This window comes from Microbacterium sp. CH-015 (assembly GCF_049707015.1).
Lineage (GTDB): Bacteria > Actinomycetota > Actinomycetes > Actinomycetales > Microbacteriaceae > Microbacterium > Microbacterium aurum.
The window spans coordinates 54,974-109,702 of record NZ_JBNAFJ010000004.1; the positions used below are offsets into that span (position 1 = coordinate 54,974).

Here is a 54,729-nt window from a genome sequence, read left to right on the forward strand (position 1 = left end):
GCGATGATGCGCTCGGTGTCGGGGCTCACCGGGAACATCTCGCCGGTGAAACGGTGCGCGACCCCGTCGGGTCCGACGTACACGCTGTCGCCGTCGCGGTAGCGGTCGAAGGTCTCGAGTCCGAGCTCGGCGATCGTCTCCTTCAGCGCGTCCTGGTCGGGCGAGACCCACTGCCCGCCGATCTCGAGCATCGCCCCCTCGATCGTGTCGGTCCACAGCCGGCCGCCGACGCGATCGCGCGCCTCGAGCACGGCCACCGACAGGCCGGCCTTCTTGAGCTGGTTCGCCGCGGTGAGGCCGGCGGCTCCCGCCCCGACGATGACGACGTCTCTGGTGATCTCGGTCATGTCACTCCTTCGTGGTGCCGATGTCGGCGGGTCAGTGGGCGGCGAGGGCGGCGGCGACGACGTCGAGTCCCTCGTGCAGGAGCTCGGCGCCGATCGTCAGCGGCGGCAGGAAGCGGATGACGTTGCCGTACGTGCCGCAGGTCAGCACGATGACGCCGTCGGCGATCGCCGCCTTGGCGACGGCGGCCGTGAGGGCCGCGTCGGGGGCCTTCGTGGCGGGGTCGACGAACTCGACCGCGATCATCGCGCCGCGCCCCCGGACCTCGCCGATGCGGGGATCGGCGGCCTGCAGCGACTCGAGCCGGGCGCGGAGGATCCCCCCGATCTCCCGCGCCCGGTCGATGAGGCCGTCGTTCTCGAAGGCGTCGATCGCCGCGATCGCCGCCGCGCACGCCACGGGATTGCCCCCGTACGTGCCGCCGAGCCCGCCGCCGTGGGTCGCGTCCATGATCTCGGCGCGACCGGTGACCGCCGCCAAGGGCATCCCCCCCGCGATGCCCTTGGCGGTGGTGATCAGGTCCGGCACGATGCCGAACAGCTCGCTCGCGAACATCGCGCCGGTCCGGGCGAAACCGGTCTGCACCTCGTCGGCGATGAAGACGACGCCGTTCGCGCGGCACCAGTCGACGATCGCGGGGAGGAACCCGTCGGCGGGGACGATGAAGCCGCCCTCGCCCTGGATCGGCTCGATGATGACGGCGGCGAGATTGTCGGCCCCGATCTGCTTCTCGATGAGCGAGATCGCCTGAGCCGCGGCATCCGCCCCGCTCCGGCCGTCGCGGAACGGGTACGACGCCGGTGCGCGGTACACCTCGGAGGCGAAGGGGCCGAAGCCGCTCTTGTACGGCATCGACTTGGCCGTGAGGGCCATCGTGAGGTTCGTGCGGCCGTGGTAGGCGTGATCGAACGCGACGACGGCCTGACGCCCGGTGTACTTGCGCGCGATCTTGACGGCGTTCTCGACGGCCTCGGCTCCGGAGTTGAACAGCGCCGACTTCTTGGCGTGGTCGCCCGGCGTCAGGCGGTTGAGCCTCTCGGCGACGGCGACATATGACGCGTACGGCGAGATCATGAAACAGGTGTGGGTCATCTGCGCGACGGCCGCCTGCACGGCCGCGACGACGGCCGGGTGGGCGTTGCCGACGCTCGTGACGGCGATGCCGCTGCCGAGGTCGATGAGGGAGTTGCCGTCGGCATCCACGACGACGCCACCGCCAGCGGCCACGGCCTCGATCGGCACGGTGTGCGCGACGCCCGACGCCACGGCGGCCGACTTGCGGTCGAGCAGTTCCTGCGAGCGCGGGCCCGGGATGGTCGTGACGATGCGGCGCTCCTGCACCAGGGTCGGGCCGCCCAGAACGGTGCTGTCAGTCATGCTCATGGCGCGAGCGTATGTCGGCGGATGCCGGGCGAGCACCCGCCGCGGTGTACATTCTCAGCACGGCGGCATACGCCGTGTACAGCCGGACCGAGAGGGTGCGATGACGGATCCCCAGCCCACGCTCCGCGCCCTGCTCGCGCGCCGCGACCTCGATCTGCGCCTGGCGTCCGACGAGGCGGCGCTGCCGGCCGACGCGCTCGACGAACCGCTGCGCTGGGTGCACTCCTCGGACCTCATCGATCCGACGCCGTTCCTCGCCGACGACCTGCTGCTCCTGACGACCGGCACGCAGTTCGCGTCGCTGAGCGGCATCGACGGCGATTCCGTGGAGTACAGCGCCTACGTCGCCCGGCTGCGTACCCGCGGCGTCCGCGGCCTGGGTTTCGGCACCGAGGTGGTGCGCGACGGCATCCCGCCCGCCCTCGCGGAGGCATGCCGCGACCAGGGGATGCCGTTGTTCGAGGTCCCGTACCGCACGCCGTTCATCGCCCTCGCCCGCGCGAACGCCGAGGCGATCGCCGCGCAGGCGTACGCGCGGCGGACGTGGGCGCTGTCGGCGCAGCGCGCGATCTCGCTCGCCGCGCTCCGCCCCGACGGGCTCGCCGCGACGGTCGCCGAGCTCGCCCGGCAGCTGGACGCCTGGGTGGGACTGTACGACGCGACCGGCCGCCCGACACACGCAGCGCCCGACCCCGCCCCCGACGGCGCCATCGCCGACGCCCTCGCGGCGGAGGCCGGCGCCGTGCTGCGCCGCGGCGCGCGGGCGGCGTCGACCCTGGAGATCGCTGGGCACCGGGTGACGCTGCAGACCCTCGGCCGCGGCGGCCACCTGCGGGGGCTCCTCGCGATCGTCGGCGCCGAACTCGACCTCGAGGGACGCAGCGTCGTCACCTCCGTCATCGCGATGGCGGGTCTCGCTCTGGAGCAGAACGTGGGACTCGGCCGCGCGCGCACGGCGCTGCGCGCCGGGCTGCTGCACGCCCTGCTGAGCGACGACCCGACTCTGGCGCGGCGCGTGTCACGCGAGCTGTGGGGACCGCTGCCGGCGGCGCCGGTGACCGTCGCGGTCGCGACGGTGCCGAGCACCCGGTCGGCGGCGGCGGTCGACTGGCTGGAGCTACGCGCCGGCGAGCGGCGCGGCGGGCTGTTCTTCGGCCGCGGCGGCGACGGCCTCGTCGTGGTGGTCCCCGCCTCCGACGCCGAGACGCTCCCGACGTTTGCGGACCTCTTCGACGCGACCGTCGGCGCCGCCGACCCGGCGGATTACGCCGTGTTCTCGCGCGCGCACGAGCAGGCGCTGACGGCGCTGCGGCGCGCGACGCCGGGCACCGTCGCGCGGTTCGCGGATGCCGCGGCGGGCGGCGTGCTCGCCGGCCTCGACTCCCCCACCGGGCGCGCCCTCGCCGACGCGCGCCTGCGGCCGCTGCGCGACCACGACGCCGCGCACGGCACGGCGCTCGTCGAGACCGTGCGGACGTGGTTGAGCCACGACGCCCGCATCGACGAGGCCGCGCAGGCCCTCGGCGTGCACCGCCACACCGTCCGCGCGCGGATCGCGCAGGCACAGCAGCTTCTGGCCGTCGACCTGACGTCGTTCCCGGCGCGAGCGGAGTTGTGGGCCGCACTCGTCGCGGCCGCGTGAGCGGCCCGGGTGAACTCTTGGCGCCGTCTTGGCGCGCGCATGGGTGGATAGTGGCTTGAGCGACGCGCACGCGTCGAGAAGAGGAGTGGATGTGGCTGTGCAGGCTCTGCCGCGGGCGCGGGTCCTCTACGTCGAGGACGACGCCGAGATCGCGGTGATGACCTCCGACGTCCTCGACGAGGTCTACGACGTCGTGCACGTCGTCGGCGGGCGCGATGCGCTCGCGCGTGCCCTGGCCGAGCGATTCGACGTGATGGTCATCGACCGTCGCCTGCCGGACTTGGACGGCATCGCGCTCGTCGAGGCCGTGCGCACCGCGCACATCACGACACCGATCCTGCTGCTCACGGCTCTCGGCGCCGTCGCGGACCGCGTCGAGGGTCTGGATGCCGGAGCGAACGACTACCTCGTCAAGCCGTTCGACTTCGACGAACTGCTCGCGCGGCTGCGCGCCCTTGTCCGGGGGCACCGTCTGGACGGGCGACGTCGCTCGCTCGGCGAGTGGGTCTTCCTGCCGGATGCCTCGGCTGCCTACGGCCCCGGGGGCGAGCGGGTCGCGCTGACGCCGACGGAGACGCGCCTGCTGGCGCTGCTGTCGGAGAGTCCCGACCACGTCTTCAGCCGCGAAGAGATCCTGCGTGCCGTGTTCGACTCGGACGACGCCCTCAGCTCCGTCGACACCTATGTCCATTACGTGCGACGCAAGACCTCGCCCGACACGATCGAGACCGTTCGCGGGGTCGGCTATCGTGCGGCGGCGGCCCGATGAGCACGGCGCCGGACGAGGCTCGGATCCGCACTGCGGCACGGCGAGTGGGCGTCTTCGTCGCCATCGGCGCCGCCGTCGTGATCACCGCAGGCGTCGGCATCCTCGTCGCGGTGCTGCTGCTCACGGCCCGCCCGGACGATCACCACGGCGGCACGAGGCATCCGGGCCTCGACGGCGACCGCATCGTTGTCGACCTCGACGGGATCCTGCCCTGGGTGATCGCCCTCGGCGCGATCGGGGTCGTGCTCCTGGCCGCCATCGCCTGGCTCGCCGCGCGTCGCTCCGTGCGCCCGCTGGCCGATGCGCTCGGCCTGCAGCGCGCGTTCGTCGCCGACGCGAGTCACGAGATGCGCACACCGCTGACGGCACTCTCGGCGCGGGTGCAGACGCTGCAGCGACGCTACGAGCGCGGCGATCCGGTCGAGCCCACGATCTCGGCGCTGCGCACCGACGTGGATGTCCTCGACGACGTCCTCACCGACATGCTCCTCGCCGCGGAAGGGGCAGCCAGGGGTGACGTGGGCGAGGTCGTCGCGGCGTTCGACGCCGCGGTGCGCACGGTGACGCCGCTCGCGGAGGCGGCCGACGTGCAGCTCGTGGTGGAGGCGGGCGGCACGATGGCGGTGCCGATGGCACCGACGACGCTCACGCGGGTCTGCGTCGCCCTCCTCGACAACGCCATCCAGCATGCGCCGGCTGGATCGACCGTGACCCTCGGTTCGGAGACCGACACGCGGGACGTGCTGATCCGGGTCTCCGACGCGGGCACCGGCGTGAGCGACGCCGACCGGGAGCGCATCTTCGACCGCTTCGCGAGGGGGCCCGAAGCGGGCCGCCGCCGCGGCTTCGGTCTGGGGCTTGCCCTGGTCCGGGAGGCCGCCGTCGCAGCCGGCGGGTCGGTCACCATCGAGCACTCCTCCCCCGCGGGGTCGACCTTCCTCCTGACGCTTCCGAGGGCGTGACGGCACTCGAGGTCACGCGGCGATCATCGATACCTCGACGCCGTGCGTCCAGCGCCGCACCGTGGCGTCTTCGGCGACGAGCATTCCGGCAGTGATGCCCGGTGCGCCGATCCAGGACACATCCGCCATTCCGGCGACGACGCCCGCCGTCGCCCAGACATCCGCGGTGGCGAGGTCGGCGGCGACGACCGTGGCACTGCGGACGCCGACGGCGGGCAGGCCTGTCCGTGCGTCGACGATGTGCGCGCCGCGCTCGGCTGAGCCCGACGTCGCGACCGCGCCGTCTCTGACCTCCATCGTGGCCAGCACCGCCCCCGGGTGGTGCGGGTCGGCGATGCCGATGCGCCACGACCAGGTCGACTCGGGCGCCGTCCACACCCGGACGTCGCCCCCCGCCCCCACACCGACCGCCGCGGCACCCGCATCCTGCAGCAGCGGCTCGAGGTGGCGGGCGCCCGCGCGGTCCACGGCCCATCCCTTCACGTACCCCGTCGGATCGAAGCCGCCGCGCCACGCTCCGCTGAACCGCCCCTCCGTCACCTCGCGGGCCACCTCGCACGCGGCCGCGACCTCGCGCACGCGCGGGTCCGCCCGCTCGAGGCTGAGGGCACCGCGACGGATGCGGGAGACATCGGAGTCATCCTGGAACGGCGAGAACACGCGCTCGATGTCGGCGATCTCGGCGGCGAAACCCGCGACCGCGGCATCCGCCGTCACGGCGTCGACACGACCGGTCAGGTGGACGCTGAACACCGTCCCCATGCAGGGCACGGTCCAGACGCGGCGCCCGGTCATGCCGCGGCCTCGTCGAGTGCGGACTGCAGCGACTGCTGATAGCCGTCGCTCGTGTACGTCGCCCCCGACACGAAGTCGATCTCGGCGGACTGCGCGTCGAGGGTCTCGGACACGAGGATGGGGATCGCCCGCGCGTTGATCTGTCGGTCGCGCCCGTTGCCGTCGGGGTAGTCCACGGCCTGCACATCGGTGATGAGGCCGCCGCTCACGGTGATCTGCACCTGCACCGGACCGTAGCGGGTGTTCACGGCCGATCCCGTGTACGTGCCATCGGCGAGCGCCGAGGTGGACGCCGACGTGCTCGACTCGGTCGGCGTGCTCGTGGCGCTCGGCGTGCTCGTGGCGCTCGGCGTGCTCGACTCGCTCGGTGTGCTCGTGGCGGACGACGCGCCCGACGTCGTGGCGGCGGCCGAGTCGACGACCGTCGAGGCGCCGTCCGACGCCGGCGACGCCACGACGGCTTCACCGAGCGAGGTGCGGTAGCTGAACAGCAGGACGAGCCCGCTGAGGGTCGCAAGGATGCCGTAGGCGATCTTCTTCATGGTCTTCTCCTGTCGGCGTCAGATGGTGAAGGCTTCGGTGTGCACGCGATCCGCTCGGATGCCTGCGGCGTCGAGGTCGGCGCGCACCGCGGACATCCAGGGCAGCGGACCGCACACGAACACGTCGTAGTCCTCGAGGTCCGGCGCGAGGTGGCGGATGAGGTCCGCGCCGCGCCAGTCGGCGTGCGCGGCGGGGAGCCAGGTCGACCCTTCCGGGAGGCGTGGGCCGATGAGCCGGAAGTGCCGCAGGCCGCGACGTCGCACGAGGTCGGCGACGGCATCCGTGCGGAGCGCATCCTCGTCGGTGTGGTCGCGCGTCACGAGGATCGCTTCGCCGGGGGCGTAGGGCTCGGACTCGAGGATCGACAGCAGCGGGGAGACGCCGGCTCCGGCCCCGAGCATCAGCAGCTTGCGCCCTTTGCGCACGTCTCCCGTCAGGTGGCCGAACGGGCCCTCGACGAGCACTCGCGTGCCGGGCCGCAGCGAGGCCAGCCGCTGGGTGCCGTCGCCGACCATCTTGGCCGCGACGACCAGTTCACCGCGCGACGGGTCGGTCGCGAGCGACAGCGGATGTCCGCGCGTCCACCCCGCACCGTCCAGGAAGCGCCAGACGAAGAACTGTCCGCCGCGCGCACCGAGCCGCTCCAGGCGCCGCCCCCGCATCCGCACGACGACGCCCGAGGTGCCGTCGCGGACCACCTGGTGCACCCGGATGTCGTGACGCCACGAGCGCCAGAGCGGCGCGGCCACGCGGAAGACGATGACGGATGCCGCGACGAGCGCCCACAGCGTCCACCAGTAGACGGTCGCGAGCGGGTACGTCAGGAAGTCCGCACCCGTCCACAGCATGTGCGGGATCGCGAGCCCGACCCCGAGGTAGCCGTAGAGGTGCAGCAGATGCCAGGACTCGTAGCGCAGGCGGCGACGGGCGCGACGGATGCTCGTCGCGACGATCATCCCAAGAAGTGCCGTGCCCGCTGTGGCGAGGAGCATCCCGGGGTAGTTCCACACGAAGTCCCATGCCTGCGCGAGCGGGTTCACGCCCGCCGTGACGGCGTAGCCGAGGACGAGCAACACGATGTGCGCGAGGAGCAGCCAGAACGACCAGAAGCCGACCCAGCGATGCATGCGCGTGATGGCATCACGGCCGAAGCCGCGCTCGAACAGCGGCACGCGCGCCATCAGGAGCACCTGGTACAGGAGCAGATTGGCCGAGACGAGTCCCGTGATGCGGCCGAGCGTCGTGAGCGTCTCCCCTCCCCCGGCGAGCAGGCTCTGCACGCCGCCGCCGGCGACCCACAGCGCCGCGACGAACAGACTCGTCGCCCAGATGACGGCTGTCGCCGCGATGTTCCACTGCGCGCGGTGCGTGCCACGAGCCCGCGGGATGAGGGGCCGCGAGATGGTCCGGTCAGCGGCTCCGGCGGAGACGAACGGCGCGGCGGGCGCGTGTGAGGTCATCCCCCGAGCGTCGTAAGCACTCTCCCAGACGAGACCAAGAAAACGCGCCTCTCATCGTTCGCATAGGAGATGCATGCGAGACGGCTTGATCAGCCGGCGGCCGTCCCGAAGATCGAGCCCACGAGGAACGTCGCCGCGAGCGCGATCGCGCCGCCGATCACCGTGCGGATGACCGCGCGGCCGCGCGGCGATCCGCCGATCCACGCCGCGAGGTAGCCGGTGACGGCGAGCGCCAGCAGCACCGCCACGAACGTGGCCACGATCCGGGCCGGATGCGGCAGCAGAAGGATCGTCGCCATCGGCAGCAGCGCGCCGATGAAGAAGGCGACGGCGGATGCCAGTGCCGCGTGCCACGGGCTCACGACGTCGTCCTGGTCGATCCCCAACTCGATCGCGAGGTGCGCCTTCAGCGCGTCCCTCCCCGTCAGCTCGGTGGCGACGGCCGTGGCGGTCGCGTGCGACAGGCCCTGCTGCTCATACAGGCCGACGAGCTCGGCGAGCTCGGCCTCGGGTTCCTCGGCGAGCTCGCGCCGTTCCTTCTCGATCAAGGTGCGCTCGCTGTCGCGCTGGCTCGACACCGACACGTACTCGCCGAGCGCCATCGAGATCGCGCCGCCGACGAGCGCGGCCGACCCCGCCAGCAGCACGGGCAGCACGTCCGACGTCGCGCTCGCGACGCCGACGACCACGGCGGCGGTCGAGACGATGCCGTCGTTGGCGCCGAGTACGCCCGCACGGAGCCAGTTCAGACGCTGGGCCAGACCCTGCCGATGGGGTTCTCCTGCGTGTCCGCCGGGGGCGGTCTGGGTGGTCATGGTCCCACGCTAGGCAGGCTGCTCCCGCGGCGCTAGCAAGGAGAGGCATCCCTCCGCGCCGTCACGCCCGCGGAGCGTGCGCCTCGAGGAACTCGTACAGATCGGTCGTGTCCACGCCCGGGAACGACCCCGACGGCAGCGTCGCGAGCAGCGTGCGGGGCGTCCGCACATTCGGCCACGCCTGGTCGCGCCACTGGGTCTCGAGTTCGGCGGGCGCGCGGCGGCAGCAGACTTCGACGGAGTGCCGCGAGACGCCGCGGTTGGTCGTCTCCCGCCCGAGGAACCACTTCGTGTCGTCGAAGCGCACCCCTACCGACACCGAGTGCGCGCCCTCGCTCGACCCCTCGACCCGGGCGGTGCACCAGTAGGTCCCGTTCCCCGTGTCGGTGTACTGGTAGTACGGGTTGAACTTGTCGGGGATGTCGAACACGACGCGGCTGGTCCAGCGCCTGCAGCACAGCTGCCCCTCGATCGATCCGAGACGGTCGGAGGGGAAGTTCACGTCGTCGTTCTCGTACGCCTTCGTGATGGTGCCCGACTCGTGCACCTTCAGGAAGTGCACGCGGATGCCGAGGTGCTGCGTCGCGAGATTGGTGAAGCGGTGGGCGGCGGTCTCGTACGAGACCGAGTACGCGTCGCGGAGATCCTCGATCGACAGGGCGCGTCGCGCTTTGGCGTCCTGCAGCACGGGAACGGCATGCTCCTCGGGGATGAGCAGCGCCCCGGTGAGGTAGTTCGTCTCCACCCGCTGGCGGAGGAACTCGGCGTAGGAGCGCGGCTCGCTGTGCCCGAGGATGCGGCTCGCGAGCGCCTGCAGCACCGCCGTGCGCGAGTCGCCCTTCGCGGGAACCGTGCTGGAGAGGTAGAGCCGGCCGTGCTTGATGTCCGCGACCGAGCGGGTCGAGGCCGGCAGGTCCGCGACATAGTGCAGCGAGAAGCCCAGGTGGGCGGCGATATCCGACGCCGTCCGCTGCGTCAGCGGCCCGCCGGGGTGATCAACGGCCGCGAGGATGGCCCGCGCGTGCTCCTCGAGCTCGGGGAAGTAGTTGTCCTGTCGCCGCATCAGGTGGCGGAGCTCCACGTTGGCGCGGCGCGCCTCCTCTGGGGTCGCCGAGCGCTCGTCGCCCAGCCGCTCGATCTCGCCCTGCAGCGCGAGCATCGCGCGCAGCGCGTCGTCGGGGATCGCCTTGCCGATGCGGAACGGCTCGATGCCGAGCGCCCGGAAAGTCTGCCCCTTCATCGCCCGCTCGAGGGCGATCTCCAGCGTCGCCCGCTCGTCGAGGGTCTCCGCCTCCAGCAGCTGGTCGACGGTCGCGCCGAGCGCCTTCGCGATCGCACGCAGGAGGGTGAGCTTCGGCTCGCGTTTGCCCGTCTCGATCATGGACAGCTGGCTGGGCGCGCGCTCGACCGCCGCCGCGAGCTCGTCGAGGGTCATCCCGCGCGCCGTGCGCAGCTGGCGGATGCGCCGCCCGATCGTCAGTGCGTCGGCATCCGGCTCAGCGGTCTCGGAATCTGCCCTGGAGAGAACATCGACGTTCGTCATGTCCCGAAGTGTGTCACAGAAGAAGAAGATCGGCAAAACTTCACACCGGATTCTGTCGGGGCGATACCGAATCTTCACCCAGAGTGGATGCCACGACGCTCCGACAGGCTCAGCAACCGAGCCGGGGAGCACTGACCAGGAAGGAAGGCAAGGCCATGACTCCGACCGCGACGGGCATCGCCCCCGACGAGACCACCCGCCCCACGACGGGGCCGATCCCGACGAGCGCGATCGTCGTCACCGGCCCTCTCCGTGACCGCTACGACGAGATCCTCACGCCCGACGCGCTCGCGTTCCTGTCCGAGCTGCACGCGCGCTTCGCCGGCCGCCGCCACGACCGCCTCGCCGACCGCATGCGCCGCCGGTTCGAGATCGGCAACGGGCACGACCCGCAGTTCCGCGCCGACACCGCCCACATCCGCGAGGACGCGGACTGGCAGGTCGCGGGAGCCGGCCCGGGCCTCGAGGATCGCCGCGTCGAGATCACGGGTCCGACCGACCCGAAGATGACGATCAACGCCCTGAACTCGGGGGCGAAGGTGTGGCTCGCCGACCAGGAGGACGCGACGAGCCCGACGTGGAAGAACGTCATCGAGGGCCAGCTGTCGCTGCGCGACGCGATCCGCGGCGAGCTGCGCTACACCTCCCCCGAGGGCAAGGTGTACGAGGTCACCGCCGAGCGCACACCGACGATCGTGATGCGTCCGCGCGGCTGGCACCTGACCGAGAAGCACATCGAGTTCACCGACCGCACCGGGCGCACGCTCGCGGCATCCGGCTCGCTCGTGGACTACGGCCTGTACTTCTTCCACAACGCGCAGCGGCTGATCGAGAACGGCGTCGGCCCGTACTTCTACCTGCCGAAGATCGAATCGGCCGAAGAGGCGCGGCTGTGGGACGACGTGTTCAGCTTCAGCGAGGAGTACCTCGGCATCGCGCACGGCACGATCCGCGCGACCGTGCTGATCGAGACGCTGCCGGCCGCCTTCGAGATGGAGGAGATCCTCTTCGAGCTGCGCGATCACATGGCGGGCCTGAACGCGGGCCGGTGGGACTACATCTTCTCGATGATCAAGAACTACCGCGGCCGCGGCGCCCGGTTCGTCCTGCCCGACCGCAGCCAGGTGACGATGACGGTGCCGTTCATGCGGGCCTACACCGAGCTGCTCGTGAAGACCTGCCACAAGCGCGGCGCCTTCGCGATCGGCGGCATGAGCGCCTTCATCCCGAACCGACGCGACCCCGAGCTCACGGCACTGGCGTTCGAGAAGGTGTCGGCCGACAAGAAGCGCGAGGCGGGCGACGGCTTCGACGGCACGTGGGTGGCCCACCCCGACCTCATCCCCGTCGCGCAGGCGGAGTTCGACGCGGTGCTCGGCGACAAGCCGAACCAGATCGACCGCCAGCGCCCCGAGGTGGAGGTGACGGCATCGCAGCTCATCGACGTGCACATCGGCCTGCCGATCTCGGCCGGCGGCGTCTACGCGAACGTGTCGGTGGCGATCCGCTACATCGAGGCCTGGCTGCGGGGCCTCGGCGCCGTCGCGATCGACGGCCTGATGGAGGATGCCGCGACCGCCGAGATCTCCCGCTCACAGGTGTGGCAGTGGATCCACCAGGACCGCTCCACCGAGGACGGCACGAAGATCACCCGGGAGTATATCGAGGAGCTCATCGCCCGCGTGCTCGGCGAAGTGGAGCGTCGGGACGGCGACCGGTTCGACGACGCCGCCGAGATCTTCCGCACCGTGGCCCTGGGCGACGACTTCCCGACGTTCCTGACGCTGGGGGCGTACGCCGACTACCTGACCGACGAAGACTGACACCACCGGGACTCACCGAGGAGATACGGACATGACCACCTACGAAGACGACATCCGCGCCATCGAGGCGCTCAAGGCCGCGAATGGGCCCGCGTGGGACGCCATCGATCCCGAGTCCGTCGCCCGGATGCGGGCGCAGAACCGGTTCCGCACCGGGCTCGAGATCGCGCAGTACACCGCCGACATCATGCGCCGCGACATGGCCGAGTACGACGCCGACGCGTCGGCCTACACGCAGTCGCTGGGCGTCTGGCACGGCTTCATCGGGCAGCAGAAGCTCATCTCGATCAAGAAGCATCTCAAGTCCACGAACAAGCGCTACCTCTACCTGTCGGGGTGGATGGTCGCCGCACTGCGGTCCGAGTTCGGCCCCCTGCCCGACCAGTCGATGCACGAGAAGACGGCGGTGCCGGCGCTGATCGAGGAGCTCTACACGTTCCTGCGTCAGGCCGATGCCCGTGAGCTGGACCTGCTGTTCACGAAGCTGGATGCCGCGCGCCTGGCCGGCGACGAGACGGCGGTCGAGTTCATCCAGTCGCAGATCGACAACTACGAGACGCATGTCGTGCCGATCATCGCCGACATCGACGCCGGCTTCGGAAACCCCGAGGCGACGTACCTGCTCGCGAAGAAGATGATCGAGGCGGGCGCCTGCGCGATCCAGATCGAGAACCAGGTGTCGGACGAGAAGCAGTGCGGGCACCAGGACGGCAAGGTCACGGTGCCGCACGAGGACTTCCTCGCGAAGATCAACGCCGTCCGCTACGCGTTCCTCGAGCTCGGCATCGACAACGGCATCATCGTCGCCCGCACCGACTCGCTCGGCGCCGGCCTCACGCAGAAGATCGCCGTCTCGCATGAGCCCGGCGACCTGGGCGACCAGTACAACGCGTTCCTCGATGTCGAGGAGATCGGCGAGGGCGACCTGAGTGACGGCGACGTCGTCATTCGCCGCGAGGGGCGGCTGCTGCGGCCCAAGCGCCTGGCGTCGAACCTCTACCAGTTCCGACGCGGCACCGGCGAGGCGCGATGCGTGCTGGACTGCATCACGTCGCTGCAGCACGGCGCCGACCTGCTGTGGATCGAGACCGAGAAACCGCACATCGCGCAGATCGCCGGCATGGTCGACGAGATCCGCAAGGAGATCCCCAACGCGAAGCTCGTCTACAACAACAGCCCGTCGTTCAACTGGACGCTGAACTTCCGCCAGCAGGCCTACGACGCCCTCGTCGAGGAGGGCGCGGACGTCTCCGCCTACGACCGCGCCGACCTCATGAACGTCGCCTATGACGACACCGAGCTCGCGCGCCTGGCCGACGAGAAGATCCGCTCGTTCCAGAAGGACGGCTCGGCGCGTGCCGGCATCTTCCACCACCTCATCACGCTGCCGACGTACCACACGGCCGCGCTGTCGACGGATGATCTCGCGAAGGGCTACTTCGGCGACGAGGGCATGCTCGCCTACGTGAAGGGCGTGCAGCGTCGCGAGATCCGCGAGGGCATCGCGACGGTCAAGCACCAGAACATGGCGGGCAGCGACATCGGCGACAACCACAAGGAGTACTTCGCCGGCGACGCCGCCCTCAAGGCCGGCGGCAAGGACAACACGATGAACCAGTTCGGCTGATCACAGTCCGAGCCGGTCGCCGAACCCTCGTCTCCGACCCGAACCCTCACGCTCAGGCGCGCCTGGCCGTGAGGGTTCGGCTTGGAGGTGAGGGTTCGGCGGGGCGGGGCGGCGAGGGTTCGGCCGCGGAGCGGCGAGGGTTCGGCGGGGCGGGGCGGCGGAGCCACGCGCTCGGCCGTCGTGCGCCGAGCGCGTCAGGGCAGCAGGCCGAGCTCCATCGCCCGCGTGACGGCGCGGGTGCGGTCGGGGGCGTCGAGCTTGTCGAACGCCTTCTGCAGGTGGGTCTTCACGGTCGCCTCGCCGATGCCCAGGTCGACCCCGATCTGCCGGTTGCTGCGGCCCTGCGCGACCCGGCGCAGCACGTCGAGCTCGCGCGGCGTCAGCACGGGTTCGGCGGCCGGCCGGCGCATCCGCTCCACGAGGCGCACGGCGACCTGCGGCGACAGCGCGCTCTGCCCGGCGGCCACCGAGCGGATCGCGGCGACGATCTCGGCGCGCGGCGCCGCCTTCAGCAGGTAGCCGCCGGCGCCCGCCTCGACCGCGGCGAGGATCTGCTCGTCGGTCTCGTAGGTAGTGAGGATGAGCACCCGCGGCGCGGGGGTTCCGGCTTCGCCCGCGGCGAGCCGGGCAGTCGCCGCGACGCCGTCGACGCCCGGCATCCGCAGGTCCATCAGAACGACGTCCGGATGGGTCTCGGCAGCGATCCGCACCGCCTCGTCGCCATCGGCGGCCTCACCGACGATCTCGAGGCCGGGTTCCTCGGCGAGCACGGCGACGAGTCCGGCGCGCACGATGGGGTGGTCGTCGACGACCAGCAGCCGGATCACGCGTCCACCTCCGCAGCACGCTCACGCAGCGGCAGCCGGACGGTCAGGCGCGTGCCCTCCCCCGGCGCCGCGACGACCTCGAACGTCCCACCCGACAGCGCGACGCGCTCGCGCATGCCGTCCAGTCCGAATCCATGGCGGGATGCCGCGGGGTCGAACCCCTGGCCGTCGTCGGCGACGGTGAGGACGATCTGCGCGGCATCGGACGACAGCTCCAGCCGCGCGCGGCGCGCCGCGGCGTGCTTGCGGACGTTCGCGAGCGCCTCCTGCGCGCATCGCAGCAGCACGACCTGCGTCTCGGGGTCGAGGGTCGGCAGCGCCTCGGTGCCGTCGATGTGCACCACGAGGCTCGTCTCGACGCGGAACCGCTCGGCGAGCCGCTGCAGCGCCTGACCGAGCGTGGCATCGGCCGGGACGGCGGCCGTCCGTGCGACGATCTCGCGCGCCTCGGCGAGCGCCTCGCGGGCAGTGCGCTCGACGGTGTCCATCGTGGCCGCGGCGTCAGCCGGTTCGCCGCGGCGCGCCTGCGCGGCGGCCCGTTCGCTCAGCAGGACGAGTCCGGCGAGGGTCTGCGCCAGGGTGTCGTGGATGTCGCGGGCCAGCCGCTCCCGCTCGGCCGACGCGCCCTGCGCCGCGCTCAGCGCGCGCACCGTCTCCTGCGCCGCGACGAGCTCGTCGACGAGCGCCGCGCGCTCGTTGCCGTACTCCGCGATCCGGCTGATCCACAGGCCCATCGCGATCGCGAACCCGAGCGAGACGAGCCCAGAGGCGGAGGCCGCCACGAGCGAGCCGGTGGAGATCAGCATCCCGACGCACACGGCGAGGCCGATGACGACGCACCCCATCACGGCGTCGCGCACCCGCACCGCAAGGGTCCACAGCACCGGATAGGCGAGCGCCTGCAGGAAGGCGCCGTTGGGGCTCGCCGCACACGCGAGCGTGAGGGCGACCGCGGCCGCCGCCACGAACCCCCACATCCGCGGTGCCGATTCCGGGTGCGCCCCCGCCGTCCCGCCAGCCTCGGCCCGTGCCGCCGGGACGGGCCGCCACAGCCGGAAGAACCCGAGGTACGCGCCGACGAGCAGCCCGATCCCGGCCAGCAGCAGAAGTCCGCCGGCAGGCTGCGGCGGGTCGGCGAGCCACGCGAGGGCGAGGGTCAGTCCGACGACGGCGATGACCGCGGCATCCCACCCCAGACGCGTCGGCACGAGGGCGCGCGAGGAAGGGCCGGGGGCGGGCGGAACGGTCATCACCGGCTCACGTTACGCGTCGCGGCGGTTCCAGCGGAACGTCAGCCGGCTGACGATCACGCCGATCACGAGCCACCCGGCCAGCACGAGCGCGACCCAGCCGAGGTTCCACTCGCCGCCGGGTTCGAGCGTCGCGTACTCCGCGGGCAGGAACACCGCGCGCAGCCCGCGCGCCATCCACACCAGCGGGAAGACGCTCGCGAGGTTCTGCAGCCAGTCCGGCAGCAGCCAGAAGAAGAGGTACACGCCCGACACGAACTGCAGCACGAGGCCGATGGGAACGACGACCGCACTCGCGCTGCGGGCACTGCGGGGCAGGGCCGATACGGCGATCCCGAGAAGTGCCGACGCAGTGAGTCCCAGGAGGAACACCCACGCGAACGTCCCCCACGCCTCGACGGTGCTCGGCAGCGGGACGTGGAAGATGAACGCGGCCGCGGCCAGCAGCAGCGCCGCCTGCAGCAGCCCCGTCACGAGCACCTCGCCGAGCTTGCCGGCGAAGTACGACACCGGCGACAGCGGCGTGCCACCGAGCCGTTTGAGCGTGCCGTCGGAGCGCTCGGTCGCGATGTCGATCGCGAGGTTCTGGAACCCCGAGAGCAGCAGGCCGGCCGCCATCATCCCCGGCAGGTACAGCTGCGCGGCGGAGATCGCGGGCACGCCCGGGCCGCCCGTGATGTCGCCCGAGCCGCCGAACACCGTACTGAACAGCCCGAGCATGAGCACCGGGAACAGGAAGGTGAAGAAGAGTGTGTCGGAGGAGCGGAAGTAGCCGCGCAGTTCGTAGCCGGCGCGGTGCGCGCCGAGCGCCAGGGTGGTGCCGAGGGTGGCGGTGGTGCCCGGGGTGGCGGTGCTCATGAATGGCTGCTTTCGTCGAGACCGGCGGGCGTGGCGACGCCGGCGAGGTCGGATGCCGCGGATGCGGCGACGAGGCCGAGGTAGATCTCCTCGAGGGTGGGGCGGCGGATCTGCAGGTCCTTCGGCTCGCCGCCGAGGCGCGCGGCGAGCGCGGAGGCGAAGGTGAGCGGCTCGGTGGTGCGCTGCTCTCGACGGGCGCCGGCTTCCGTCCAGGTCACGAGCGGAATGCGGGCGTCGTCGCCGCCGATGCGATCGACGGGCCCGATCGCGCACAGTGTGCCGTGGGTGACGACGGCGACGCGGCCGGCGAGTTGCGCGGCTTCGTCGAGGTCGTGCGTCGTGAGCAGGATCGTCGTGCCGTCCCTCTGCAGCGAGCGGATGAGTTCCCAGAACACCCGCCGGGCCTGCGGGTCGAAGCCCGTCGTGGGTTCGTCGAGGAACAGCAGCTCGGGGCGCCCGATGATGCCGAGCGCGACGTCGACGCGACGCTGCTGGCCGCCGGAGAGCTTCGCGATGCGGGTGCCGGCCTGCGCCGTCAGGCCGACGGCGGCGATGACCTCGTCGACGTCGCGGGGGCGCGGGTAGTAGCCGGCGAACTGCCGCAGCTGCTCGCGCACCGTGAACACCCCCGCCTGTCCCGCCGTCTGCAGCACGATGCCGATGCGCTCCCGCCAGCGGCGGTCGGCGCTCCCCGGATCGGCGCCGAGGACGCTCACGTCTCCCGCCGTGCGGTGCCGGTACCCCTCGAGGATCTCGATCGTCGTGGACTTACCGGCCCCGTTGGGCCCGAGGAGCGCGAAGGTCTCGCCGCGCTCGATGTCGAAGGTGAGCCCGGCCACGGCCATGCGATCGCCGTAGGACTTGCGCAGGTCGCGGACCCGCACCGCTGGTTCTGTCATGGTTCCAGTGTTCGCCCCGCACGCCCCGGCCGACAGCCCTCATCCGGCGGAGCGCCCATCCCCCGATCGGGGGAGGGACGCCGTTCGGCCAGCACGACGTCGCCGACTGTTTAGGCTGAGGGAGACGACGTGGGGGTGCGGAATGGAGTCGACGGCCCGAGAAGACGGCAGAACGAGCCGTCGCGATTTCCTGCGCCGGACGGGCATCGGCGCGGCCTCTCTCGCCGTCGCGGGCGGGGCCGGATTCGGCATCGGGGCCGTGACGTCCGGCAGCGCCCGTCCCGAGGCCCCCGCGGAGTTCACCCCGCTGCCCGAGCGCGCCGAACCCGGGTTCGACCACGTCGTCGTGCTCATGTTCGAGAACCGCAGCTTCGACAACGTGCTGGGGCGGGTGTACTCCCCCGCCGAGAAGACGCAGGCCGAGTTCGACGGCGTCGCCCAGGGCGACTATGCCAACGCCGCGCCGGACGGCACCCGCATCCCCGCGCACGTGTACTCCGGCACGACCGACCACATCATGCAGCAGCCGCAGCCCGACCCCGGCGAGACCTACCCGCACGTCAACACGCAGCTCTACGACGTCGTCGACCCCGCGACCAATGATGACCTTCGCGCGCACGGCCTGCGCGCGCCCTACAACGCTCCGCCGGCGGGCGCGACCGCCACGAACGAGGGGTTCGTGCGGGACTACATCATCAACTTCCGTGCGTCGATGCGCCGCGAGCCGACGCCGGCGGAGTACCGGGTGGCGATGGGCGGCTTCTCCCCCGACATGCTGCCGGTGTTCTCCGCGCTCGCCCGCCAGTTCGCCGTCTACGATCGGTGGTTCGCCGCGGTGCCGTCGCAGACCTACTGCAACCGGTCGTTCTTCCACGCCTCCACCTCGCACGGGTTCGTCGTCAACCACACCGACGGCTCGTACGCGAAGTGGCTCAACGCCCCGGCATCCGCCACGATCTTCAACCGACTCGAAGACGCGGGCATCTCCTGGCGCGTGTACTACGACCCGACGCAGCTGGTGTCTCTGACGGGCCTCATCCACGCGCCGGTGCTGGAGAAGTACTGGAAGACGAACTTCCGCGACATGACGCAGTTCTACGCGGATGCCGCGGCCGGCGACCTGCCCGCTTATGCGTTCATCGAGCCGCGCATGATCTTCAATCACAACGACATGCATCCGCCGTGGGGCGAGCTGCGGGACGGCACGCTGACCCTCGACGACGGGACGACGGTTCAGATCGACAACAGCGCGTACTCCGACGTGCGCGCCGGCGACAAGCTGCTGCAGGACGTCTACGACGCGATCCGCACGAGCGCCTCGACGACGGGCTCCAACGCGGTCAACACGGCGCTGGTGGTGACCTTCGACGAGCACGGCGGCATCTACGACCACGTCGCCCCGCCGAAGGCGACGCCGCCGGATGACAGCGGTGCGGGCGAGATGGGCTTCACGTTCGATCGGCTGGGTCTGCGGGCGCCGTCGATCGTCGTCAGCGCATACACCGCGGCGGGCGCGGTCATCCACGACGAGATGCACCACGGCTCGGTCATCGCGACCCTTTGCCGGCAACACGGGCTCAAGCCGCTGACCGCCCGGGACGACGGCGCGCGCACCATCGACAACGCGGTGGGCCTCGCGCATCCGCGGCAGCCGTACACGTGGCCGCAGCCGGTCGCGCTGTGGCAGCCGCCGAACCCCGAGGCGGTCGCGGAGGACACCACCGACGCCCATCGCGCGCGCCCCCTCACCTCCCCCGCCCGAGGGCTGCTGGGACTGCTGATGGCGAAGTACGCGCCTGGCGAGCCGGTGCCGACCACCTACGGCGAGGCCTACGACGCCCTGCAGCAGCACGGCCGGGGGCTGTTCGGCACGACGGACGAGAAGCCGGCCACCGGCGGCTGACCTCCCCGACTACGCTGGGCGTGTGATCCATCGCGCCCCGCTCTCCCGCAAGCTGTCCGCCATCGCCGAGTCGGCGACCCTCAAGGTCGACGCGAAGGCCAAGGCGCTCATGGCCGAGGGCAAGCCCGTCATCTCGTATGCGGCCGGCGAGCCGGACTTCGCGACGCCGCAGTTCATCGTGGATGCCGCCGCTGAAGCGCTGCACGACCGCGCGAACTACCGGTACACGCCCGCCGCGGGCCTGCCCGTGCTGCGCGAGGCGATCGCCGCGAAGACGCTCCGCGACTCGGGCCTGGAGGTCTCGCCCGCGCAGGTCATCGTGACCAACGGCGGCAAGCAGGCGGTGTACCAGGCGTTCCAGGCGGTGGTGAACCCGGGCGACGAGGTGCTGCTGCCGGCGCCGTACTGGACGACCTATCCCGAGGCGATCGCGCTGGCCGACGGCATCCCGGTGGAGGTCTTCGCGGGGGCCGACCAGGACTACAAGGTCACCGTCGAGCAGCTCGAGGCCGCCCGCACCGACAAGACGACGGTGCTCGTGTTCGTCTCCCCCTCGAACCCGACCGGCTCGGTGTACACGCCCGAGGAGACGAAGGCGATCGGGCAGTGGGCGCTCGAGCACGGGATCTGGGTGATCAGCGACGAGATCTACCAGAACCTCGTCTACGAGGGCGCGCGCGCCGTCTCGATCGTCGAGGCCGTTCCGGAACTCGCCGGCCAGACGATCCTCGTCAACGGCGTCGCGAAGACGTACGCCATGACCGGCTGGCGCGTGGGCTGGATGGTCGGCCCCGCCGACGCCATCAAGGTCGCGGGCAACCTGCAGTCGCACCTGAGCTCGAACGTCAATAACATCGCGCAGCGCGCGGCGCTGGCCGCGCTCACCGGTCCGCAGACCGAGGCCGAGCAGATGCGCCTGGCCTTCGACCGCCGTCGCAAGCTCATCGTCGCCGAGCTGGCGAAGATCCCGGGCGTCGCGGTGCCGAACCCGCTGGGTGCGTTCTACGTCTACCCCGACGTGCGGGGACTGCTCGGGCGCTCGTGGCGCGGGACGCAGGTCAACACCACGCTCGAACTCGCCGACCTCATCCTCGACGAAGCCCAGGTCGCCGTCGTTCCCGGTGAGGCGTTCGGTCCTTCCGGATACCTGCGGCTGTCGTACGCCCTGGGCGACGACCAGCTCCTCGAGGGCGTCCAGCGGCTGCAGCAGCTGTTCGGCTGACCCGCCCCCTCGGCCTACAGCTCGACGCCGACGAGCACCGGTTCGGGCTGCAGGAGCAGACCGAACTCGCTCTGCACCCGCTGCTGGATGTAGCGGGCGAGCTCGGCGAGCTCTCCCGCCGTCGCGCCCCCGCGGTTGGTGAGCGCGAGGGCGTGCTTGGTCGACAGCGCCGCGCGCGAGCGCGGCAGCCGGAAGCCCTTGCCGACGCCGGCGTGTTCGATCAGCCACGCCGCGCTGACCTTGACGTCCGGCTGCGACGACACCGGCGGCGGCACGATGCCGTCGAAAACGGCCAGCGGGATGACCGTGACGGGGTCGACGCTCGGCGCCAGTGGCCAGCGCGGGCACTCCGGCGGGAGCGTCCGGGCGAAGGATGCCGAGACGATCGCGTTCTGGAAGAACGAGCCGGCGCTGTGCGTGTCGGGATCGGCATCGTCGAGCACCATGCCCTTGGCGGCGCGCGTGGCGAGGACCGTGTCGCGGATCCCGCGCAGCGAGACCACGGCATCCGGTTCGAGGCGCAGCGCCTGCCGCAGCTGCATGCCGCCGACCGGGACCTCGCCGTGACCCACCTCGCGCAGCTCGAGCGTGATCGACACGATCACTCCGCTGCGCCGCGGGACCTCGCCGTAGTGATGCTTGAGCACGGAAGTGCGGAAGCCGAGTCCGAGATCGGATGCCGGCACCACCTCCACCTCGCCGGTGGCCTCGTCGAGCAGTTCGACCTCCACCAGCGTCTCGACGATCTCCTGGCCGTACGCTCCGACGTTCTGGATGGGAGCCGCACCGGCGCTGCCGGGAATGCCGCTCATCGCCTCGATGCCGGCGAGGCCTTCGGCGACGGCGTAGGCGACGAGGTCGTCCCAGTCGTGTCCGGCCTCGACCCGCAGGCGCACCCGACCCTCCGGCGCCGGCAGGCGTTCGATGCCGCGGGTGCGCACGAGCACGACGGTTCCCTCGAAGGGCTCATCGCCGACGAGCAGATTCGAGCCGCCGCCGATGACCAGCCAGGGGTCGCCCGCCGCCCAGATCTCGCGGAGCGCATCGATGAGCTCGTCGCGCGTGCGCGCCTCGACCATGCGAGCGGGGATGCCGCCGGCGCGCAGCGTCGTCAGCTGCGCGAGCGGGATCGGAGCGATCTGGGGCATGGTGGCAGAGGTCACGCGTGTCGGCGCACGCGGACCTGCGCCTTCCCGAGCACCGTGGTGCCGTCGAACGCGACGGTGAGGTCGATGCGGGCGGTGTCGTCGTCGAGCGCGCCCACCTTCGCCGTGATCACGAGGTCGGCGCCCGCCTCGGCGTCCACCACGACGGGACGCGTGAAACGCACGCCGTACTCGAGGATGCGACCCGCGTCACCCGCCCACGCCACGACCGTCTCGACGGCGAGGCCCATCGTGAGCATGCCGTGGGCGAGCACACCCGGCAGGCCCACGCGCTCGGCGACGTCGTCGCGGTAGTGGATGGGGTTGAAGTCGCCGGAGGCGCCGGCGTAGCGCACGAGGGACTCGCGCGTGAGATGGACCGTGCGCTCGGCGACGACGTCGCCGACGGCCAGAGCGGCGCCGGTCTCGGGACCTGTCGCGGTGGTCATGCGTCCTCGCCTCCGATCAGCAGCACCGATGTCGCGGTGACGACGTGCGCGCCCCCGGCATCCGTGATCTCGGCCTCGCTCGTGACCATCGCCCCCGTGCCGAACGGGCGGACGTTCGTGATCTGCAGCTGCGCGACGAGCTCGTCGCCCGCGACGATCGGCCGCGTGTAGCGGAAGCGCTGCTCGGCGTGGACGGTGCGCTCCAGCGCGATGCCCGAATCCTCCTCGGCGAGCAATTGCTGCAGCGTGAGATCTTGGATCACCATCGCGAACGTCGGCGGCGCGACGACATCGGCGTAGCCCAGGGCGCGCGCGGCGTCAGGGTCGACGTGCTGCGCGGCATCCGCGAAGACGGCACGCGCGAACTCGCGCACCTTCTCACGGCCGACGAGGTACGGCGCGGTCGGCGGGAACGAGCGGCCGACCAGCTCAGGATTCACGGACACACCTCGATCCTACCGAGCGAGGCGCGGGTGCCCGACTCGTCGCGTCTCGGCGCGAGGGTCAGCGCGCACGGCGCGCGCGGATCGCCTTGACGGCCATCTGCACGGCGATGAAGGCGAGGAACACCGCGAACAGGATGTTCGCCACGAGCGGCGACATCAGCGTCGCGAGCCACGCGCCCACGGCGGTCGTCGTGCAGGCCGCGACGCCCACGAGGCCCGCGCCGAGCAGGTCGACGTTGCCGCGGCGCAGGTTGCCGACGGTGCCCGAGACGGCGGTCGGGATCATCATCAGCAGCGACGTCCCCTTCGCGATGAGGTCGCTCGTGCCGAACAGGAACATGAGCGCCGGCACGACGATGACGCCGCCGCCCACTCCCAGGAGCCCCGCCATGATCCCGGTGAACAGCCCCAGCGCGACGAGTCCGATGATCGATCCCAGCGTCAGGACCAGCTCGGCGTCGCGGGACGGCACGACGACGAACAGCATGACGATGACGACCGCGAGGAAGGCGACGAAGCCCCAGCGCAGCGCGTTCTGCGGGATTCGGGCGAGCAGCCACGTGCCGATCTGAGCACCCACGACCGCGCCGGCGGCGAGGATCAGCGCCGGGATCCAGGCCACCGAGCCGTGCACCGCGTAGGAGACCACCCCGACGGCGGCCGTCGGCACGATCGCGGCGAGCGACGTGCCGGCGGCGAGCCGCTGGTCGAAGCGCAGCAGCAGCACCAGCATCGGCACGATCACCGTGCCGCCGCCGACACCGAACAGCCCGGACAGCAGGCCCGCCGCGAGCCCCACGCCGATGCACGACAGCACGAAGCGCGCGTCGCGACGGCGGGGCGCCGCCGCCGCGCTCACGCGTGCACCTCGTCGCCGGGCTCGTCGGCTGTCGTCGCCTGCTCGAACTGCGACCGGTACAGGCGCCAGTACGCGCCCTCAGCGGCGATGAGCTCGTCGTGCGTGCCCTTCTCGACGATGTCGCCGTGCTCCATCACGAGGATGAGGTCGGCATCGCGGATCGTCGACAGCCGGTGCGCGATGACGAACGACGTGCGTCCCTCGCGCAGCGCCGACATCGCGTGCTGCAGGAGCAGCTCGGTCCGGGTGTCCACGGAGCTCGTCGCCTCGTCGAGGATGAGCACGCTCGGCTGCGCGACGAACGCCCGCGCGATCGTGATGAGCTGCTTCTCGCCCGCCGACACGTTCGCGGCATCCTCGTCGAGGACGGTGTCGTAGCCGTCGGGCAGCGAGTGCACGAAGCGGTCGACGCGGGTGGCGACGGCCGCCTCCATGATCTCCAGATCGGATGCCGACTCATTGCCGTACCGGATGTTCTCGCGGATCGTGCCCGCGAACAGCCACGGGTCCTGCAGCACCATCCCGGTGCGCGAGCGCACGTCATCGCGGGTGAGCTCGGCGATGTCCTGCCCGTCGAGGAGGATCCGCCCGCCGTCCAGCTCGTAGAAACGCATCAGCAGGTTCACCAGCGTCGTCTTGCCGGCGCCGGTGGGGCCGACGATCGCGACGGTCTGGCCGGGCTCGACCCGGAACGACAGGTCGCGGATGAGCGGCTTGTCAGGCGCGTAGCTGAACACGACGTGCTCGAACTCGATGACACCGCGGCCGCCCCGCAGCGCGGGGGCGTCCTCGGCATCCGGCTCCTGCTCGTCTTCGTCCAGCAGCTCGAACACGCGCTCGGCCGACGCGGTGCCGGACTGCACGACCGCGGCCATGCCGCCGAGCTCCGACAGCGGCTGCGTGAACTGCTGCGAATACTGGATGAAGGCCTGCACGTCACCGAGCCGCAGCTGGCCGGAGGCCACCATCAGTCCGCCGAGGACGGCGATGCCGACGTAGCTGAGCGAGCCGATGAACATCATCGCGGGCATCATCAGCCCCGAGAGGAACTGGGCCTTGAACGCGGCCTGGTACAGATCCTCGTTCTCCTCCTGGAACTTCTCCCGCGAGTCCTTCTCGCGTCCGTAGACGCGCACGAGCGCGTGGCCGGAGAACGACTCCTCGACGCGGGCGTTCAGGCGTCCCACCTTGCGCCACTGCGTGTTGAACGCCTTCTGCGACTTCGGCCCGATGATGCCGAACACCACCGCCATCAGCGGCAAGGCGACCAGCGCGACGATCGCCAGCTGCCACGAGATCGAGAACATCATCACGAGCACGCCCACCACCGTCAGCACGTTGGTGACGGCGGTCGACAGCGACTGCTGCATGGTCTGGGTGATGTTGTCGATGTCGTTCGTGACGCGCGAGATCAATTCGCCGCGCTGCACACGGTCGAAGTACGACAGCGGCAGGCGATTGATCTTCGCCTCGACCTGCTCGCGCAGGCGCCACATCGTGCGCACCATGATGATGTTGATGACGTAGCCCTGAATCCAGGTGAGCACGGCCGAGGCCACGTAGATCGCGAGCGCGGCCACGAGCACCCACTTGAGCCGCTCGAAGTCGATGCCGGCCCCGACCTGGAAGTTCTGCATCGCGGCGACCATGTTCGCGATGTCCGTCTGACCGGCCGCGCGCAGCGCCTCGATCACCTCGGCCTGCGACATGCCCGCGAACTGCGCGGGCAGCGATGCCGACACGACACCCTCGAAGATGACGTTGGTCGCCTCGCCGAGCACCTTGGGCGCCGCGACGGCGAGCACGACCCCGATCGCACCGAGGAGGGAGACGAGGGCGAACACCCACTTGTACGGGCCGAGCAGTCCGATCATGCGGAAGAAGCTCTGCCGGAAGTTCGACGCCTTGCCGGGTGCGACCGAGTCCCAGTCGCCGGAGTTCAGGCGCGCCTGCTCGGCGAGCTCGACCTCGTAGCGCTCCTCTTCGGTCATCTCGGTCCCTGAGCTTGTCGAAGGGCCTGTGCTTGTCGAAGGGCTCATGCGTCCACTCCCAGCTGCGACTGCACGATCTCGCGGTAGGTCTCGTTCGAGGCGAGGAGCTCGTCGTGGGTGCCGGAGCCGACCATGCGGCCGTCGTCGAGCACGATGATGCGGTCGGCGTCGGTGATCGTCGAGATCCGCTGCGCGACGACGATCTTGGTCACCTGCGGCAACTCTCGCCAGAGCGCCTGGCGCAGCCGGGTATCCGTCGTCACGTCCAGCGCGGAGAACGAGTCGTCGAAGACGAGGATGTCGGGGCGGTGCGCGATCGCGCGGGCGATCGACAGGCGCTGACGCTGGCCGCCGGAGACGTTGGTGCCGCCCTGCGCGATGCGGGCGTTCAGCTGACCCTCCATCTCGGAGACGAAGTCGCGCCCCTGAGCGATCTCGAGGGCGTGCCACAGTTCGTCGTCGGTCGCCTCTTCGCGGCCGAAGCGCAGGTTGGACGCCACGGTGCCGGTGAACAGGAAGGCGCGCTGCGGCACGTAGCCGATGCCCTCCCACATGCGGTCGAGGTCGGCTTCGCGCACATCGACGCCGCCGACGCGGACGCTGCCGCCGGTCACGTCGAACAGGCGCGGGATCAGCGAGACGAGCGTGGTCTTGCCCGAGCCGGTCGAGCCGACGACGGCGACCGTCTCCCCGGCATCCGCTCGGAACGAGATCCCCTGCAGGACGGGCGCCTCGGCGCCGGGGTAGGTGAACGACACATCGTCGAACTCGACCGTGCCCGGCGTCGGGAAGGAGCCGACCGGATTCTCCGGCCGGACCAGGGCGTCGCTCGAGTCGAGGACCTCGCCGATGCGGTCGGCCGAGACCGCGGCGCGCGGGATCATGATCGTCATGAACGTCGCCATGAGCACGCCCATGAGGATCTGCCCGACGTACTGCATGAAGGCGAACAGCGTGCCGATCTGGACCGTGCCGGCGTCGACCTGGATGCCGCCGAACCAGATGACGCCGACGACCGTGACGTTGAGCACGAGCATCGCGAGCGGGAACATGATGACGAACAGGGAGCCGACCTTGCGGCCGACGATCATGATGTCGGTGTTCGCGACGCGGAAGCGGGCCTCTTCGATGCGCTCGCGGACGAACGCGCGGACGACGCGGACGCCCGTCAGCTGCTCGCGCATGACGCGGTTCACGCCGTCGAGCTTGTTCTGGTACTGGCGGAACAGCGGCACCATCCGGCTGATGATGAACCCGGCGATCACGAGCAGGACCGGGACGGCGACGGCGATCAGCCAGCTCAGGCCCACGTCCTGCTGCAGCGCCATGATGATGCCGCCGATCGCCAGCAGCGGCGCCGTCACGAGCATCGTCGCGCCCATCATCGCGAGCATCTGCACCTGCTGGACGTCGTTCGTGTTGCGGGTGATGAGTGTGCCCGCGCCGAACGAGGAGACCTCGCGCTCGCTGAACCCGCTCACCTTCTCGTAGACGTCACGGCGGATGTCGCGGCCGGCGCTCATCGCGGCGCGCGCCGCGAAGTAGGTCGCGATGATCGAGGCGATGATCTGCCCGAGCGCGATCGCGAGCATGAACATACCGCGCGACCAGATGTACCCGGTGTCGCCGGTCGAGACGCCCTTGTCGATGATGTCCGCGTTCAGACGCGGCAGATACAGGGATGCCATGGCGGAGGCGAACTGGAACACCAGGACGCCCAGCAGCCACCATTTGTAGGTCCACAGATAGCGGACGAGGAGCTTTCCGAGCATGCGCGACTCCATTGCATCGGGAGGGGACGGTCCATGCTAGCGCCGGCCCCCGACACGCACGTGCCCGTGAACGCGGAGAAGGCCCCGGGCGGGATCCGCCGGGGCCTTCTCGATGGCTGCGGGGAGCTCGGGCGACCCGAACGCCGTCGACTCGACCCTGCGGCCATCTGATGTTGCACGTGTCACGCTACGCGGGACGGGCCGCTCGTGCCCACCGGTTGACGGCCGCAGCGCGACTCTGCTAAGCCCTCACGCCTGTGCCGTGCGCGCGCACGCGACCGTCGCGAGCGCCGCCGCCTGGTCGCCGAGGACCGCGTCGTCGAACAGCACGCGCGGCGAATGGTCGGTCGCCCGCGGCGTCGAGCAGGCCCTCCTCGAGCATGACCGTCGCTCCTCCGTGGCCCTCCTCCCCCGGCTGGAACATGAAGATCACCGACCCGTGCAGCTCGCTCTGGCGCACCGACAGCAGCTTCGCGGCGCCGACGAGACCGGCCGTGTGCAGGTCGTGGCCGCAGGCGTGCATGTTGCCGTTGGTCGAGGCCCGTGGCCTCATCGATGGGGAGGGCGTCCATGTCGCCGCGCAGGAGCACGACGGGACCGGGGTGCGCACCGCGCAGCACCGCGACGACGGAGGTCGTGCGGGTGCCGGTCGTGATCTCCAGCGGCAGTCCCTCGAGCGCGGCAAGGACCTTCTGCTGCGTGCGCGGCAGCTCGAGCCCCAGTTCGGGGTCGGCGTGCAGGGCCCGCCGCAGGATCACGACCTCGGCATCCCCTCGCCACCGGTAACGTCGGGGCATGGATAGCACCGACGCCCTCGTCGCCCGCATCGCCGCCGACTGCACCCGGACGGGCATGACCGTGGCGGCCATCGAGTCCCTCACGAGCGGCGCCGTCGCGAGCGCCCTCGGGCAGGGCGAGGACGCGGCGGAGTGGTTCGCCGGCGGCGTCGTCGCCTACCGCGTCGCGACGAAGACGTCGCTGCTGCGCGTGACGGAGGGGCTCGACCCCAGCACCCCCGATTGCGCCGCGCAGCTCGCCACCCACGGGCGGGAGCTGCTCGCCGTCGATGTCTGCGTCGCCGTCACCGTCACGGGCGTGGGCGGCCCCGAGCCGAGCGACGGACACCCGGCGGGTGAGGTGCATCTCGGGCTGGCGACGGTCGACGGCGTCACGACGTCGACGCATCGCTTCGAGGGCGACCCGGCCGACGTCGTAGTGCTGAGCGTGCGCGCCGCCGTGGCGGCGCTGGCGGAGGGGGTCACCGCGCAGGCGGATGCCGCGGCATCCGGCACCGTCGCCCGCGACGCCCGCGACGCCCGCGGCGAGCACGATCCGGAGGTGCGGATCCTGCCGTTGCGTCCGTCGGATGCCGGGGAGGTCCTCACGATCCAGCGGGCGGCGTTCGTCAGCGAGGCACAGATCTACGGCAGCGCCGACATGTCACCGCTGACGCAGACGCTGGCGGAGGTCGAGGCAGAACTCGAGGGAGCGGACGGCTGGGTGGCGCGGATCGGGGGACGCCTCGTCGGCGTCATCCGCACCCGCACCGCCGATGATCTGCTGCTCATCGGCCGTATCGCGATCGCACCCGACATGCAGGGGGCGGGGATCGGGCGACGCCTGCTCGCCGCGGCGGAGGAATCCACCGGGGCGGCCGAGGCGGAGTTGTTCACCGGAAGCCTCAGCGAGGCGAACCTGCGCCTGTACCGGGACTGCGGATACGTCGAGACCGAGCGGGTCGATCAGGGCGACGGCACCGCGCAGGTGTTCCTGCGCAAGCGGCTGCGCGACTGAGCGGGGTTCCGCCGGTCGCGACGCCGGCCGCGGGCGTCCCGACGCGGCGGCGTCAGGATGCCTGGAGCACCACCTTGATGCAGCCGTCCTCCTTCTTCTGGAACAGCTCATAGAAGCCCGCGGCGTCGGCGAGCGCGGGCCGGTGGGTGACGAGGTCCTGCGTGCCGAGCGGGTCGGCGGCGTCCTCGACGAGCGGCATGAGCGTGTCGGTCCACCGCTTCACGTTGCACTGGCCCATCCGCATGGTGACCTGCTTGTCGAACAGCGACTTCATCGGGATGGGATCGGCCTCACCGGCGTAGACGCCGCTGATCGAGACGGTCCCGCCGCGGCGCACCATGTCGAACGCGCTCATCAGCGCGGCGGTGCGATCCAGCCCCGCCGCCTGCATCAGCGGCTGCGCGACGGGCGCGGGCAGGGCGCCGATCGCGTGATGAGCGGCACTGACGACGGGGTTGCCGTGGGCTTCCATGCCGACGGCGTCGACCGCGGCATCCGCCCCTCTCCCCTCCGTCGCGTCGAGCACCGCATCGACGGCACCCTCCTGATCGAGGGTGCGGATGCCGTGGCGCTCGGCCATGGCGCGGCGCTCGGGCACGGGGTCGATGCCGATGACGTCGTAGCCGAGGTGACGTCCGACCCGCGCGGCGAACTGGCCGACGGGACCCAGCCCGACCACGGCGAGCGTGCCGCCGTCGGGGACGTGCGCGTACTGCACGCCCTGCCAGGCGGTCGGCAGGATGTCGCTGAGGAAGAGGTAGCGCTCGTCGGGGAGCTCCTCGCCGACGGGGATCGTGTTGTAGTCCGCGAGCGGCACGCGCAGGCGCTCGGCCTGGCCGCCGGGGACCTGACCATAGAGCTTGGTGTAGCCGAACAGCGCGGCGCCGGAGCCGTACTCGCGGACCTGCGTCGTCTCGCACTGGGACTGCAGTCCGCGCACGCACATGAAGCACTCGCCGCAGGAGATGTTGAACGGCACGACGACGCGCTGACCGACGCGCAGGTTCCGGATGCCGGCACCGACCTCCTCGACGATGCCCATGGCCTCGTGACCGAGGACGTCCCCGCGGTCGAGGAACGGCCCCATCAGCTCGTAGAGGTGCAGGTCGGAACCGCAGATCGCGGTCGAGGTGATGCGGACGATCGCGTCGGTCGGCTGCTCGATGCGGGGATCGGGAACCTCAGTCACCTCGACGCGACGACGGGCCTGCCAGGTCAGCGCCTTCATGGTCAGCCCTCGATGCCGCTTTCGGCGATCTCATCCACCGGGAGCGACACGCGCAGGTCCTGCGGGGAGGCGAGGTTGTCGTCGTCGGTGAACTCGGGGCGCTCCGCGGTGTCGGTGGGGTTCTGCAGGTCCTCGGGAGCGATGTCGCCCTGGCCGTCGTCGCCGAGTTCGGCCGTCACGGGATCTGCACCCTGGGTGTCGGGCTGCTGTCCCACCGCGGGGAGGTCGCTCGTGGGGATCTGGTCGTCGGGGTTGGCTGTCGTATCCATGGATTCAGACTCGCGCGACGCACCGGTGCGGCGAAGGGGATTGCGCGGTTCGCCCACGGCGGATATGGGCGATAGCCCAGGGGCTGTCAACCCCCGGGCACGCGCCGGGGAGCGCGCCTACAGTGGGGCACCTGATCGTCGGCGACATCGTCGACAGAAGAAGGAGTGCACGAATGTCGAACCTGAAGACCTGGCTGCTCGTGATCGCCGTGGGACTCGTCGCCTACGTGGCCGGCGCGAAGGCGGGGCGCGCCCGCTACCGCGAGATCAGCCACGCCGCCAAGGAGCTGTGGGACGACCCGTCGTTGCGGAAGGCCCGGAACCAGGCCCGCAAGGCGATCGACTCCGCGGCGAAGAAGGCCTCGAAGAAACTCGGCGCCTGACCTGCTGTCTGTAGCGGGAGCGGGGCTTGAACCCGCGACCTCACGATTATGAGTCGTGTACCCGTAGCCGCTCGCTATGCGAGCTACTACCGAAGAAGACGCAACAGCCCGCGCTACGGTGCTTGCTCGCGGGTGCTCCTCCCCCATCCGCACCGCGACAGGTGTCTGGGTGCGCTGCGGGTCACGGATCAAGTCCAAGTGCGAATCCTGCGCCGAGCTCTACCGAGGTGACTGGGCTGCGATCGCCCGGTCGGGTGTCTTCGACGGGCCGGTCGCCGAGTTCCGCTTCTACCTGCTGACGCTCACCGCTCCGTCGTTCGGGCGGGTGCACCGAGTGCCCCGCGAGGGCGGGCGGCGGGTCGGGGTGTGCGGGTGCGGGCTCGAGCACTCCGCGACGGATGCCAGGCTGCGCGGCGTGCCGCTCGACAGCGGCAAGTACGACTACGCGGGACAGGTCGCTTGGAACCGGGATGCCGGTCTGCTGTGGGATCGCACGCGGCGGCGGATGCGGGATCGGTGGGACTCGCTCGAGTACTTCATCGTCCGCGAATGGCAGGATCGGGGGGTCCTGCACGTGCATGCGATCATCCGAGTCGCTCGCTTCGAGGCTCCTTCGCCCGACGTACTGCGCGACGCTGCGCGGACGGCGACAGCGGTGTCTCGGGTTGACGCGGGGGTGCTCGTCGAATGGGGCGATCAAGCGCGTTGTGATGCCTTTCGCACAGACGGCGACGGAGCCAAGACGATCTGGTATCTGTCCAAAGCGCTGAACTATGTCCTCAAGGATGTGGCCACTGCGTCCGAGAACGCACCCGTCGACGTGTGGCGGCATCAGGTCGCCCTCGGCGTTGCGGCGCGCCAAATGCGTTGCGCCCCCGGCTGCCAGCCTCAGGACTGCCTGAACCTCGTCCATAAGCGCTTCGGGTCGCGCTCTCAAGTCGTCAGCGCTTCCCGGCGCACGAAGCGACGGACCGGCTGGTCGTTCACTGGCCTGACTCGTACTGTGCAGCGCCGGCTACGGCGCGCGTGGTGGGAATCCCGGATGCGTGATGAGGCCGGCGTCGATGCGCCGGCACCCCCGCCCGCTCCACTGGAAGACCTCGCGGCGCGCTCGCGGCGCGAGCTGACCGCGCGGGGCTGGTCGGCGCCATGAAAGGAAGACCAATGATGTGCATCACGCGTAACCACATAGCCGACGAACCGCTCCCGGATTGGGACATACACCTCCGCGATTCATTCGGTACCGCTGGTGAGCCGGTCGGTGGTGTTACGGGACTCGCCCTTCACTGCGGAAGCGGCTCTGGATGCATTCCTGGCGTTCGCGCCAGAGCTTGCTGTCCATTCGCTGGTCGCGGTGCGGTCGGAGATCTCGCCGCCGTGGTCGATGTTCGAATGGGTGTGAGTGGGACAGGCGGGGGGCGAAGTGGTGCCGCGTGCGGCACGTGCGCACCCCGCCTGTCCCACTCGCGCCCGCCGCGCTCGACCCTGGGACACGATGCCGAGGGCAACCGGAGCGCGCAGCGCGGAGGGCGGCAGCGCTCTCGTCGGTGATAACGATAGGATCCCGAACGATGGCGCAACTCGAGAACCCACGGGCCCAGTGACGGCCGCGGTGCCGCTCGTTGTGCGGGACGCAGAGCCGCCGCTTGAACGAGAGACAGTAGTCGTTCGAGGTGGAATGATGCCGCGAGCGTCGGTCGAGGCGTCGGCTAGCGCGAACTTCGATGACTACGGCTTTTATGGGCTCTCCGTGTTTGCGCGAAACGGCGCGAGTGCAGATCAGATTTGGCATCACACAGCCGAGATCGCGCCGCCCAAATATCGCAAGATTCGAGTAACCACCGTTGGCGCCCTTCTTGACCGGGGATTTCAGCTGATCCCTACCTGGGACGAACCCCACTTCGATATAGTCCTGACAGACTTGCAAGACGCAACATGGGAAGCACTTGATTCCGTCTTTAGCGCTCCCACAACCGAACCGGGGTGACCGATGAAGCTACTTGGCGACTTCCAGAGTGTCCGAGGTGACCAAATTACGCTCTCACTCGACTACGTAGTGGGAGCAAGCGCGCTGGTACCTGAGCGTGGTACACGAGTAGTTGTCGACGACACGGAGGGGCACACGGCTGAAGCTATCGTGCTTGGTGTGCGAAGCCGGAATATCGACGCACTGATCGACTGGTCGACGTGGCGAGATGAAGTGACTCGAGATCGCTTTGACTCTGTCATCGACTTCGGCGTGTTCCCCCGGTTCGAGAGCAGCACTCGCACCTCAGCGACTTACGATCCTGTTCGTATGCCGCTGGAGTTCAGCGGAGCGCGATGAAGGGCTTTCTTCTCCTCTGCGACTTCGCCGAGGAATTGAACGGCAAGCTCTACATAATGGGAGGCGGGTTCTCTCGGTTGTTCCAGGTCCGCCCAACTTTCGACTTCTCGGTAGCTGCGAAGTTGCTTGTCCCTTGGGTGCAGACGAATGAGCGACACACTCTCATCCTTGAGCTGCGAGACAGCGATGGCAACGTCGTGCGTGTCGGGGAAGAAGGACGCGAAGTTCGGGTCGAAGGACAGATTGAAGTCGGGCGCCCGCCAGGCCTGCCGCAAGGTACCGAGATCGATCTCCCACTCGTTTGGCGAATGGAAGACCTTCCGCTCCTTGCGGGGCGCTATAGGTGGGAACTGACTTGCGGTGGAGACCACGTGGCTGACGCCACTCTTGACGTTGTCCCGACTTGATCTTGTGTAGAAGATTTCGGGAGACCGGGAAGAGATGACTGCTGGAGCTACTCGCGTGATCGTGCTCGATAACGCTGGGGATGCGTGGCCCTGCGCCGAGGATCTCGCCGCAGAGCCGGGTGGCGAGCATGCGATCGTCGAACTCGACGGTCGCCAGATCGAGGCATCGGGCCTCATCGAGTGCTACCGGTGGCTCTTCGGCGCGTGACGCCAAGACAGGCACGCAGTGTCTGAGCGTCATGCCATGCTGGCGCAATGGGGAAGAACGCTCAACGGCGTCGGAAGATGCAGGCGAATCTGGCGACACTCGTTCGACCGCGCACCACCGAGAATCAGTTCGCGCATGCGGCAAGACGATCATGCGACGACTGCGGCTCGACGATGATCGAATGGGGAACGCTCGGCGCGGCTGTCGCAGCTGGCTGGGGCGGTGCAGGCTCCGCTAAGGGGCTGCTTGACGCGGCTGCAGCGTTCGGCCCGGAGACTGAAGCTTGGCGTTGCCGCAGCTGCGACAACTTCGGATTCTTCTCACCTGCGATCTGGGGCTGAGCGCGTAGCCTGGTAGTCCGAGAAACCGACACTAGGACGGGCATCGTGGCAGACTTCCGATCCGAGCGCTCACCTTCACCCGAGGGCGCGGGCAACGCTAGGCACGCCCTGGAAGACGCGTGGGACGCCTATCACTCGGCGAACAAGGCAATCAACAAGCCGATCTATGCAGCGTTCCCCTGGATCAAGAAGGCGCTACGCGGTCAAGCGGCCTCCGCTGCGACGGACCTATTCGGGTTCTGGCTGCTCTGGCGGCTACTCGGCGGTTTCGAAGGTCTGCAGCAGACGCTTGGTATGAGCCGTTCCACCATCTACCGCCGAATCTCGGCGTTCCGAGCGGTGTTCGGCGAGCATCCAGACGTCTATGAATTCCCCGGCGTTAGCGTCGACGTCGAAGCGTTCATCGCCGGGCTCGCCGCCAAGCGGGAACCAACCGAGGATGACACCGTAGTGTCATAGTTGACACTACGGCTGGGAAGGCCCTACAGTCTCAGATATGGGACTAGACCCGGCCGCCACGACTCTCGCCGAGTTCTTCGGCGAGTATCGTGCGCTCGTCGAGGACGGCCTCACTTCGAACGCACAACAGTCCTACGCCCGCGCTTGGTCTCTGCGCATCGAGCCGTCCCTTGGTGCGCTTCCACTCTCCGAGCTTCGTCCGCTCGCCATTGCCAAGGCGCGCGCAACATGGTCGGGCGCGGAGTCAACGAAGGGCGATGCACTGGCCCTGCTCTCCAGAATCCTCGGGCTTGCAGTGATGGACGGACTTCTGCAGGCGAACCCGTGCCGGTCCCTCCCCCGCGCGCGTGGCAAAGCCCGCGAGTCGGAATGGACGTCCCGCGCGTTGGACGACCTGCAGGTGCGGCGAATGCTCGCGCTGACGAGCTTCCACCCATCCGGGCAGCGCGCGCTCGCTGGTCTCGCATTCACGGGTCTCCGACTCGGCGAGCTCGTCGGCCTGCGCTGGGAAGACCTCGACGAGCGACGCGGACTCCTGACGGTTCGACGAACCTTCTCGCCCGACGGACACGGGCGGCTCGTCGAACGCCCCACGAAGAGCGGCAAGTCGCGGCAGGTGCCGATCATCGAAGAACTCGCACCGTGGCTCGACGACGCTCGCGTGCTCGGGTTCGAGCATGTCTTCACCGGCAAGCTCGGCGGGCCTTTCGATAGCGGCAACCTCTCACGCGCGCTCCGCTGGCACACTCTCCGCGACCAGATCGCGACATTCGCTGACGGAATCCCACTGCGCTTCCACGACCTCCGCCACACCTTCCTGTCGCGCCTGGCGCGGCACGGGATCGCACCGGCTCACATTCAGAAGGTCGCCGGGCACGCCTCAATCACCACAACAGAGCGCTACACGCATCTGTCGGGCACCGAGGCTGCACTCGCAGTGCGTGACGCGGTGAACGGCGGAAATCGTGAGGTCACTTTCCGAGGGGGTGAGCACGCGGCAACAGCGGGTCTGACACGACAAAACCCCCGGAATTCCGGGGGTCTGAATCGGTAGCGGGAGCGGGGCTTGAACCCGCGACCTCACGATTATGAGTCGTGCGCTCTCACCAACTGAGCTACCCCGCCGCGCCGCACCCACACGGCGAGATGTGGATGCTGCGAGCCCCGAGTCAGGATTGAACTGACGACCCCTTCCTTACCATGGAAGTGCTCTGCCACTGAGCTATCGGGGCGTGCTGCCCGCGAGCGGGCAACCAGAAAAGAATATCAGAGCGTGAGGCTCCCGCCGAACCGGTCAGCCGACCGTGTGCGTGCCGTTCGTGTGCTCCTTGAGCCACTCGATCGGGTCGGTGTGCGCCGTCCCGCCGAGCAGCACCTCGAGGTGCAGGTGCGGGCCGGTCGCCTTGCCGGTCTGACCGACCGTGCCGAGGACCTGACCCGCCGTGACGGTGTCCCCCTGCTTGACCCGCAGCGAGCCGTACTGCATGTGCCCGTAGCGGGTGGAGACGATCTGCCCGTCGATGACGTGGTCGATGAGCACCGTGACGCCGTAGTCGCCGCCGGCCTCGGTCGCGATGCGGACGGTGCCCGCTGCCACGGCGTGCACTTCGGCGCCGAGACCGGGGGTCAGGTCGACGCCTCGGTGCGGAGTGGAGAACTGCGACAGGTATGACGACGACCCGTACGCCGCCGAGATCGGCACGCCGACCGGGAACGGCCACTGGATCGCGGCGGTCGGATCGTTGACCCAGGTACCGGCGAAGAGGGTGACGCCCGAATCGGCGGCGATCTCCGCCATCGAGGCGACGTTGTACGACTCGGGGCGGTCCAGCGTGCTGGCCGGCGCGTCGCCGGAGGCCACGAACGCCTGGATGTCGGTCTTCGCAGCCTTCGCCGTCGTCGTGGCCACGGTGAGGTCCGCCGAGCGGTCGGACATCGCGGCGACCGCTTCGGCCGGCGTCGTGGTGCCGATCGCGAGCAGGCCGACGACGGTCATGACGCCGAGCGAGAAGGATGCCGCGGCCACGCGCTTGGCGACGGCGCCCGCGCTGCGGCGAGCACGGCGCGGCGCCACGTGCGCGGCGTCGACGGACGGCTCATCCGCAGCGGGGCGCTCCTCCGCGACGCGCGACCGCTGCACGGGCGTCTCCGCCGTGAAGGAGAACAGGCGTGCCGCGAACTCGAACTCGTCGACGGCGCGGTGATCGGCCTCCGGCGCGCTGGGGACGAAGGCGGATGCCGGAGGCAGCTGGTCGGCGACAGGCACGCCGACCGCATCGGTCCCGCTCGCGTGCGCCATGGCCGCGCTGGCACCGGCGGCGCTGGGGGCCGCGGCTGCGCTGGGGGCACCGGCATCCTCGGCCACCGCTTCGAAGACGGCGCGCGCGGCGCGGCGCAGCCGGCGACGGGAGGCCTCGTCGGGCTGGGCACCGAGCGCCGTCTCGGCGGCGATGGCTGCGGCGACGTCGGCGACGACGGCCTCGGCCAGCGAGGGCGTCGCGGCGATCTCCTCCGCCGGCTCCACCGACGCGGGCGTCTCGACGGCTGCGGCCTGCGCGGCGGCCGCTGCGGCGGCGCGGCGCCGGTATTCGGCACGCGTGAGGACACCGGATCCGGTCGCGGCGGCGACCGCGGGGGTGTCGAGGGTCACATTCCAGGCTCTCGTCGGGCCGCGCAGGCCGGGGGTCCTGGCGGCGACGTACTTCGGGCTTGCGATCACTGTGCCGTTCGGGCGGCAAAAGTAACGATCGGGTAAACACTACTCCGGCCGCGCTGGGAATGCCATGAACGCCGAGCGGTATATCGCTTTCAGGTCGCGATGACCTCACGCAGCCGCGAGAACAGGTTGGGGCCGGCCGCGATCGTCATCTGCCGCCCGGGCGCACCGTCCGGCGCGCCGCCGATGAGGCCCCCGGCCTCGGTCACGAGCAGTCCCCCGGCGGCATGGTCCCACGGGTGCAGGCCGCGCTCGAAGTAGCCGTCCAGGCGCCCCGCGGCGACATAGGCGAGGTCGAGGGATGCGGCACCGGCCCGCCGCAGATCACGCGCGAGCGGCATGACGCGACGCACCCGCTCGAGATCGGGGCCGTGCGTCGCGGGGTCGTAGCCGAACCCGGTCGCCAGCAACGCCCCGGCATCCGTCGCCTGCGACACGGCGAGGCGCCGCTCGCCCAGCCAGGCGCCCTCGCCGCGGGCGGCGCGGAAGAGCTCGTCGGCCGCAGGCGAGAACACGACGCCGGCCTGCGCGGTCCACGTGGCGGGCTCCGGCTCACCCGCCACGGCGGCGATGCTGATGGCGTAGTGCGGAATGCCGTAGGCGTAGTTGACCGTGCCATCGATCGGGTCGACGACCCACGTGATCCCCGTCGTGCCCCGCTCGGCGCCCGACTCCTCGCCGAGGAATCCGTCGCCTGGCCGCGCAGCCGCCAGCCGCGCCCGGATGAGGTCCTCGACCTCGCGGTCGGCCTCCGTGACGATGTCGGCGAGCGTGGACTTCGTGGCAGCGACGGCCACACCCTCGGTCCGCCTGCGGCGCGCCAACTCCCCCGCCTCGCGGGCGATGTCGACGGCGATCAGCAGCAAGTCCCCGGCATCCACCATGGCTCCACGCTACGCGCACTACGGTGGCTCCACGAGCGGGATCTACGACGCCGTGATCGTGGGTGGCGCCCACAACGCCCTCGTCGCCGCCGCCTACCTGGCAGGTGCCGGCAAGCGGGTGATCGTGCTGGAACGGCTCGGACATCTGGGCGGCGCAGCCGTCTCGGAACGGCCGTGGCCCGGCGTCGACGCGCGACTGTCGCGCTACTCGTACCTCGTGAGCCTGCTGCCGCCGCAGATCATTCGCGACCTCGATCTGCGCCGGCGGCGCTACTCCTCGGATAGGCCCGATCCGGTCGACGCCACACGTGGCCTCCTCGTCGACAACGCGGATGCCGTGGCCACGACGGCGAGCTTTCTCCGCGCGGCCGGCGACGCCCGCGAGGCGGAGCGCTTCGCGGCGTTCTCGGATCGGCTGCTCCCGCTCGCCGCGGCGGTGTTCCCGACGATGACCGAGCCGCTGCGCCGGGAGTCCGACATGCGCGGGCTCGTCGGCGACGCCGACCTGTGGGAGTCCCTCACCACCCGCCCGCTGGGCGTGCTGCTGCGCGCGTCGCTGCAGAGCGACCTCGCGCGTGGCGTCGCCCTCACCGACGGGCTGATCGGGACGTTCTCGCACGCCGACGACCCGTCACTGCGGCAGAACCGCTGCTTCCTCTACCACGTGATCGGCGGCGGAACCGGCGACTGGGACGTGCCGGTCGGCGGCATGGGCAGCGTCAGCGGCGCTCTGGAAGGTGCGGCGCGCGCCGCCGGCGCCGAGCTGCGGACGCATGCCCCGGTGGAGGCGATCGACCCCGACGGCGTCGTTCGGCTCGCCTCGGGCGAGGAGATCGCCGGGCGCCTGGTGCTCAGCGGCGTGGGGCCGGCGGTGCTCGAGCGCCTGATCGGGGCCGGGGGTGGCGGTGGGCGTGTCGGCGGCGGCCCGGGCGAGGGCGCGGCCGGGGTGGAGGCTAGCGCCGCGGGTGTCGCGAAAGCAGGCCGAATCGACTCTTTCGACCCGCCGGAGGGCGCTCAGGTCAAGATCAACCTGCTTTTGCGACGGCTGCCACGCCTGCGCGACCCCGAGGTCTCCCCGGAGGCGGCGTTCGCGGGCACGTTCCACATCAACGAGACGATGACCCAGCTCGACGACGCCTATGCCGCAGCGGCGGGCGGCGGCATCCCCTCCCCGCTCCCTGCGGAGATCTACTGCCACTCGCTGACGGACCCGACGATCCTCGGACCCGAGCTGCAGGCCGCCGGGGCGCACACGCTGACGCTGTTCGGTCTGCAGGTGCCGCACCGATTGGCGGCGGATGCCGATGCCGACGCCTACCGCGACACCTTGCTGCGCGCCGCGCAGGTGTCGCTGGACAGCGTGCTCGCCGAGCCGATCATGGACTGCGTGTACCGGGCGCCGGACGGCAGCGCCTGCATTGAGGTGAAGACGACGACTGACCTCGAGCACGCGCTCGGCATGGCCGGGGGCGACATCTTCCACGGGGCGCTCGCCTGGCCGTGGGCGGGCGATGACGAGCCGCTCGACACACCCGCCGCGCGGTGGGGCGTCGCCACGGCGCACGAGCGGGTGCTGGTCTGCGGCTCCGGCGCGCGGCGCGGCGGCGCGGTCAGCGGCCTCGGCGGACACAACGCCGCGAGGGCGGCGCTGGAGCTGCTCGGCTGATCCGGATCAGCCCTGCGGCGGGAGCGGCGGAGGCGGCGGGAACCCCTGGTACCCCGACTGCGGCGCGGTCTCGGCCGGAGTGGGGGCGCCCGGCGCGGATGCCCGGGGCTGCGCGCCCGGCGCTGCTGCCGGGGGCTGCGCGGATGCCGGGGGCTGCGCGCTTGGCGCTGCTGCCGGCGGCTGGGCGGCAGCGGGAGCGGGGGCCTGCGGGTACGTGGGCTGACCGGTGTAGTACGCGTTCCAGTCCGGGCTGCCGTCGGGGAGGACGGGCAGGGGCGTGGCACCGTCGGCATACGTCGGCCACTGCAGTACCGGCGCGGCGCCGTACGCCGTCGGGTTGACGGGCCGGGGCTTCTTGGGCGCGAACAGCGCGTTGACGAGCGGAACGAGCGCGGTGCCGACGGCGGCGAGGATGGCGAGGGCGACGACCACGCGCCAGTACAGCGGGCGGTAGTCGACGAACTCCTCGGTCATGATCGGCAGCACCAGCATGACCGCCAGGATCACGACGAGACCGATCGTGACGTAGGTCACGATCGTGGTGAAGGTCGTCTGGTGGCGCAGGAACGCCCGGAGGTACAGTCGCGCGTGCAGCAGCGCGCCCTGGATGATGAGGCCGATCAGCACGAACTTGAAGATCCGGTCGCCGCCGGCGTACCAGGTGTTGGTCGGCATCCAGATGAGGAACGCTCCGATCAAGAGGAGCAGCACCCACGAGACCATGCTCGCGAGGGTCAGCCACGCCGGGCGGCGTGCGGCGAGGGTGGCCTCCATGATGGACACGCCCGCGAAGCCGGCGAGCAGCACGATCGTGAGGAACGCCTTGGCGACGATGCCGTCCGAGTCACCGACGATCACCCAGATGACGCAGACGATCGCCGCCGCGATGAGGGCGCCGATCGCGACCCAGATCGATGCGCGCAGCACCTTGTTCGACTCCGGAGAGGTGATCGGTTCGGTCATGTCGTTCCCTTCGCCGGGCGGTGCGCCCCCAGTCGGTCCTGGTAGGACCCATCCTGACATGGCGCGACCGTCCGGCGCGGGCTTGTCCACAGGGCGTCTGAACCACGAAGGGCCCCGCGTGTGCGGGGCCCTTCGTGGTATTCGTTCGGTGGCAGGTGAGGGATTCGAACCCCCGAAGTCGAAGACGGCTGATTTACAGTCAGATCCCTTTGGCCGCTTGGGTAACCTGCCAAGTGCGCACCCGACCGGCTTTTTCAGTCGACCGGAGGCGCGATCAACCATCTTACCCGGCCGCGGGCCGTGCGAAAACCGGCGGCGCATCAGCCGCCCGAGACGACCCTGTCGACGAAGGCTTCGACGCGGTGGCGCGTGCCGTCGATCCGTCGATCGACGTTGGCGCGCACCTCGCTGGGCGCCAGCGGCGCGGCGAGCCGGACGTTCTCGTGGCAGCCGAGATCGGCGCAGATGTAGGTGCCGACGCTGTCTCCGCGCGCCCCGGCATCCCCCGCGCGATGCGCCGTGAACAGCACGACCTGGTTTCCCGGCTGCATGGTGTGGCAGAGGTTGCAGAGCGCCGCGCGTGAACGGCCGCCGGATGCCGCGCGCACGACGATCCCTGTCGCCGCCCCCTCGCGCTCCACGACGATGTACCCCCGGCCGCGGGTCTGCGGATCGGGCCACGCCAAGAAATCGAGGTGATCCCAGTCGGCCAGCATGAACGACATCGGCACCGCGACGCGCTCGAGCTCGTCAGCTGTGGCGTTCACCAGCGCGGCACGCACCTGGTCTTCGGTGAGCGGCTGCATCCCGCCAGTCTACGAACGGATGCCGCGCCGAGGCCGGTCGGGTCACGCGAGGGGCCGCGAGCCGGCCGCTCACGCGAGGGGCCGCGAGCCCGCGGGATCGTGCAGCGTGCCTGCTGCGAGCCTCGAGCGGAAGTTGCTCACCGCGTGGTCCCGCAGCGCAGCGTCGCCCACCCGGTGGGCGGCGGCGGCGACCTGCAGCGGGAGCGTCGCGCGATGCCGCATCGCACGCTGAAGCAGATCGGCGGGAGCGATATCGGCCACGTGCCTGGCACCGTAGATGCCGATGAGCGGCGCGATGTCGATGGCAGGATCATCCAGCGCCGAGTGATCCCAATCGAAGACCGAGACGGCCACTCCATCGCGCCAGCCGATGTTGTGCGGGCCGAAGTCTCCGTGGACGATCGCCGCACGCACCTCACCCAGGTCGAGCATCTCGCCGACCGCTCGCAGTGCGGGCAATCGGTCTGCCTCGAGGTAGGCACCGAGTTCGTTGTCGACGACGTCGAGAAAATCGACTCCGCCGCACCACTCCCTCGCCGTCGGCATGCCGAGTTCAGGCGTGGCACTGCCGATCTCGGCGAGGAGTTCTGCATAGGTGCCGCGCACGTCGGACCACTTCTCGCTCACCGCCTCGCCCGTCGGTACGCGGGTGACTACGTATCCGCTACGTCCACCACCCGTGCGCGGCGCACGCACCGGTTCGGGCACCGTCGTCCCACGAGATGTCGCGGCTGAGGCGGTCTCGTTGCCCCCTCACGCTTCGTCGATCAGTACGATAATTCTCAGCCTTCCTCTTGTATTGATCGCATGCGCGTTCTATACTGGTTGTGGCGGCAGCCCCCATTCAGGCAGTCGCAAGGATGAGCCGGCAGTGCTACCGGACGTTGAATGATCGACGTCAGGAGTGCCATGCCCATTCCCTTTCCCGAACAGCCCGAGCCGCCTCGCCGGCCGGTGGAGTTCGACGCGCCCGACGCGGGGATGCCGGACCATGCGCTCGGCCGTTCATCCGTTGCGCCGCTCATCGATCCGCACTGGGCGGAGTTGTCTCGGCTCGTGGGGCGCGCCGAGACGAATCGTGCGGATATGTCGCGCCTGCAGGCCGAACGTGCAGAGTTGTGCGCCGAGGCGCTCGATCTGGTCGCGATGCGCGTTGCACAACGCCAGGCGGCACGCCCGAATCGTGAGATCGGCGACACGATCCCGCTGCGTGAGGTCATGGCCGAACTCGCGGCGGCACTCCGCGTCGGTGAGCGGACGGTCTCGACCTGGCTCGGCGACGGCAGTGCGCTGGTCACGACGTACCCGACCACGCTCGACGCGTTACGCGAGGGACGCATCGACGAACGCCACGCGTCGGCGATCATCGACGGCGGGCGCGCGCTCGATCCGGAGCATCGGGAGGAGTACGAGCGGCTGGTTCTCGAGGTGGCGGAGCGTGACACCGCGCCCGCGACTCGTCACTTCGCCCGCGTTGTCGCAGCCCGTCTGCAACCCGAGACCGTCGATGAGTCACACCGACGCGCGCTCGCCGAGCGACGCGTGCGCATGTTCGACCTCGACGACGGCCTGTCCCGGCTGCTCCTCGACGGCGCCACGGCCGTCATCCATGGCATCTTCGACCGTCTGACGTCCATGGGGATCGCGCAGGGGGATCTCGACGAGCCGCGCGCGGATGAGGACGCGGAGGCCGACGAGTCGGATGAGTCGGTTGAGGCCGACAAGTCGGACGAGCCAGATGAGCGCGACGAGCCCGACGAGCGGACGCTCGACCAGCGTCGTGCCGACATCATGTGCGACCTGCTTCTCACGGGGTGCCCGGCGCTGGATGGCGACGCCGGCCTGTCCGCCATCCGCGCGACGGTGCAGGTGACGATCCCCCTCCTGACCCTCGCGAGCCTCGACGACGAGCCCGCGCTGCTCGACGGCGAGGCGCCGATCGATGCAGAGACGGCCCGCGCGCTCGCCGCCACCGCACCCTGCTGGCAGCGGATCATGATCCATCCCGTCACGCATGAGCCGCTCCGCCTCGACACCTACCGGCCATCCAAGCGGCTGCGGCGCCTGATCGGCGCCCGCGATCAGCGATGCCGATGGCCCGGATGCCGCCGCACAGCCCGTCGCAGCGACATCGACCACACGATCCCCTTCGAAGACGGTGGCCCAACCTGCGCAGGGAACCTCGAAGTCCTCTGCCGCCGTCATCACACGCTGAAGCACGCATCGCCGTGGCAGGTAGTGCAGCGCGGCGGCGGGTCGATCGAGTTCATCTCACCGACCGGGCGAAGATACCGAACCGATTCACCCCCGGTGCTCGCCGGCGCCGCGGGCAGACCCGCCTGGGCGCGCTACTTCGACGCGCCCATGGATCCGGCCGATCACCCGGCCTTCTGACCCAGCCCTTTCGCCATCGTGCGGTTCTCACCGGCGACGCGCGCGGATCCGGTGTGGCAAGTTGGATCGATGGACTTCGAGCCGTTGTCGCAAGGGGTGATCGACGCCGCGCCCGACTGGATGCGAGCCATCCCGCTACGCGCCGACGGCTGGCGCGACGAGAACACGCGCTCGGTGCTCGCTACCGAGGCAGGCGCACCCGTCGCCGTCGGCATGATCTGGACCTCTCGCGTCGACGGCGACCGCTACTGGTTCGAGATCGCAGTGGACCCCGCGTTCAGGATGCGTGGCCGGCGCCCGCACGATTCAGATCGTCCCGCCCGCCCACATCGACGTGGCGGCGCGGAGAAGCCTCCGCCCGCATCCAGCCGTCCAGAGTGGGGCGAGCGCGGGCTGGGCGGATGTGCGCGCCGCCAACGCAGACGTCTACGAGTGGACACACGCGAGCTGGAGTCCCGTCGGTGAGGGATTCGCTTCGGCGTTGAACGAGGGCCTGGAAGATGACCTCGACCTCGACCTCGAAGCGACGTCCGTGGCCGTCGTGAAGGGCAGAATCGTCGCCAACTGCATGGTCTACCGCGATTCGCTACCGCCTATCGTCACCGCCGAGACCACGCAGGCAGACTGCCCCGACGGTGAACGACTGGTCGAAGGATGCGTGCGCCGCTCGCTCGACGTTCTGGCGGCCCGCGGCGTGGAACGCGCCGAGTTCGACGGGCACGTGACGGATCCCCACTTCCTCCCCGTGTGGACCCGACTCGCCCCGACCGGAGGCTGGTTCCACCTCGTCGAAGTTGACGCGGCGGACTCTGCGGCCGCGACGCACCACGGGTAGATTGGCGACATGGCTGACTCCAGTTTCGACATCGTCTCCAAGATCGATCGCCAGGAGGCGGACAACGCTCTCAACCAAGCCCGCAAGGAGGTCGAGCAGCGCTACGACTTCAAGGGCACGGATGCCTCGATCGAATGGTCGGGCGAGGCGATCCTCATCAAGGCGAACAGCGAAGAGCGCGCGAAGGCGATCCTCGATGTCTTCCAGTCGAAGCTCATCAAGCGCGGCATCTCGCTGAAGTCGCTCGAGTCGGGCGAGCCGCAGGCATCCGGCAAGGAGTACCGGATCACCTCCACCCTCAAAGAGGGGATCTCGTCGGAGAATGCGAAGAAGATCGGCAAGATCATCCGCGACGAGGGACCCAAGTCGGTGAAGTCGCAGATCCAGGGCGACGAGTTGCGGGTGCAGTCGAAGTCGCGTGACGACCTGCAGGAGGTGCAGCGACTCCTCAAGGCCGCAGACCTCGACGTCGACCTCCAGTTCGTCAACTACCGCTGAGCCTCAACGCCGACCGCCGGTCCTGATGTCATCGGACCGCGATAGTAGGACGACCTCGACGTCGCGTCGCTCGCGCGTGCGCTCGGCACGACGGAGTACCACGTGCGTCGCGTGTTCTCGTCGCTGGCGGCGCGGACCTGCTCAGCATCGCGGTGCGGTACGCCTATGGCTCGAGCGAGGCGTTCGGTCGAGCATTCCGCTCGGTCCACGGCGTCGGCCCGACCCAGGTCCGGCGAGACGGCGGCCCCCTTCGCATGCAACCGCAGCTCAGGTTCCACCTGACCGTAGAAGGGAACTTCCTCATGGACACCCGCATCGCAGAGCGCCACCGCCCGGCGAGTATCGTGAGTCTCAGCCGGGAGGAGGCGCAATGGTCGACACCATCACGTCCCTCCTGCGCTCGCTCCTCGCGGCGATCGGCCTGCTCGCGCTCGCCGACCCCGCCGCATCGGGCTCCGTCGCGACGGTGACGGTGATGCTTCTCGCCGCGATCGTGCTGATCGTCGCCACCAGTGGTGCGGCGACCCACGTGCCGCGGCGCGGCTCTCCCGCGCATCCCACCCGCCGCAGCGAGCTGTCGGCACCCCTGACGCAGAGCGATCCCGACGCGGCCGGCCACGTGCGCCGCCGCGGACCGGGCCAGGCGGCCGCGGCCGCGTAGCGTCGATCCGCAGCGAGAAACGATGAACCTCTACCGTGCGGAGGGCGCGTCGCCGCTCGCGGGATGCCTCCCCCTCCTCATCCAGGCCCCCGTCGTCGGACTCCTGTACTCGGTGTTCCTCCACCGCATGATCGACGGCCACGCCAACGAGCTGCTGACGCAGACGCTCGCCGGCCCTGGTCGGGATGCTGCAGTTCGCAACCGCGGTCGTCGCCGCGTTCGTCCCGCTCGCCGCCGGCATCTATCTCCTGGTCACGGTCGCGTGGACACTCGGCCAGCGGCTCCTGCTGCGGCGGGTCTTCCCGCCCGTGCCGTGACGATTCCGGCCGCTACCGGCCGGCATCCGCCCCGTCAACCCCCTGCCGACGGCTCCCCCGCCCGCGAAGAGTAGGACGCGACGGAAGGATCACGCGACATGAGCGACCCCCAGCAGGACCGCATGCAGACTCCCCCGCAGCACGGCGGCGCGGAGAGCACGACCGAGCACGAATTCGACGCACCCGGCACGAACTACCCCGACACCGGCAAGCCCGACGAATCGACACGCGACGAGTCCGGCGCCGACGCCCAGCCCGCGCCCGCCGATAACGATCCGTCGCACGAGGCCGTCGGCGTCGGCGTCATCGGGGGCGCGCAGTCCGACCCCGACCATCATGGGCAGGACGGCGGCCGCGAGAAGGTCTGGGCGGGGTCCTCCCAGGACGCGCTGTCGGGCGAGCAGGAGCAGCGCCTGCCGTCGATGTCGCAGAACAACGCCTCCGACGTCGAGAAGGTCACCGGCATCGTGGCGCAGGTCCGCGGCGACATCGCCTCGGGCGACGCCGACGAGGTCCGGCACGTGCTCGCGCAGCGCCTGGAGCAGGCCGGCGTCGCGCTCAGCGACGACGAGATCGACGAGCTCACCCGGCAGATCACCACGGGAGACTGAACGCGGGATGCCGGCGCGCGCCGCGCCGAGACGGATCAGGGCAGGGCGATGCCCGGCCCCACCAGCCAACGCTCCAGCGCGGAGTACGCCGCGTCGCGAGGAGCCGGCGCCGACAGGAAGACATCATGGATGGCGCCGTCGATCCGCGCGACGGTGACCGCGTTGCCGATTCGGGTCGCCGTCCGGGCGATGTCGTCGACGACGAGAACGCTGTCGGTGGAGGTCATCTGATCCGACCACTGCATCGGCGAGGTGGAGTGCCGCGACAGCAGCACGAGCGCCGGACACCCCACATCCACTCCCCCGGCGACGCGCGCGTGCCCGGCCATGACAGCCGCCAGCCACCCCGGGTGCGTCGGGAAGCCCCGCTCCGGGCGCCACCCGTCGGGGCTGTCGGGAAGGGAGCCGATCTCGCGCTGCGCGCGCGTGTAGAACCCGAGGTCGACGGCCGGGTGGGCGCCGAGCGGGTCGAATCGCGCCCGCATCTGCACCAGCGGCGCGATCGCCTGACGCCCGATCGCACCGGTCTGCAACTCCAGCCACGGGCTGTTGAGCACGAGCGCCGAGGCGGCACCGGGATGCCGGGCCGCCCACAGCGCCAGGGTCAGGCCTCCCGTGGAATGGCCCATGAGCACGAGCCGGCGCCCCCGGCCGCCACCGGCATCTCCGCCGCCGGGCCCGCCCATCGCGTCGAGAGCGGCGGAGATGTCGGCGTCGTAATCGCTGAGGGACGCGATGTATCCCGGAGCCTGACCCGGCCGAAGGCTCCGCCCGTACTTCCGGAGATCCAGCGCGTAGAAGCGCGCCCCGAGGCGGTTCCAGAACCGGGCGAGCTCCCGCTGGAAGAAGTAGTCCGACCAGCCATGTACGTAGAGCACGTCCACATCCGCCAGGGGGCGGAGCATCCGCAGCAGCCCCGGCGGCAGCGACCGCACGAGCGTCGCGACGACGGGGCCGTCGGCATCCTCACCCAGCTGCAGTGTCCGCTGGGCGAACGGCTTCCCGAGGATGTCGGGAACCCAGGACGCCATGCTCACTCCCCGCGGGAGACCCGTACCATCTCGTCGCGGTCGACGACCTTGATGCGGGCGCGGCCCACCGGCTCGCCGAGCGCGACCTCGTGCTCGTCGAGCCGGTGCCAGCCGTCGAGGTCCGTCCACGACACGCCGCGCGACTCCAGCAGGGCGGGGATCGCCTCGGGCGACGGGTCCTCCGGGGTCCACCACGAGCCCTGGTCGTTGATCAGGTGGCTCACCGTCTCCATGGCGTCGGACTTCGTGTGGCCGATGAGGCCGACGGGCCCCCGCTTGATCCACCCGGTCGCGTAGACACCGGGCACGCGCTCGTTCGAGTCCTTGTGCAGCACCTGGCCCTCGTGGTTGGGGATCACGCCGTGGCGCTTGTCGAACGGAACCCCCGGCAGGGGCGACCCGAAGTAGCCGACGGCCCGGTACAGCTGCTGGATGGGCACCTCGCGCAGCTCACCGGTGCCGACCACGCCGCCCTCGTCGTCGGGTCGCGTGCGCTCGTACACGAGCGCCGAGACGCGCCCGGCGTCGTCGGTCTTCACCGAGACCGGCTTGGCGTAGAAGTGCAGGTGCAGGCGCCGGCTCGCGGTGCCGCCGGCGTTGTTGACGCTCGGACGCTGGCGCCACGACTGCAGCACCCGGTCGATCACCATGACCTGCTTGTTGCTCGCGATCGCGGCCCGCGACGCCTCGTCGTAGTCGAAGTCCTCGTCGTAGACCACCATGTCGACGTCGCGCAGCTCGCCGAGCTCGCGCAACTCGAGCGGCGTGAACTTCACCTGCGCCGGCCCCCGGCGCCCGAACACGTGCACGTCGGTGACCTGCGACGCCTCCAGTCCCGCCTGCACGTTGGCAGGGATCTCGGTGACCAGCAGATCCTCGGCGTGCTTGGCGAGAATGCGGGCGACGTCCAGGGCGACGTTGCCGTTGCCGATGACGGCGACGGATGCCGCGTCCAGCGGCCACTCGCGCGGGAAGTCCGGGTGGCCGTCGTACCAGCTGACGAAGTCGGCGGCCCCGAACGAGCCCTCGGCGTCGATGCCGGGAATGTCGAGGTCGGCGTCGCGGATCGCGCCGGTGGAGAAGATGACGGCGTGGTAGTGACGCTTGAGGTCGTCGAGGGTGATGTCCTCGCCGAAGCGCACGTTGCCGAAGATGCGGATGTCGCCGCGGTCGAGGACATCCCGGAGCGCGTTGATGATGCCCTTGATGCGGGGGTGGTCGGGCGCCACGCCATAGCGCACCAGCCCGTACGGCGCCGGCAGCTGGTCGAACAGGTCGATCGACACGTCGAACTTGCGCTCGGCCTTCAGCAGGATGTCCGCGGCGTAGATGCCGGCGGGTCCCGCGCCGACGATGGCCAGCCTGAGGTTGGTCATGGGTGTTCCTTACGAATGGGTTAGCTGGATCGGTCGACGATCACGTGCGCGAGCTTGACGAGCGCATCGCGGACGACGCCGGCCGGAAGCGGGTCGATCGCCTCGATCGCGGCATCCGCCCATTCGTACGCCTGACGCCGGGTCGCCTCGGTGACGGCATGGTCACGCAGGTGGCCGATGGCCTCGTCGAGGATGCCGGGGTCGGCGCCGTCGGCGATGCGCGCCACGCCGTCGTCGATCGTCGCCCGGAGCGCCCGCGACGCGGGGTCGGCCGCACGCCCGAGCAGCAGGTACGGCATGGTCGGAACGCCCGCGCGCAGGTCGGTGCCGGGCACCTTGCCGGTCTCGCCGGGGTCGTCGGACAGGTCGATGACGTCGTCGAGCAGCTGGAACGCGACACCCACCCGCTCGCCGTACTCCAGCGCGGGCGCGCGGTACTCGGCGGGCGCGTCGGAGAAGAGGATGCCGGCCTGAGCGGATGCCGCGATCAGCGATCCCGTCTTGTCGGCGAGCACCTGCAGATAGAACTCCACCGGGTCGTCGCCCGCCTGGGCGCCGACGGTCTCGTGCATCTGGCCGAGCACGAGCCGCTCGAAGGTGTCGGCCTGCAGGCGGATGGCGCGCTCGCCGATCTGCGCCATCAGCTGACTCGCGCGCGAGAAGAGCAGGTCGCCGGTGAGGATCGCGACGTTGTTGCCCCAGACGGCGTGCGCGCTCGGGACGCCGCGCCGAACGTCGGCGCCGTCCATCACGTCGTCGTGGTACAGCGAGCCGAGGTGCGTCATCTCCAGCGCGGTCGCGCCCGCGACGACGAAGTCGGTCGTGCCGGCTCCAAGCTGCGCGGTCAGCAGCGTCAGCATGGGGCGCACGCGCTTGCCGCCGGCCTCGTACAGGTAGCGGGTGGTCGCGTCGGCGAGCTGGTCGCTCACGCGGAGCTCACGGCCGAGCGTGTCCTCGACGCGGTCGAGGCCGTCCTCCACGACGGTGAGGAGCTTGCGCATCCGGGGTCCGGCGAGCACGCGCTCGGTCAGACCGAGATTGGCGGTCAGGCGCGCGCCGGGAGCGGAGGGGCTCGGAGTCACCCTGACAGCCTACCGGCCGCGATCAGCCCAGCGGCTTGAGCGCACGATGCAGCGCGACGATGCCGAACGTGAGATCGCGGTGCGCGACGGCGCTCCAGCCGGCATCCCGAATCCACGACGACAGGGTCACCTGGTCGGGCCAGTCCTTGATCGACTCGTTGAGATAGTCGTAGGCGTCGGCGTTCGAGCTCACGACCTTCGCGACGGACGGCAGGATCCGGTCGTTGTAGAAGCGATACAGGCTCGCGAACACGGCGTTCTGCGGGTGGGAGAACTCGCACACGACGAGCTTGCCGCCGGGCGCGGTGACCCGCAGCATCTCGGCGAGCGCCTTCTTCGGGTCGTTGACGTTGCGCAGGCCGAACGAGATGGTGACGGCGTCGAACTCGCCATCGGCGAACGGGAGATCCGTCGCATCGGCCTCGGCGAACGTGACGTTCGGCACGTGACCGTGCCGGCGGCGCCCCTCCGCGATCATGCCGGCGGAGAAGTCGCCCGCGACGATGTCGGCGCCGCTGCGCGCCAGGGCGACCGAGCTCGCCCCGGTGCCGGCGGCGAGGTCGAGGATGCGCTGTCCCGGCTTCGGCGCGACCGCGCGCGTCGTGGCGATGTGCCACAGCCGGTCGTTGCCGAGGCTCAACACGGTGTTGGTGCGGTCGTACCCGGCGGCGACCTCGTCGAACATGCCGCTGACGCGATCGGGGTCCTTGCCGAGGTCTGCGCGGTGCTCTGTCACCGTTCGATCCTACGGCGCGAGCCGCGTCAGGACGCCCAGCCAGTGCGCGGCGGTGGCCTCGTCGTACGGCGGCGCTGCGGCACGGACAGCGGCCTCCAGATCGATGGCGACCTGCTCCAGGCGCAGGACGATGTCCGCCGGGTAGCCGTACCGCACGCGGTGCTCCTCCCACTCGTCGCGGTCGTCGATGAACACGCCGCGCTCGTCGCGGGCGCGGACGACGTCGAGGTCCATGTCGATGCCGGTCGGGTCCGCCCCGGCATCCCAGCTCACGTCCCACGCGATGTCGATGTAGACGGCGATGCGCGGGTGGGTCGCGTTGAGGGTCGCCGCGTACTCCCCGCTCGGTGGGATGAGGGTGACGTTGTCGCCGTTCGAGACCGTGTCGAGGCCGGGACGGGCGCTGCGCCAACCGTCGCGCTGGCCTACCCAGTCACCGTGGGCGTCGCTGCCGAGGAAGACGCAGTCGTGCTCCCAGTGCGGCGAGCCGTCCCACTTGCGCCAGCGGAAGACGAGCGGGGTGCCGGGCGTGGGTCGGGCGGTCATGGTCGCGAGCCTACGCCGCCGCGTCAGCGGCACGGCCCGCCGGATTAGGCTGGGTCGAGTGAACGCTCCCACCCCCAGCCCCGCCCGGCTGCGCGTGGTGACCCGCGATATCGCGCACGTCGACGATCTGCTGCAGTACGGCGATCCCGCCGATCCCCTGGTGTGGACCCGCGGCGGCGCGTGGCTCGTCGGCGTCGGCCGCGCCCTCACCCTGACGGCGCACGGCGCCGAGGTCGCCGGTCTCGCGGCCCGCTGGCGCGAGGTCGCCGCGGCGGCGCAGGTGGACGACCACGTCGGCGTGCCGGGCTCGGGCCTCGTCGCCTTCGGCGCGCTGCCGTTCGACGCGGAGTCCGCGGCGACGGCCGTCCTCACCGTCCCCCTCCTGACGATCGGGCACCGCGACGGCCTCACCTGGGCCACGTGGGTGCTGCCGGATGCCGGGGCGCCCGATCCCGAGGCGCCTCAAACGATCGGCTACGGCCCGCACTGGTCCGCCGCGGTGGGCCCGGGCGCGCTGACGCCCGACGGGTATCAGGACGCCGTCCGGCAGGGGCTCGCCGCGATCTCGGCCGGCGAGGTCAGCAAGGTCGTCCTCGCCCGCGACCTCGTGGGCACGGTGCCCGGTCACGCCGACCTGCGGCGCCTCGTCCGCTCCCTCGCCTCGGCGTATCCCGACACGTGGGTGTACGCGGTCGACGGGCTCATCGGCGCGAGCCCGGAGACGCTCGTCACCGTCTCGGGCGGGCAGGTGACGGCGCGCGTCCTCGCCGGGACCGTCGCCCGCGGCGCGAACCCCGACGCCGACCGCGACGCCGCGCTCGCCCTCGCGACGAGCGCGAAGGACCTCGCCGAGCACGGCTACGCGGTCCGCAGCCTCGTCGACGCGCTCACGCCGCACACGACGGCGCTGGCCGCCGCCGAGCAGCCGTTCACCCTGTCGCTGCCGAACGTCTGGCACCTCGCCACCGACGTCGAGGCCACGACCGCCGCTGGCACCTCGGCGCTCGACCTCGTCGGGGTGCTGCACCCCACCGCAGCGGTCGCCGGGACCCCGACGGACGCCGCGATCGCCGCCATCCGCCGCATCGAGCCGTTCGACCGGGGGCGCTACGCGGGACCGGTCGGCTGGGTCGACGGGCACGGCGACGGCGAGTGGGCGATCGCGTTGCGCGGCGCACAGTTCGACCTCGCGGGGGCGGATCCGGACGGCATCCGCTTCACCGCGCACGCGGGCGCCGGGATCGTCGCCGGCAGCGACCCCGAAGCCGAGATGCTCGAGACCCGCGTGAAGTTCCGCCCCATCATCGACGCGCTGGCGTAGCCGGCGCCGTCAGACGCACTGGCGTAACCGGCGCGCTCAGGTCGCGGCGAGGCGCCTCTTCTCGGCCTCGACGTCGTAATCGGCGGCGGGCCACTGCGGGTCGATGTCCTCGAGCGCGTCGAGGAGCAATGCCTGGACGGCGATGCGGGCGTACCACTTCGCATTCGCGGGCACCACGTACCACGGCGCGTTCGGGGTCGAAGTCCGCTCGAAGACCGCCTGGTACGCGTCCATGTACGCCGGCCACAGCTGGCGCTCATCGACGTCGCCGGGGTTGTACTTCCAGTGCTTGTCCGGCCGCTCCAGCCGCTCCATGAGCCGGGACTTCTGCTCGTCGGGCGAGATGTGCAGCATGACCTTGACGATGCGGACGCCGCGGTCGGTGAGCCGTTTCTCGAAGTCGACGATCGCGCCGTAGCGCCGCTCGATCTCCTCCGGGGGCGCGAGGGAGCGCACCCGCCCGATCAGCACGTCCTCGTAGTGGGAGCGGTCGAAGACACCGATGAACCCGGCATCCGGCACATGCTTCTCGATGCGCCAGAGGAAATCGTGCGCGAGCTCTTCCGGCGTGGGCCTCTTGAACGCGACGAGCGAGACGCCCTGAGGATCGACCGAGCCGACGACGTGGCGGACGATGCCGCCCTTGCCGGCGGAGTCCATCGCCTGCAGCACGAGCAGGACCGCGGGGGTGTCCGCCACGATGCGGCTCTGTGCGAACAGGCGCTCCTGCAGCTCGTCGAGCTCATCCGCCCCGGCCCGAAGATCGACCTGACCGTGCTTCTTGCCCCCGGTGTATCCGGGCGTGGCGTCGGGGTCGACGTCGGCGAGCCGGAATCCCTCCCCCGCCCGCAGCAGCTCTACGGGGTCACCGCTCCAGTTCGTCTGGCTCTTCGCAGTCATGACCACATCATGGCGCGACGGATGCCGGTCTGGCCACCGCGTCACCGGGCCAGCGCGACCTCGACGATCTGGCGGCCGGGCGCCGGCGAGGTCAGTGCCTGGTCGAGCGCCGCGCGCGTCGACACCGGCGTATAGGTCCAGCCGTACGCGGCGGCGAGGTGCTCGATCGCGACCGTCTGCGGTGTGTACAGCACGCGCTCCATGGCGTCGGGGGTCGCGACCTGCGCGACCTCGAGGCCGTCGAAGATCGTGCCGCCGCCGTCGTTTCCGACGATGACCTGCAGCCGTGGCGGCTTCTCTCCGGGCGGCAGCAGCAGAGCGCCCACGTCGTGCAGGAACGCGAGATCGCCCGTCAGCACGCGCGTGACGCCGGCGGCGCCGGCGGCCTGACTGGCCAGCGCGATCCCCATGCCCGTCGCGATCGTGCCGTCGATGCCGGCGAGCCCGCGATTGGCGTGCACGGGCACCTTCTTGCCGCCGAGCACCTCGTCGGCGACCCGCACGAGCCGCGACGAGGCGAACAGCAGCCGGTCGTGCGGCCACGTCGCCCGCCACACCGCGTCGACGAGCGTCACCCGGTCGATGGGCGCGCGCGCCACCGCGAGCTCGGCCGCGATCGCCCCCAGCCGCTCGTGCGGCACCG

55 protein-coding genes, 3 tRNA genes and 3 pseudogenes (2 of these 61 only partly in view) are annotated in these 54,729 nt (G+C 70.6%); 25 read left to right on the plus strand and 36 right to left on the minus strand.

Going from position 1 to position 54,729, the window contains the following annotated elements:
* Both ACPYN4_RS08100 and gabT read right to left on the minus strand, forming a co-directional pair.
* A protein-coding gene (locus tag ACPYN4_RS08100; RefSeq protein WP_281652288.1) for a flavin monoamine oxidase family protein crosses the window boundary here: on the minus strand, positions 1-347 show its 5' end (the start). 1,012 nt of this gene lie to the left of the window's left edge; only the first 347 of its 1,359 coding nucleotides appear in the window; the start codon lies at positions 345-347; the stop codon falls past the left edge of the window.
* Positions 348-378: 31 nt separating this feature from the next.
* Positions 379-1,728, minus strand: coding sequence for a 4-aminobutyrate--2-oxoglutarate transaminase (gene gabT, locus ACPYN4_RS08105; protein ID WP_287271112.1), 1,350 nt, complete (start codon positions 1,726-1,728; stop codon positions 379-381).
* Positions 1,729-1,828: 100 nt separating this feature from the next.
* Between gabT and ACPYN4_RS08110 the strand changes: the two genes are divergently transcribed.
* From ACPYN4_RS08110 to ACPYN4_RS08120, 3 genes are all read left to right on the plus strand, one after another.
* Complete coding sequence (locus tag ACPYN4_RS08110) at positions 1,829-3,370, plus strand: helix-turn-helix domain-containing protein (RefSeq protein WP_287271111.1); 1,542 nt, start codon at positions 1,829-1,831, stop codon at positions 3,368-3,370.
* Positions 3,371-3,461: 91 nt separating this feature from the next.
* Positions 3,462-4,139 (plus strand): response regulator transcription factor, encoded by a 678-nt coding sequence (locus ACPYN4_RS08115; RefSeq protein WP_076689677.1) that lies wholly within the window; start codon positions 3,462-3,464, stop codon positions 4,137-4,139.
* Complete coding sequence (locus ACPYN4_RS08120; RefSeq protein ID WP_287271109.1) at positions 4,136-5,101, plus strand: sensor histidine kinase; 966 nt, start codon at positions 4,136-4,138, stop codon at positions 5,099-5,101. Before ACPYN4_RS08115 ends, ACPYN4_RS08120 begins: the two co-directional genes overlap by 4 nt.
* 12 nt (positions 5,102-5,113) lie before the next feature.
* Here ACPYN4_RS08120 and ACPYN4_RS08125 read toward each other — a convergent pair whose 3' ends face one another.
* From ACPYN4_RS08125 to ACPYN4_RS08145, 5 genes are all read right to left on the minus strand, one after another.
* A complete protein-coding gene (locus ACPYN4_RS08125) occupies positions 5,114-5,896 on the minus strand; it encodes an FAD:protein FMN transferase (protein WP_076689673.1) in 783 nt (260 codons plus the stop codon).
* Entirely contained in the window at positions 5,893-6,438 is a 546-nt protein-coding gene (locus ACPYN4_RS08130; RefSeq protein ID WP_287271107.1) for an FMN-binding protein, read from the minus strand. The genes ACPYN4_RS08125 and ACPYN4_RS08130 overlap by 4 nt, the downstream gene beginning before the upstream one ends.
* A gap of 18 nt (positions 6,439-6,456) precedes the next feature.
* Positions 6,457-7,899 (minus strand): ferredoxin reductase family protein, encoded by a 1,443-nt coding sequence (locus ACPYN4_RS08135; protein WP_287271106.1) that lies wholly within the window; start codon positions 7,897-7,899, stop codon positions 6,457-6,459.
* An 89-nt stretch (positions 7,900-7,988) separates the two neighbouring features.
* Positions 7,989-8,714: a VIT1/CCC1 transporter family protein gene (locus ACPYN4_RS08140; protein ID WP_424446085.1), complete on the minus strand. Its 726-nt coding sequence runs from the start codon at positions 8,712-8,714 to the stop codon at positions 7,989-7,991.
* Between the two features lie 61 nt (positions 8,715-8,775).
* Positions 8,776-10,257: a helix-turn-helix domain-containing protein gene (locus ACPYN4_RS08145; protein WP_424446086.1), complete on the minus strand. Its 1,482-nt coding sequence runs from the start codon at positions 10,255-10,257 to the stop codon at positions 8,776-8,778.
* 155 nt (positions 10,258-10,412) lie between these two features.
* Between ACPYN4_RS08145 and aceB the strand changes: the two genes are divergently transcribed.
* Together aceB and ACPYN4_RS08155 are read left to right on the plus strand one after the other, a co-directional pair.
* Positions 10,413-12,080: a malate synthase A gene (gene aceB / locus ACPYN4_RS08150; RefSeq protein ID WP_424446087.1), complete on the plus strand. Its 1,668-nt coding sequence runs from the start codon at positions 10,413-10,415 to the stop codon at positions 12,078-12,080.
* 31 nt (positions 12,081-12,111) lie between these two features.
* Complete coding sequence (locus tag ACPYN4_RS08155) at positions 12,112-13,707, plus strand: isocitrate lyase (protein WP_281652283.1); 1,596 nt, start codon at positions 12,112-12,114, stop codon at positions 13,705-13,707.
* Between the two features lie 194 nt (positions 13,708-13,901).
* Here the strand turns inward: ACPYN4_RS08155 and ACPYN4_RS08160 are convergent, their stop codons facing one another.
* Genes ACPYN4_RS08160 through ACPYN4_RS08175 form a run of 4 tightly spaced genes read right to left on the minus strand, consistent with a single transcriptional unit; the run spans position 13,902 to position 17,541 of the window.
* Entirely contained in the window at positions 13,902-14,534 is a 633-nt protein-coding gene (locus ACPYN4_RS08160; protein WP_076689658.1) for a response regulator, read from the minus strand.
* Positions 14,531-15,784: a sensor histidine kinase gene (locus tag ACPYN4_RS08165; RefSeq protein WP_281653205.1), complete on the minus strand. Its 1,254-nt coding sequence runs from the start codon at positions 15,782-15,784 to the stop codon at positions 14,531-14,533. Before ACPYN4_RS08165 ends, ACPYN4_RS08160 begins: the two co-directional genes overlap by 4 nt.
* 12 nt (positions 15,785-15,796) lie before the next feature.
* Positions 15,797-16,642: an ABC transporter permease gene (locus tag ACPYN4_RS08170; RefSeq protein WP_239280018.1), complete on the minus strand. Its 846-nt coding sequence runs from the start codon at positions 16,640-16,642 to the stop codon at positions 15,797-15,799.
* A complete protein-coding gene (locus tag ACPYN4_RS08175; protein ID WP_281653203.1) occupies positions 16,639-17,541 on the minus strand; it encodes an ABC transporter ATP-binding protein in 903 nt (300 codons plus the stop codon). Before ACPYN4_RS08175 ends, ACPYN4_RS08170 begins: the two co-directional genes overlap by 4 nt.
* Before the next feature lie 142 nt (positions 17,542-17,683).
* Between ACPYN4_RS08175 and ACPYN4_RS08180 the strand changes: the two genes are divergently transcribed.
* Together ACPYN4_RS08180 and ACPYN4_RS08185 are read left to right on the plus strand one after the other, a co-directional pair.
* Positions 17,684-19,444, plus strand: a complete 1,761-nt coding sequence (locus ACPYN4_RS08180; RefSeq protein WP_281653202.1) for an alkaline phosphatase family protein — start codon at positions 17,684-17,686, stop codon at positions 19,442-19,444.
* A gap of 22 nt (positions 19,445-19,466) precedes the next feature.
* On the plus strand, positions 19,467-20,666 hold the full coding sequence (locus tag ACPYN4_RS08185) for a pyridoxal phosphate-dependent aminotransferase (RefSeq protein ID WP_281653201.1): 1,200 nt from the start codon (positions 19,467-19,469) through the stop codon (positions 20,664-20,666).
* A gap of 14 nt (positions 20,667-20,680) precedes the next feature.
* Here ACPYN4_RS08185 and ACPYN4_RS08190 read toward each other — a convergent pair whose 3' ends face one another.
* The 7 genes and pseudogenes from ACPYN4_RS08190 to ACPYN4_RS08220 all read right to left on the minus strand — a co-directional run.
* Entirely contained in the window at positions 20,681-21,814 is a 1,134-nt protein-coding gene (locus ACPYN4_RS08190) for a UDP-N-acetylmuramate dehydrogenase (protein ID WP_281653200.1), read from the minus strand.
* An 11-nt stretch (positions 21,815-21,825) separates the two neighbouring features.
* Entirely contained in the window at positions 21,826-22,260 is a 435-nt protein-coding gene (locus ACPYN4_RS08195) for a MaoC/PaaZ C-terminal domain-containing protein (RefSeq protein ID WP_076689648.1), read from the minus strand.
* The gene (locus ACPYN4_RS08200) at positions 22,257-22,706 is read right to left on the minus strand and encodes an FAS1-like dehydratase domain-containing protein (RefSeq protein WP_239280028.1); all 450 of its coding nucleotides are present in this window, start codon (positions 22,704-22,706) and stop codon (positions 22,257-22,259) included. Before ACPYN4_RS08200 ends, ACPYN4_RS08195 begins: the two co-directional genes overlap by 4 nt.
* Before the next feature lie 58 nt (positions 22,707-22,764).
* Positions 22,765-23,565 carry a sulfite exporter TauE/SafE family protein gene (locus tag ACPYN4_RS08205; protein WP_281653199.1) on the minus strand — a complete coding sequence of 267 codons (801 nt, stop codon included), beginning with the start codon at positions 23,563-23,565 and terminating at the stop codon, positions 22,765-22,767.
* Positions 23,562-25,556, minus strand: a complete 1,995-nt coding sequence (locus ACPYN4_RS08210; RefSeq protein WP_424446088.1) for an ABC transporter ATP-binding protein — start codon at positions 25,554-25,556, stop codon at positions 23,562-23,564. The genes ACPYN4_RS08205 and ACPYN4_RS08210 overlap by 4 nt, the downstream gene beginning before the upstream one ends.
* A gap of 44 nt (positions 25,557-25,600) precedes the next feature.
* Positions 25,601-27,328 (minus strand): ABC transporter ATP-binding protein, encoded by a 1,728-nt coding sequence (locus tag ACPYN4_RS08215; protein WP_424446089.1) that lies wholly within the window; start codon positions 27,326-27,328, stop codon positions 25,601-25,603.
* A gap of 253 nt (positions 27,329-27,581) precedes the next feature.
* Positions 27,582-28,125: pseudogene (locus ACPYN4_RS08220) on the minus strand (M20 metallopeptidase family protein); the annotation flags it as partial.
* On the opposite strand from ACPYN4_RS08220, the gene ACPYN4_RS08225 reads away from it, so the two are divergent.
* Positions 28,124-29,122, plus strand: coding sequence for a GNAT family N-acetyltransferase (locus tag ACPYN4_RS08225; RefSeq protein ID WP_424446090.1), 999 nt, complete (start codon positions 28,124-28,126; stop codon positions 29,120-29,122). The pseudogene ACPYN4_RS08220 and the gene ACPYN4_RS08225 overlap by 2 nt on opposite strands.
* Positions 29,123-29,174: 52 nt before the next feature.
* Here the strand turns inward: ACPYN4_RS08225 and ACPYN4_RS08230 are convergent, their stop codons facing one another.
* Both ACPYN4_RS08230 and ACPYN4_RS08235 read right to left on the minus strand, forming a co-directional pair.
* Entirely contained in the window at positions 29,175-30,350 is a 1,176-nt protein-coding gene (locus ACPYN4_RS08230; RefSeq protein ID WP_424446091.1) for an alcohol dehydrogenase catalytic domain-containing protein, read from the minus strand.
* 2 nt (positions 30,351-30,352) lie between these two features.
* Positions 30,353-30,619, minus strand: a complete 267-nt coding sequence (locus ACPYN4_RS08235) for a hypothetical protein (RefSeq protein WP_424446092.1) — start codon at positions 30,617-30,619, stop codon at positions 30,353-30,355.
* A 173-nt stretch (positions 30,620-30,792) separates the two neighbouring features.
* Here ACPYN4_RS08235 and ACPYN4_RS08240 point away from each other — a divergent pair, with 173 nt between their 5' ends.
* The 7 genes from ACPYN4_RS08240 to ACPYN4_RS08270 all read left to right on the plus strand — a co-directional run bounded on the left by ACPYN4_RS08240 (position 30,793) and on the right by ACPYN4_RS08270 (position 35,797).
* The gene (locus tag ACPYN4_RS08240) at positions 30,793-31,002 is read left to right on the plus strand and encodes a hypothetical protein (protein ID WP_076689633.1); all 210 of its coding nucleotides are present in this window, start codon (positions 30,793-30,795) and stop codon (positions 31,000-31,002) included.
* A gap of 76 nt (positions 31,003-31,078) precedes the next feature.
* The gene (locus ACPYN4_RS08245; RefSeq protein ID WP_424446093.1) at positions 31,079-32,155 is read left to right on the plus strand and encodes a replication initiator; all 1,077 of its coding nucleotides are present in this window, start codon (positions 31,079-31,081) and stop codon (positions 32,153-32,155) included.
* Between the two features lie 1,229 nt (positions 32,156-33,384).
* The gene (locus ACPYN4_RS08250; protein ID WP_424446185.1) at positions 33,385-33,735 is read left to right on the plus strand and encodes a DUF6941 family protein; all 351 of its coding nucleotides are present in this window, start codon (positions 33,385-33,387) and stop codon (positions 33,733-33,735) included.
* Between the two features lie 61 nt (positions 33,736-33,796).
* Positions 33,797-33,943, plus strand: coding sequence for a hypothetical protein (locus ACPYN4_RS08255; RefSeq protein ID WP_239280044.1), 147 nt, complete (start codon positions 33,797-33,799; stop codon positions 33,941-33,943).
* A gap of 47 nt (positions 33,944-33,990) precedes the next feature.
* Complete coding sequence (locus ACPYN4_RS08260) at positions 33,991-34,284, plus strand: hypothetical protein (RefSeq protein ID WP_424446094.1); 294 nt, start codon at positions 33,991-33,993, stop codon at positions 34,282-34,284.
* A gap of 45 nt (positions 34,285-34,329) precedes the next feature.
* Complete coding sequence (locus tag ACPYN4_RS08265; RefSeq protein ID WP_239280049.1) at positions 34,330-34,743, plus strand: hypothetical protein; 414 nt, start codon at positions 34,330-34,332, stop codon at positions 34,741-34,743.
* A gap of 37 nt (positions 34,744-34,780) precedes the next feature.
* Positions 34,781-35,797: a tyrosine-type recombinase/integrase gene (locus tag ACPYN4_RS08270; RefSeq protein ID WP_239280050.1), complete on the plus strand. Its 1,017-nt coding sequence runs from the start codon at positions 34,781-34,783 to the stop codon at positions 35,795-35,797.
* Here the strand turns inward: ACPYN4_RS08270 and ACPYN4_RS08275 are convergent.
* The 4 genes from ACPYN4_RS08275 to ACPYN4_RS08290 form a co-directional block, all read right to left on the minus strand.
* A tRNA-Met gene (locus ACPYN4_RS08275) sits at positions 35,795-35,868 on the minus strand. The genes ACPYN4_RS08270 and ACPYN4_RS08275 overlap by 3 nt on opposite strands.
* Positions 35,869-35,903: 35 nt before the next feature.
* Positions 35,904-35,975 (minus strand) — tRNA-Thr (locus tag ACPYN4_RS08280).
* 62 nt (positions 35,976-36,037) lie between these two features.
* On the minus strand, positions 36,038-37,393 hold the full coding sequence (locus ACPYN4_RS08285; RefSeq protein ID WP_424446095.1) for a M23 family metallopeptidase: 1,356 nt from the start codon (positions 37,391-37,393) through the stop codon (positions 36,038-36,040).
* A 158-nt stretch (positions 37,394-37,551) separates the two neighbouring features.
* Positions 37,552-38,343, minus strand: a complete 792-nt coding sequence (locus ACPYN4_RS08290; protein WP_424446096.1) for an inositol monophosphatase family protein — start codon at positions 38,341-38,343, stop codon at positions 37,552-37,554.
* On the opposite strand from ACPYN4_RS08290, the gene ACPYN4_RS08295 reads away from it, so the two are divergent.
* Complete coding sequence (locus ACPYN4_RS08295) at positions 38,342-40,009, plus strand: phytoene desaturase family protein (RefSeq protein ID WP_424446097.1); 1,668 nt, start codon at positions 38,342-38,344, stop codon at positions 40,007-40,009. The two genes, ACPYN4_RS08290 and ACPYN4_RS08295, sit on opposite strands and share 2 nt — an antisense overlap.
* Positions 40,010-40,015: 6 nt before the next feature.
* On the opposite strand, the gene ACPYN4_RS08300 is transcribed toward ACPYN4_RS08295, so the two are convergent.
* From ACPYN4_RS08300 to ACPYN4_RS08315, 4 genes are all read right to left on the minus strand, one after another.
* Positions 40,016-40,972, minus strand: a complete 957-nt coding sequence (locus ACPYN4_RS08300; RefSeq protein ID WP_424446098.1) for a hypothetical protein — start codon at positions 40,970-40,972, stop codon at positions 40,016-40,018.
* A 149-nt stretch (positions 40,973-41,121) separates the two neighbouring features.
* Positions 41,122-41,203: transfer RNA gene (locus ACPYN4_RS08305), tRNA-Tyr, on the minus strand.
* Positions 41,204-41,292: 89 nt separating this feature from the next.
* Positions 41,293-41,778, minus strand: a complete 486-nt coding sequence (locus ACPYN4_RS08310) for an FBP domain-containing protein (protein WP_424446099.1) — start codon at positions 41,776-41,778, stop codon at positions 41,293-41,295.
* A 69-nt stretch (positions 41,779-41,847) separates the two neighbouring features.
* Positions 41,848-42,486: a phosphotransferase gene (locus ACPYN4_RS08315; RefSeq protein ID WP_281651837.1), complete on the minus strand. Its 639-nt coding sequence runs from the start codon at positions 42,484-42,486 to the stop codon at positions 41,848-41,850.
* A 201-nt stretch (positions 42,487-42,687) separates the two neighbouring features.
* On the opposite strand from ACPYN4_RS08315, the gene ACPYN4_RS08320 reads away from it, so the two are divergent.
* Positions 42,688-44,172, plus strand: coding sequence for an HNH endonuclease signature motif containing protein (locus ACPYN4_RS08320; RefSeq protein ID WP_281651836.1), 1,485 nt, complete (start codon positions 42,688-42,690; stop codon positions 44,170-44,172).
* Here the strand turns inward: ACPYN4_RS08320 and ACPYN4_RS08325 are convergent.
* Positions 44,157-44,387: a hypothetical protein gene (locus ACPYN4_RS08325; RefSeq protein WP_281651835.1), complete on the minus strand. Its 231-nt coding sequence runs from the start codon at positions 44,385-44,387 to the stop codon at positions 44,157-44,159. The two genes, ACPYN4_RS08320 and ACPYN4_RS08325, sit on opposite strands and share 16 nt — an antisense overlap.
* A gap of 71 nt (positions 44,388-44,458) precedes the next feature.
* Between ACPYN4_RS08325 and ACPYN4_RS08330 the strand changes: the two genes are divergently transcribed.
* The 7 genes and pseudogenes from ACPYN4_RS08330 (at position 44,459) to ACPYN4_RS08360 (ending at position 47,094) form a co-directional block, all read left to right on the plus strand.
* A complete protein-coding gene (locus ACPYN4_RS08330) occupies positions 44,459-45,007 on the plus strand; it encodes a hypothetical protein (protein WP_424446100.1) in 549 nt (182 codons plus the stop codon).
* A gap of 9 nt (positions 45,008-45,016) precedes the next feature.
* Complete coding sequence (locus tag ACPYN4_RS08335; RefSeq protein WP_076689591.1) at positions 45,017-45,505, plus strand: YajQ family cyclic di-GMP-binding protein; 489 nt, start codon at positions 45,017-45,019, stop codon at positions 45,503-45,505.
* Between the two features lie 48 nt (positions 45,506-45,553).
* Positions 45,554-45,831: pseudogene (locus ACPYN4_RS08340) on the plus strand (AraC family transcriptional regulator); the annotation flags it as partial.
* Between the two features lie 44 nt (positions 45,832-45,875).
* A complete protein-coding gene (locus tag ACPYN4_RS08345) occupies positions 45,876-46,166 on the plus strand; it encodes a DUF6412 domain-containing protein (RefSeq protein ID WP_281651833.1) in 291 nt (96 codons plus the stop codon).
* A 22-nt stretch (positions 46,167-46,188) separates the two neighbouring features.
* A pseudogene (locus tag ACPYN4_RS08350) lies at positions 46,189-46,239 on the plus strand (hypothetical protein); the annotation flags it as partial.
* Positions 46,240-46,351: 112 nt separating this feature from the next.
* Positions 46,352-46,483 (plus strand): hypothetical protein, encoded by a 132-nt coding sequence (locus ACPYN4_RS08355; protein ID WP_315551181.1) that lies wholly within the window; start codon positions 46,352-46,354, stop codon positions 46,481-46,483.
* Positions 46,484-46,581: 98 nt separating this feature from the next.
* Positions 46,582-47,094: a hypothetical protein gene (locus tag ACPYN4_RS08360; RefSeq protein ID WP_084201921.1), complete on the plus strand. Its 513-nt coding sequence runs from the start codon at positions 46,582-46,584 to the stop codon at positions 47,092-47,094.
* 35 nt (positions 47,095-47,129) lie between these two features.
* Here ACPYN4_RS08360 and ACPYN4_RS08365 read toward each other — a convergent pair whose 3' ends face one another.
* The 5 genes from ACPYN4_RS08365 to ACPYN4_RS08385 are packed head-to-tail and all read right to left on the minus strand — an operon-like array spanning position 47,130 to position 51,865.
* Positions 47,130-48,125 carry an alpha/beta hydrolase gene (locus ACPYN4_RS08365; RefSeq protein WP_424446101.1) on the minus strand — a complete coding sequence of 332 codons (996 nt, stop codon included), beginning with the start codon at positions 48,123-48,125 and terminating at the stop codon, positions 47,130-47,132.
* A 2-nt stretch (positions 48,126-48,127) separates the two neighbouring features.
* The gene (locus ACPYN4_RS08370; RefSeq protein ID WP_424446102.1) at positions 48,128-49,501 is read right to left on the minus strand and encodes an FAD-dependent oxidoreductase; all 1,374 of its coding nucleotides are present in this window, start codon (positions 49,499-49,501) and stop codon (positions 48,128-48,130) included.
* Between the two features lie 20 nt (positions 49,502-49,521).
* Positions 49,522-50,583, minus strand: a complete 1,062-nt coding sequence (locus ACPYN4_RS08375; RefSeq protein ID WP_287271924.1) for a polyprenyl synthetase family protein — start codon at positions 50,581-50,583, stop codon at positions 49,522-49,524.
* A 22-nt stretch (positions 50,584-50,605) separates the two neighbouring features.
* Positions 50,606-51,319, minus strand: coding sequence for a demethylmenaquinone methyltransferase (locus ACPYN4_RS08380; protein WP_287271926.1), 714 nt, complete (start codon positions 51,317-51,319; stop codon positions 50,606-50,608).
* 9 nt (positions 51,320-51,328) lie between these two features.
* Positions 51,329-51,865 carry a DUF402 domain-containing protein gene (locus tag ACPYN4_RS08385; protein ID WP_239280068.1) on the minus strand — a complete coding sequence of 179 codons (537 nt, stop codon included), beginning with the start codon at positions 51,863-51,865 and terminating at the stop codon, positions 51,329-51,331.
* Positions 51,866-51,923: 58 nt separating this feature from the next.
* Here ACPYN4_RS08385 and ACPYN4_RS08390 point away from each other — a divergent pair, with 58 nt between their 5' ends.
* Positions 51,924-53,186, plus strand: a complete 1,263-nt coding sequence (locus tag ACPYN4_RS08390; RefSeq protein ID WP_239280070.1) for an isochorismate synthase — start codon at positions 51,924-51,926, stop codon at positions 53,184-53,186.
* A gap of 36 nt (positions 53,187-53,222) precedes the next feature.
* Here ACPYN4_RS08390 and ACPYN4_RS08395 read toward each other — a convergent pair whose 3' ends face one another.
* The gene (locus ACPYN4_RS08395; protein WP_239280072.1) at positions 53,223-54,086 is read right to left on the minus strand and encodes a polyphosphate kinase 2 family protein; all 864 of its coding nucleotides are present in this window, start codon (positions 54,084-54,086) and stop codon (positions 53,223-53,225) included.
* Between the two features lie 41 nt (positions 54,087-54,127).
* Positions 54,128-54,729, minus strand: partial view of a 2-succinyl-5-enolpyruvyl-6-hydroxy-3-cyclohexene-1-carboxylic-acid synthase gene (menD, locus tag ACPYN4_RS08400; RefSeq protein ID WP_424446103.1) — the final stretch only. Its footprint extends 1,204 nt past the window's final position; 602 of the gene's 1,806 nt are visible here — the last part of the coding sequence; the start codon falls outside the window, past its right edge — the gene reads right to left on this strand; its stop codon occupies positions 54,128-54,130.

Excerpts from the sequence above, each read along its gene's own strand:
- gabT (WP_287271112.1), bottom strand. The coding sequence starts at position 1,728 with ATGAGCATGACTGACAGCACCGTTCTGGGCGGCCCGACCCTGGTGCAG.
- ACPYN4_RS08110 (WP_287271111.1), top strand. The coding sequence starts at position 1,829 with ATGACGGATCCCCAGCCCACGCTCCGCGCCCTGCTCGCGCGCCGCGAC.
- ACPYN4_RS08120 (WP_287271109.1), top strand. The coding sequence starts at position 4,136 with ATGAGCACGGCGCCGGACGAGGCTCGGATCCGCACTGCGGCACGGCGA.
- ACPYN4_RS08125 (WP_076689673.1), bottom strand. The coding sequence starts at position 5,896 with ATGACCGGGCGCCGCGTCTGGACCGTGCCCTGCATGGGGACGGTGTTC.
- ACPYN4_RS08130 (WP_287271107.1), bottom strand. The coding sequence starts at position 6,438 with ATGAAGAAGATCGCCTACGGCATCCTTGCGACCCTCAGCGGGCTCGTC.
- ACPYN4_RS08135 (WP_287271106.1), bottom strand. The coding sequence starts at position 7,899 with ATGACCTCACACGCGCCCGCCGCGCCGTTCGTCTCCGCCGGAGCCGCT.
- ACPYN4_RS08140 (WP_424446085.1), bottom strand. The coding sequence starts at position 8,714 with ATGACCACCCAGACCGCCCCCGGCGGACACGCAGGAGAACCCCATCGG.
- ACPYN4_RS08145 (WP_424446086.1), bottom strand. The coding sequence starts at position 10,257 with ATGACGAACGTCGATGTTCTCTCCAGGGCAGATTCCGAGACCGCTGAG.
- aceB (WP_424446087.1), top strand. The coding sequence starts at position 10,413 with ATGACTCCGACCGCGACGGGCATCGCCCCCGACGAGACCACCCGCCCC.
- ACPYN4_RS08155 (WP_281652283.1), top strand. The coding sequence starts at position 12,112 with ATGACCACCTACGAAGACGACATCCGCGCCATCGAGGCGCTCAAGGCC.
- ACPYN4_RS08165 (WP_281653205.1), bottom strand. The coding sequence starts at position 15,784 with ATGACCGTTCCGCCCGCCCCCGGCCCTTCCTCGCGCGCCCTCGTGCCG.
- ACPYN4_RS08170 (WP_239280018.1), bottom strand. The coding sequence starts at position 16,642 with ATGAGCACCGCCACCCCGGGCACCACCGCCACCCTCGGCACCACCCTG.
- ACPYN4_RS08175 (WP_281653203.1), bottom strand. The coding sequence starts at position 17,541 with ATGACAGAACCAGCGGTGCGGGTCCGCGACCTGCGCAAGTCCTACGGC.
- ACPYN4_RS08180 (WP_281653202.1), top strand. The coding sequence starts at position 17,684 with ATGGAGTCGACGGCCCGAGAAGACGGCAGAACGAGCCGTCGCGATTTC.
- ACPYN4_RS08190 (WP_281653200.1), bottom strand. The coding sequence starts at position 21,814 with ATGCCCCAGATCGCTCCGATCCCGCTCGCGCAGCTGACGACGCTGCGC.
- ACPYN4_RS08195 (WP_076689648.1), bottom strand. The coding sequence starts at position 22,260 with ATGACCACCGCGACAGGTCCCGAGACCGGCGCCGCTCTGGCCGTCGGC.
- ACPYN4_RS08210 (WP_424446088.1), bottom strand. The coding sequence starts at position 25,556 with ATGACCGAAGAGGAGCGCTACGAGGTCGAGCTCGCCGAGCAGGCGCGC.
- ACPYN4_RS08215 (WP_424446089.1), bottom strand. The coding sequence starts at position 27,328 with ATGCTCGGAAAGCTCCTCGTCCGCTATCTGTGGACCTACAAATGGTGG.
- ACPYN4_RS08225 (WP_424446090.1), top strand. The coding sequence starts at position 28,124 with ATGGATAGCACCGACGCCCTCGTCGCCCGCATCGCCGCCGACTGCACC.
- ACPYN4_RS08230 (WP_424446091.1), bottom strand. The coding sequence starts at position 30,350 with ATGAAGGCGCTGACCTGGCAGGCCCGTCGTCGCGTCGAGGTGACTGAG.
- ACPYN4_RS08235 (WP_424446092.1), bottom strand. The coding sequence starts at position 30,619 with ATGGATACGACAGCCAACCCCGACGACCAGATCCCCACGAGCGACCTC.
- ACPYN4_RS08240 (WP_076689633.1), top strand. The coding sequence starts at position 30,793 with ATGTCGAACCTGAAGACCTGGCTGCTCGTGATCGCCGTGGGACTCGTC.
- ACPYN4_RS08245 (WP_424446093.1), top strand. The coding sequence starts at position 31,079 with ATGCGAGCTACTACCGAAGAAGACGCAACAGCCCGCGCTACGGTGCTT.
- ACPYN4_RS08250 (WP_424446185.1), top strand. The coding sequence starts at position 33,385 with ATGGGAGGCGGGTTCTCTCGGTTGTTCCAGGTCCGCCCAACTTTCGAC.
- ACPYN4_RS08260 (WP_424446094.1), top strand. The coding sequence starts at position 33,991 with ATGGGGAAGAACGCTCAACGGCGTCGGAAGATGCAGGCGAATCTGGCG.
- ACPYN4_RS08270 (WP_239280050.1), top strand. The coding sequence starts at position 34,781 with ATGGGACTAGACCCGGCCGCCACGACTCTCGCCGAGTTCTTCGGCGAG.
- ACPYN4_RS08295 (WP_424446097.1), top strand. The coding sequence starts at position 38,342 with ATGGCTCCACGCTACGCGCACTACGGTGGCTCCACGAGCGGGATCTAC.
- ACPYN4_RS08290 (WP_424446096.1), bottom strand. The coding sequence starts at position 38,343 with ATGGTGGATGCCGGGGACTTGCTGCTGATCGCCGTCGACATCGCCCGC.
- ACPYN4_RS08300 (WP_424446098.1), bottom strand. The coding sequence starts at position 40,972 with ATGACCGAACCGATCACCTCTCCGGAGTCGAACAAGGTGCTGCGCGCA.
- ACPYN4_RS08310 (WP_424446099.1), bottom strand. The coding sequence starts at position 41,778 with ATGCAGCCGCTCACCGAAGACCAGGTGCGTGCCGCGCTGGTGAACGCC.
- ACPYN4_RS08320 (WP_281651836.1), top strand. The coding sequence starts at position 42,688 with ATGCCCATTCCCTTTCCCGAACAGCCCGAGCCGCCTCGCCGGCCGGTG.
- ACPYN4_RS08325 (WP_281651835.1), bottom strand. The coding sequence starts at position 44,387 with ATGCCGACGGCGACGGGTGCGCCTGCCTCGGTAGCGAGCACCGAGCGC.
- ACPYN4_RS08335 (WP_076689591.1), top strand. The coding sequence starts at position 45,017 with ATGGCTGACTCCAGTTTCGACATCGTCTCCAAGATCGATCGCCAGGAG.
- ACPYN4_RS08345 (WP_281651833.1), top strand. The coding sequence starts at position 45,876 with ATGGTCGACACCATCACGTCCCTCCTGCGCTCGCTCCTCGCGGCGATC.
- ACPYN4_RS08355 (WP_315551181.1), top strand. The coding sequence starts at position 46,352 with ATGCTGCAGTTCGCAACCGCGGTCGTCGCCGCGTTCGTCCCGCTCGCC.
- ACPYN4_RS08360 (WP_084201921.1), top strand. The coding sequence starts at position 46,582 with ATGAGCGACCCCCAGCAGGACCGCATGCAGACTCCCCCGCAGCACGGC.
- ACPYN4_RS08365 (WP_424446101.1), bottom strand. The coding sequence starts at position 48,125 with ATGGCGTCCTGGGTTCCCGACATCCTCGGGAAGCCGTTCGCCCAGCGG.
- ACPYN4_RS08370 (WP_424446102.1), bottom strand. The coding sequence starts at position 49,501 with ATGACCAACCTCAGGCTGGCCATCGTCGGCGCGGGACCCGCCGGCATC.
- ACPYN4_RS08385 (WP_239280068.1), bottom strand. The coding sequence starts at position 51,865 with ATGACCGCCCGACCCACGCCCGGCACCCCGCTCGTCTTCCGCTGGCGC.
- ACPYN4_RS08395 (WP_239280072.1), bottom strand. The coding sequence starts at position 54,086 with ATGACTGCGAAGAGCCAGACGAACTGGAGCGGTGACCCCGTAGAGCTG.